Source organism: Collinsella sp. AM33-4BH, from assembly GCF_003469205.1.
Classification (GTDB): Bacteria; Actinomycetota; Coriobacteriia; order Coriobacteriales; family Coriobacteriaceae; genus Collinsella.
The window spans coordinates 1-57,671 of the sequence record NZ_QSIN01000013.1 but is presented as its reverse complement, the minus strand read 5'-3'; the positions used below and the strand labels follow the sequence as shown (position 1 = coordinate 57,671).

The window sequence follows — 57,671 nt, the reverse complement described above, 5'->3', positions numbered from 1 at the left end:
CCTACAACATGATCTACCGCCTCACGCCGGTCGACGCCTTCGAGCGCCACCTGGTGAAGGGCATCTGCGTGGACTCGATCAAGGCCGAGGCGAACCTCAACGGCGCGTACGTGAGGCTCGAGTCCGTCAAGTCCGACCCGTTCTCCGCCAAGGTGTCCATCGACGTGCGCCAGGCCGACGGCACGCAGAAGCGCAAGGCCGTCACGGTGAAGACCGGCAACGACCTCTACCAGAAGAGCGGCGAGAACAGCGACTACGAGAGCGGCTGGGTGGTCAACAACATCGGCGCCGCAGTGGGCGACGAGTTCATAGAGTTCCAGAACGGCGAGGTGCTCGAGCTCGGCGAGGCGCTGGGCGACGTCAACGAGGAGGTCGTCAAGCGCGCGCAGATCCGCCGCACCATCGAGGACCACCTGGCCCGCCAGTTCGAGCTGTGGCCGCGCGGCGTGAAGGTGCTCTCGCTCTTCTTCATCGACCGCGTCGACCGATACCGCGTCTACGAGCCCGAAGTCCACGGCGGCCTGTACGCCCTGATGTTTGAGGAGGAGTACGCAGGTGCCCTGAACTCGAAGGCGCCTCGTCGCATCGCAAAGGCGGCGGGGATCGGCAAGGGCACGTGGCTCGAGTGCTACGAAGCCGTCGGCGCCCCGCTGGTGCGCGACCCCCACGCCGTGCACCAGGGATACTTCGCCAAGGACAAGAAGGGCAAGTTCAAGGACTCCAAGGGAGCCGCCGGCACCGCCGACGACGCCGGGGCCTTCGAGCTCATCATGCAGAAGAAGGAGACGCTCATCTCCTTCCCGGACGGCAAGGACGCGGACAAGGACGTCTCTTTCGTCTTCAGCCACTCCGCGCTCAAGGAGGGCTGGGACAACCCCAACGTGTTCCAGATCTGCACGCTCGTCGAGACAAAGGACAACCTGACCAAGCGCCAGAAGATCGGCCGCGGTCTGCGCCTGTGCGTGAACCAGGATGGCGAGCGCCTGTACGACCCAGAGGCGAACGTGCTCACCGTCATCGCGAACGAGAGCTACGACGACTTCGCCAACGGCCTGCAGAAGGAGCTTGAGGCTGAGGACTTCAAGTTCGGCGTCATCACTCCGGAGAGCTTCACGAAGGTCACGGTCAAGGGCGATGATGGCGTCGAGGAGCGCCTGGGCTACGAGAAGTCCAAGCAGGTCTACGACCACCTCGTCGCGACCGGCATGGTCGACGACAAGGGCGCGGTGACGCCCGAGCTGAAGGCGGCCGCCGAGGAGGGCAAGGTCGAGCTCCCCGCCGAGCTCGAGCCTGCCAAGGAGCAGGTCGAGGCGATCATCATCCACAAGTCCCAGAGGGTCCAGATCCGTGACAAGGCCAAGGAGGTCTCGGTCGAGCTGCAGAAGGACGTCACGCTCGACCCTGCGTTCCAGGCCCTGTGGGACCGCATCCGCCAGCGCACGCGCTTCCAGGTCGAGGTCGACTCCGGCAAGCTCATCGAACATGCCATCGAAGCTGTCGACGGCATGCTCGCCGTGCGCCCGCCCCAGGTGACGAGCGAGCGTGCCTCGCTGGGCATCGACGACGCGGGCGTGAGCGCCGAGGGCACGGGCACCTCCGTGGTGTCCGTTTCGGGAAAGGTGAAATACGACCTTCCCGACCCGATCGCAGAGCTGCAGGACGCCGTCGGGCTCACCCGCGGCACCATCAAGGCGATCCTCGAGGGCTGCAGCCGCCTCGACGAGTTCGAGATCGACCCCGCGACCTTCCTCGCGCAGGTCGGCGACAAGATCAACCGCGTGAAGAACGACCTCATCGCCCAGGGCATCAAGTACGTGCGCCTTCCCGAGGACGAGTGGTACACCATGCGCGACCTCGAGCTTGACGACTACACGGCCTACCTTGGGCAGAACGCGTGGAAGCCGGACATGACGAGCAAGAGCCTGTACAACTACGTGGTCTACGACTCGGCGGGGGTCGAGCGCTCCTTTGCCGAGGCTCTAGACAAGCAGGAGGAGGTTCTCGTGTTCGCGAAATTGCCCTCGGCGTTCAAGATCGACACGCCGCTCGGCAGTTACAACCCCGACTGGGCGTACGTCGAGGAGGCCGACGGCGAGCGCCGCGTGTACTTCGTGACCGAGACCAAGGGCGGCAAGAACGGCGAGCCCGCCCTGCGCGACGCGGAGAAGATCAAGATCGGCTGCGCCAAGAAGCACTTCGAGGCGCTGGACCTCGGAAACGACTTCCATTACAACGTGCGCACGACCTACCAATACGAGGCGGTGAAGGCTTAGGATGTCGAAGCTGCCCGGAAAGATGACGCGAAAGCAGCACTGGGTGCCGCGGTTCTACCTGCGCCATTTCGCGGATTCCTCCGGGCAGCTTCATGCCTACAGCAGACAGAAGGGCTCCTTCTTCCGCACGAATTGCGAGAACCTTTGCAGCATGCGCGATCTTTATGAGGTCGAGCATGCCGATGCGACAGGCGATGCGACAGACAGATTCTATGCGCAGAACCTCATCGAGGTTAAGCTATCTGAGCTCGAGAGCCGCATCGCGCCGCTTTACGATCGCTTTTTGGAACGCCAGAAAGAAGACCAGTGCGAAGACGAAGGGTATTCTGATGGGAAAGCCGCCGTTTGCGAGCTGGCAGCAAATATCATCGTCCGGCACCCTATCAGTATGCGCGTCGACAAGAAATGGTCACGCGAGACTGCCGAAGAGCTGCTCAGAAACGTTCATCTGACACCCTATGAGCTCGGCTTGCTCGATTGGTCGGATTGGCGCGGGGATTCCCAAGCGGTGGTCGAGCTTGCCGCCGCCGCAACCATGCTCTTCTCCAACGATGATATTGTGCCAGTTAACCGTATTCGAAAGGCTTTTTTTGAGAAGAGCTTCTCCATCCTTAGGGCACCCGTCGGCTCAGGGTTCGTTACGACGTCGATGCCTATGTTCATCATCGGGCCCGAGGACGACTCGTACGATTTTCATCTCGCGTATATGCCGTTGAGCAGTGAGTATGCTGCGGTCTTTTCAGATGACCCTCTATTTCCGCCGTTTGCGAGACTCGGTTTTTCGGGCGTCGAGTTCATGAACCGACTTCTTCTGCTTAACTGCGAGCATTGGGATGTCGCCATATCGAGGGGAAGCGGCCCGCTCGAGCACGCGGTACGCGATTGAAGTCAAGCGAACAGTGCCGAATTCATGCACGAGATGTTCACGCGCGACGGCAGGGAGCTATCCCTCGACACAGTGATCTACGACCGCTCGAAGAAGAAGGGGCAGACGATGATCGATACCATCGACCGTGGCTGCCTCGAGGGCGGCTGCCTTGATGACGAGGACCTGCGCATCATCTTCGAGCACCTTCTGGGGAGAAGACGGCAAGGACCGGGAACATTAAAGGGTCAAGCAGCGTATTGATAAAATTGACCCCGCCAGCAATAACCGCAAAGGATAGATAGGGCTTTAAGGATGGATGCAGGAAAAGCAACGATAAGCGGCGTGTTCAACGGATCGCGCCTGCTCGAAATACCTTTTTACCAAAGGGCGTACGTCTGGGGAGAAGAGCAATGGGAGCGTTTCCTCGGCGACATGGAGTTCGTCACGGCCTCGAAGCGGCCCTATTTCCTGGGCTCCATCATCCTGAAGCAGGCCTCCTCCGGCAACACCTGGTCCGAGGTCTCCGAGGTTCGCACCGTCATCGACGGCCAGCAGCGACTCACGACCATGGTCATCTTCTTCAAGGCACTCTGTGCAAAAAACGGCACCAACAATTTGTTTGAGCGAGATTTCGTCCTGGAGACCGGCGATGTCGCCTTGCGGCACGGCAAGTACGACCGGCAGGATTTCGAAAAGGTCGTCAGCGCCACGGGCTGCGAACCCCTCGAGGGCTCCTCGGCCATCGTCCTTGCCTACAACTACTTCCTCAAGAATATCGACCCGGAGAAGGTCGACAGGAACACGATCAAGTCGAACGTCCAGTTCGTCTGCATCGATCTTACCGAGGGCGAGGACGAGCAGCAGATATTCGACACCATCAACTCGCTCGGGGTGCGCCTGACGACGGCGGAGCTCCTTAAGAACTACTTCTTCAACCGCGAGAACGAGCAGGCGTTCAAGGAGTGCTGGGAAGACGTCTTCGAGCCCACGGCTGAGAAGAGGGAGTATTGGGAGCAGGAGATCGTTACCGGGCGCATCAAGCGCACGCTCGTCGACCTCTTCTTCGACGCGTTCCTCCAGATTCTGGTCCAGGACAAGAGGCGTGGCGTCACGACCGAGGACAAGCTCTTCTATTCGCGTACTTCGAACCTCTTCCAGTCCTACAAGGATTTCATCGGCAGGTACTGCAACGGCGACAAGGTCGAGATTCTCGACAACATGAAGGCGTATGCCGAGGCGTTCGAGTCCACGTTCGACCCTGGCTACTGCGACGCGGACATCCCCTCCGCTTCCGGCGTCGAGCGCCTGAACGTGCTGATATTCGGCCTCAAGAACTCGACGCTCATCCCGTACGTGCTCTACGTTCGAAAGAACGCGGAGTCTTCGAGCGAGGAATCTAAGATCTACGCCCTGCTTGAGAGCTACATCGTCCGCCGAATGCTGGTTCAGGCGACCACGAAGAACTACAACAGGCTGTTCACCTCGCTGATCTTGAACGAGGTGAAGGACGCGGAGGCGCTGAGGAAGGCTCTCGAAGCCAATGACGAGGCGACGACGTACATGCCCGGCGACGCCGAGGTTCGAGCGGCATTCGAGGAATCGTGTCTGTACAACCTCCAGTCCAAGGGCGTCCTCTATCTGCTGGAAAGCGCCATTCGTCCGGGCATGAGCAGCACGGCCCTGCTCGGGTTCAACCAGTACACCCTCGAGCACATGATGCCCAAGAAGTGGCGCAACAAATGGGGAGCCCTCGACGATGAGGCTGCCACGCGAAGGGACCGGAAGCTCCTCACGCTCGGCAACCTCGCCATCATCACGCATTCGCTCAACGCCTCCATCCGCGATGCCGATTGGCCCACCAAGAAGCAGGGAAAGGGATACAAGGACGGCCTTGCCCTCTGCGCCGCCGGCCTTGCGACCATGGCCGGCGCCCTAGAGAAGGAGTCTTGGAACGAGGGCGATATCGCCGATCGCGCCGAATGGCTTGCGGACAAGGCGTTGGAGGTCTGGCGCTAGGCCCTACCTGCGTCCCATCTCGAAGATGCTTGCGGTGTCGGAACCCGCATCGATGACGGATGGAACCGGCTCTTCCAAAAACGTAGTTCGTGGCGATGTCTCTTCCGTCGGCGCGTCAAGAGGCTCGCCGAGCGCTAGGAAGAACCTCATCACGTGCTCAATTCTCTGTTGCAGGGACTCGCTCAGCTCGCCGTAGGAGGCCGCCAGCCGCACCTCCTTGGCCAATTCCGCCATCGAGTCCCTCAGTGCCTTCTGCACGCTCACGGAGGGCCTCACCTCGACCTGGGTATCGGTGAGCTTGGCGATGATGTAGTCCTGCCTGTTCATGCCGCTCCAGGCTGCCATCTCGCATATGAGCTTGCGCTCCTCGGGCGTGCAGCGGAACGCCATCGTCTTGCTGCGCTTGCGGGCGCTGTTCTCGCACGGCATCCTTCTTACCCCCTCGCCCCGTCGAGCGCGGCGGCCATCTCGTCCTGCTTCGTGGGGAACAGGTGCGCGTAGCGGTAGGTGATGTCCACCGCCTCGTGGCCCATGCGCTCGGCGATGGCCAGCGCGGAGAAGCCCATCTCTATCAGCAGGCTCACATGGCTGTGGCGTATGTCGTGTATGCGGATGCGCTTCACGCCCGACGCCTTGCACCCGCGCTCCATCTCGTGGGCCAGGAAGTGCTTGGTCACGGCGAACAGGCGCTCGTCGGGGGCGACGTCGTCGCGCATCTCGATGAAGTCCGCCATCTCGTCGCGCAGGAAGGCGGGCATGACGATCGTGCGCACGGACTTGGGCGTCTTGGGGTCGGTCACGGTGTCAACGCCGTTGAGGCTCTGGTACGACTTGTTGATGCGCAGCCGCGAGCTCTCCAGCATGAAGTCGGACGGCGTGAGCGCCAGGAGCTCGCCGCAGCGTATGCCCGTCCAGTAAAGCAGCTCGAAGGCGTGGAATGAGAGAGGCTTGTCCATGACGGCCTCGCTGAACCTCAGGTACTCGTCCTTGGTCCAGAACTGCATCTCGCCGCCCTTCTTCGAGCCTATCTTGTCGACCCTGCGCACCGGGTTGTCGCTGAGGCCGTAGTAGCGCTCGGCGTGGTTGAAGATGGCGTTGAGCTGGTTGTTCACTGTGCGCAGGTACGTCGGTGCCCAGGGCTTCCCGTCGGCGTCCCGGTGCTCGGTGAGCTCGTTTTGCCACCTGATGACGTCGATCGGCCTCACGTCGCACATGCGCATGTCCCCGAAGAACGGCACGAGCTTGTCGTTGATGATGTACTCCTTGGTGATCCACGTGTGCTCGCGTATGCGCGGCTTCACCTCGGAGGCGTACACCTCGACGAACTCGGAGAACGTCATGTCCATGGCCCCGCCGTTAAGGCTCTTGAACTGGCTCTCCCACACTGCGGCCTCCACCTCGGAGGAGAAGCCGCGCTTCGTCTTGTGGCGCTTCGAGCCGCGGGCGTCGCGGTAGTAGCACTGCACGTAGAACGTGCCGTTGCCGTCGTCCTTGTACACGGGCATGTCAGTCCACCTCCGGGAAGTACAGGGCGTCGAAGACGTCGCTTCGAACGCGCCCGCGGATGACCACGCGCCCGCGCGCCTCCTGCTCGGCGTTTATCTTCCTGATCACCTCGTAGGCGCTGCCTTTCTTGATCCTCAGCAGCTCCGCGACCTCGTCGGCGTCCAGCATGTGCGGCCTCGGCGTCTTCGCCACCTTCTCGTCCATGGCTCCTCCAATCAATGGCGTACGGATACGTACGGTTCACAGATTCAGAGTAAACGTACATATCTGTACTGTCAATAGAATTGCGTACATTTGCGTACGCTGATAAGATGTGCTGGTACGTAATTCCAGGAGGAGGGCTCATGTCCGTAGGCGAGAACATAAGGCGGTACCGCAAGTCGCGCGGCATGACGCAGGCGCAGCTCGCCGAGGCGGTCGGCCTGACCGAGGGGGCCGTGCGCCACTACGAGAGCGGCATCCGCGCCGTGAAGCCCGAGCTGCTCGAGTCCATCTCCGCGGCGCTCGGCGTGTCCGTCAACGCCCTCAAGGATTACGGCGTCGAGACTGCGGGCGACCTCATGTCGCTGCTCGTGCGGCTCGAGGACTCCTTCGGCATCGTGCCCGCAGCCGACGGCACGGGCCTCTCCCTGAACCCCAAGGCGCCGCACGCGCCCAAAGCCGCGATGGCGATCGAACTGTGGGCAGAGAAGCGCGCGCAGCTCGAAAACGGCAAGATCGACGCCGACGAATACGAGGACTGGAAAGCCTCGCTGTAGCGGCTCTCCGCATTTCGCGATCAACGCAACCGAATCAGGACGGTGGACCAGGCGGCGAGCGCCGCTCGGGCCTGCGTAAGCTGAGTTTTTACTCCCCATTGCATGCCAAGGCATTTCCGGCGCACCTGGGGAGTAAATGACGCGGTGGCTTACACGGCGGCACGCGGCAGTACGCCGCGGCATTTCCCCTGGTTACTCCCGTTTTCATTGAGGCGGCGAGATTCTTTACTCCCCATTAACCACCTGGGAAAACGCTGTGAGAAGACCGCCGAAAAGCCTATTGAGTTCGATTTGAGTTTCACAGGCCCCGAAACGGCCCCGTTTGGCTCTCGGAGACAAAAATCGCGCGTCTACTCACTTGGGATGAATCCTTACTCCCGTTCCTCCGAATGCCGCACCGTGCCTTGCCGTCTTGAAACACGGGGGAGTAAATTGCGAAATCGCAGGTGAAAGGGAGTAAAACGACAAAGAAAAAGCCTCCGTCCCAACGCGGGAACGGAGGCTCGGTTATCGTATTTACTCACCAACATCGCTGGCGGCTTTGCCATGACTCTCGTACGAAACGAAACTCAGCGGCACAGTGCGGCACTCAAAAATGCAGGTCAGAACCCTATCAGCCTACTCCCACTCGATGGTCGCGGGCGGCTTGGACGTGATGTCGTAGCACACGCGGTTGGCGCCGGGAACCTCGGCAACGATGCGGCCGGAAATGCGGGCCAGCACGTCGTAGGGCAGCTTGGCCCAGTCGGCGGTCATGGCGTCGCTGGACTCGACGGCGCGCAGGATGATCGGGCGCTGATAGGTGCGCTCGTCGCCCATAACGCCAACGGACTTAATATCGGGCAGGACCGCGAAATACTGCCAGCAGCTGTGCTCGGAGTTGCGCTCGCCGGTCTGCTCAAACAGGCGCTGGTTGTAGGCGTCGAGCTCCTCGCGCACGATAGCGTCGGCGTTCTTGAGGATCTCGAGCTTCTCTTTGTCGACCGCACCGATGATGCGGATGGCAAGACCCGGGCCCGGGAAAGGCTGACGGAACACGATGTGACCCGGCAGACCCAGCGCCAGACCAAGCGCGCGGACCTCGTCCTTAAAGAAGTGGTCGAGCGGCTCAATGAGGTCGAAGTGCACGCCCTCGGGGAACGGGATCAGGTTGTGATGGCTCTTGATGGTGGCCGTCTTGCCGCCCGTCTTGCGAGCGCCGGACTCGATGATGTCGGGGTAGATGGTGCCCTGAGCCAGGTACTTCACGGGTTTACCATCGGTCTCAAGCTGCTGAGCAACCGCGAAGAACTCTTTCCAGAACTGCGTACCGATGATGCGGCGCTTCTCCTCGGGCTCGGTCACGCCGGCCAGAAGCTCGGCATAACGGTCCTCGGCGTGGACGTGGATAAAGTCGACGTCAAACTGCTTGGTGAAGACCTCCTCCACCTGCTCGGGCTCGCCCTTGCGCAGCAGACCGTGGTTGATGAACACGCAGGTCATCTGCTTGCCTACGGCGCGGGCGCCCAGCGCAGCCACGACGGAGGAGTCGACGCCGCCGGACAGGGCCAGAATCACGCGGTCGTTGCCGACCTTCTCGCGGAACTCGGCCGTCATGGTCTCGACCAGGTTGTCCATGCTCCAGTTGGGCTCCAGGCCGCAGATCTCAAACAGGAAGTTGCTCAGCAGCTGCTGACCGTACTCGGAATGCTTGACCTCGGGGTGGAACTGCGTGGTGAAGATCTTGCGCTCGACGCACTCCATGGCGGCAACCGGGCACACGTCGGTGCTGGCGGTAACGGTAAAGCCCTCGGGCACCTCGGAGACGGCATCGCGGTGGCTCATCCACACGGTCTGCTCCATGGGCGTGGAGTTAAAGAGCTTGGCGCCTGCCGTGCGCGTGATGGTGGCGCGGCCATACTCGCCCACCTCGGAGTGGCCGACCTTGCCACCGAGCGTCACGGCCGTGATCTGATGACCGTAGCAGAAGCCCAGGACGGGAAGGCCCAGGTCAAAGATGGCGGGGTCGATGGACGGAGCGTCCTCGGCATACACAGAAGCCGGGCCGCCGGAAAGGATGAGCGCAGAGGCGTTCATCTCGCGAATCTCGTCGGCCGAGATGTCGCAGGGAACGATCTCGGAATACACGTTGAGGTCGCGGACGCGACGGGCAATGAGCTGACCGTACTGCGCACCAAAGTCGAGTACGAGGACCTTTGCGGAAGCCTTTTGATCCATGGTTTCCCCCTCTTGTTGGCGGGGAGCCGATGCTCACCCGCGTGAATGAACGAAATAGCTTTCATAGTGTACACGTTATATGGGGTTTCTCGTCCCTCGCAACCATCAGCGCACGGCAAACGCACGACCTGGACCCCTATTTGACGGCAATTGAAGTGTTACCGAACGTTACAGATGATGTAATACGTTTGAACATTGGACGCCCTGTGCCACAATACTGCCGAACGACTCCGCCCTCGCGGCGGCAAATACGATAGGAATACCAGCATGAAGCGCATCCTTCTCATCGCCACGGGCGGCACCATCGCATCGACCGAGGACGGCAACGGCCTCTCCCCCGCCCTGACCGGTGAGGAACTCGCCCAGAGCGTTCCCGAGATCTCGGGCCTCTGCGAGCTCGACGTCGTGCAGCCCATGAACATCGACAGCACCAATATGCGCCCGAGCGACTGGATGCGTATCCGCGACGTCATCGTCGAAGGCTATGCCGATCACGACGGCTTCGTAGTCCTTCACGGCACCGACACCATGAGCTACACCGCGGCAGCGCTTTCCTATCTGATTCAGGACAGTCCCAAGCCCATCGTACTCACCGGCTCGCAAAAGCCCATGGGCAACCCCTTTACCGATGCCAAGCTCAACCTGTACCAGAGCCTGCTCTATGCGCTCGACGAGCATTCACACGACGTCTCGATCGTGTTTGGCGGCGTCGCCATTGCCGGCACGCGCGCCCGCAAGCAGCGCACCATGAGCTTTAACGCGTTCATTAGTGTCAACTATCCGCCCATTGCCTACATCCGCAACGACCGCATTGTGCGCAACGGGCTTCACGGCACTCACCAGAATGAGAATCCGGTTCGTTTCTACGACAGTATCGACCCGCGCGTGTTTGTCCTTAAGCTGACACCCGGCGTGAACCCGGGTATCCTGGACGCCCTTGCCGATAGCTACGACGCCATGATTCTGGAGACCTTTGGCATTGGCGGTATCCCCGAGTTTGGTGAGTCGGGCGAGTCATTCCAGGAGGCGATTTTCCGCTGGGTCGATTCGGGCCGTACTGTCGTTATGACCACGCAGGTCCCCGAAGAGGGCCTCGATTTGGGCGTTTATGAGGTCGGCCGTGCTTACGCGGATCATCCGGGCATTCTGCGCGGCGACGACATGACCACCGAGACGCTCGTGGCCAAGACCATGTGGGCGCTCGGCCAGTCACGCGATGCCGCCGAGATCCAGCGCCTGTTCTACAGCCAAGTCAACCACGACCGCATCCCGATGGCGTAATTCAGTTGTCGACGGGTATCCCCTATTCGATGCCCTCGAGAAGCTCTGATACCGTCATGCCGAGTGCGGGCGCGATCTTAAATAGAACCTTGAGCGTGAAATTTGCCGTCCCATCTTCGATTCGGTCGAGGTAGGGTCGGCTGATTCCTGTCGCCACACAAAAATCGACCTTGGAGATACCAAGGTCCCTGCGCGTCTGCTCGACTCGCTTGCCAAGAATCTGTTTCGCACGTTCGTCCATGCAGCCGAGTTTGAAATGGAGCCGAACATAAACGTAAACTATAGTTTACGTTTTGCCGAATACACAGGAGTTTTCTATGTCGGGTTCTTCGGTCCGCACGTACCGAGCCACGCTTCGCACAAACAGCGCACCGCCCAAGCTCGTCGTCGTTGAAGCAGAATATCTTTCGCCCGATGAGCGCACAGCATTTGCATTGCTATCAAGTCGCGTCGCCGCCGTTCTGGTCCCTTGTCCGGCGCAAGGTGCGCTTGCCATCCAATGCCAAGCGCACAGCCGCTCGCTCAATCAGGCTGCCGTAATCGTAACCAGCCAGCGTGGCCTGCCCCTTCTCCTGGAAGCCGGCGTCGCGCTCGCCCTTCGCGGTGCCGGATACGAAAACGAGGCCGCCGCCGACATGGTCTTTCAACCACGATCGAGCGGCGGCCTCGCAGCAGCCATCGAATATGCTTGCAGGCTCGTTGCCTAAAGGCGCAAGCTAAAAGCCCAGGCCAAAGCCCATACCGGTAATCGCCGAATACATAAAGTAGACGTTGATTACGTTGAGAAATACACCCGTGATGCAACCGTTGCGCAGGTAGCGCTCGCACACGATGCGTGCCATGGCGGCGGAGTCATCGTTGTTTTTTGCCTGGCGCCCCGCCGTAAAGTACGTCGCCACGCTCAGCAGCAGATTGAGCACCGGCAACGCCAGCAGCTCGTAGCTCTTGCCCCAGCGCGTCGCCTCGCCGGCAGCATTAAACTTTGTTGCCACCTCGGGACCAATGTTGGGGATAACACACGCTGCGACCACCAGCGGAATCACCGCAAGTACGAGCAGCGCAATACCCATGTAGCCAGCTTTTTTGCCATATTTAAACATATGCGTCGTCCTTACACGTTAAAGCGGAAGTGCACGACGTCGCCATCGGCCATAACATAGTCCTTGCCCTCAATACGCAGCTTGCCGGCAGCCTTGGCGCCCTGCTCGCCACCGAGCTCGATGTAATCGTCGTAGCCAATGACCTCGGCCTTAATAAAGCCGCGCTCAAAGTCGGTGTGGATGACGCCGGCGGCCTGCGGGGCGGTCGCGCCCTGACGCACCGTCCAGGCCTTGACCTCCATCTCGCCGGCCGTAAAGAACGACTGCAGGCCGAGCAGCTTGTAGGCTGCCTGCGCGAGCACGTCCAGGCCGGGCTGCTCCAGGCCCAGGCTCTCCAGGTAGTCGGCAGCGTCCTCGGGATCGAGCTCGGAAAGCTCGGCCTCGATCTTGGCGCAGATCGGCAGCGGCTTGACACCGTCGATGGGTGCCAGGTCCTCGTTGAGCATGTCCTCGTCTACGTTGGCCACATACAGGATGGGCTTCATGGTGAGCAGGAACAGGCCCTTGGCAGCGGCGCGCTCCTCGTCGGTCATCTCCATGGATGCGGCGCGCTTGCCCTCGTTGAGCCAGGCAAGCAGACGCTTGGCAACCTCGAACTTGGGCATGAGCTCCTTGTCGCGCTTGGCCTCTTTCTCGAGCTTGGGCAGCTGCTTCTCGAGCGTGCCCATGTCGGCCAAGATGAGCTCGGTCATGATGGTGTCGGCATCGCCGGCGGGATCGACGAACTCGCCGGTGCGGCCCACCTCACGCATGACGTTGGGGTCCTTAAAGTAGCGCACGACCTCGCAGATGGCGTCGGTCTCGCGGATGTTTGCCAAGAACTGGTTGCCCAGACCCTCGCCCTCGTTAGCGCCCTTCACCAGACCTGCGATGTCGACGAACTCGACCGTAGCCGGCACAATGCGACCCGGGTTGACGATGTCGGCGAGCTTTTGCAGGCGGCTATCGGGCACATCGACGATACCCACGTTGGGGTCGATCGTGGCGAACGGGTAGTTGGCGGCAAGGCCGGTCTTTTTGGTAAGCGCGGTGAACAGCGTCGACTTGCCCACGTTGGGCAGGCCCACGATACCGATGGAAAGGGACACGACAGCTCCTTTTGATACAGGTACTTCAAACTGCATAAGTATAGCGCCGCCGCAGCATCTGGGCGAACCCGGACGCCACGGCGGCACGAATGAAGCAGAGATAGAGGTCGCTGACTAGTCCGCGAGCTTTTCCACCTGGTCGAGCATCTTGTCAAGCTTGGCCTTTGCCTCGGCCTTGACCTTCTCAGCTTCTTCGTGAGCCTTCGCCTTCTGGGCGGCCTTTTCCTCGGCTTCGGGATCGACGACGACCAGATTGGACGCGTCATGCTTAACTAACTTGAGCGCATGCTCGGGGCACACCTTGACGCAGGCTCCGCAACCCAGGCAATACGTGGATTCCAGTGCAAAGCGGCCGCTTCCCACCAGATCGCAGGCAAACGTGGGGCATACGTTGACGCACTCGCCACACGACGTGCACTTGTCAAAATCGCACTCCGGCGTGCTCACCTGCATGTTCTGGGCAAGCTCGGGGTGGTTTTGCAGCGTCGAGAGCACCAGCTGCCGCCCGTGCGTGAGCGAACGGCGACGCTTGGTCGTCGTGGTGCCGCACATGGTGTTGAGCGTACGCTCCAACTGGGTAATCTGATGGCGATGGGCTTTGAGCTTCTGCGTCACCGAGGCCAGTGCCGCCGTTGACGGATTGAGCTTTGTCACGGTAAGGCCCGTGGTGCGGGCGATCTTTTCCATGTACTCCTTGCGCTCGTACTCGCGGCGCTTATGACATTTGAGGCTCTTGGGATCGACCTCCAGGCCCATGCCCGTACCGGCCCACTCCTCGGCGGTGGCGATGGCCTCGCCCAGAATATCCTCGCCACCGGTGTTGCGGCACTTATCGCACACGCCCAACGGCAGGTACACGCTCACGTTGGGATAGTCCGCCAGCACCGAGAACCAGGTCTCGGCCGTAATATCGCCCACGCAGGCGACGACGACCTCGTTTTCGCGCGGCATGCGCTTAAGGGCGCGCGTGCAGGTGACGTAGGCGGTCTCGTGGCTCGTAGCAGCAGAGACGATGTCGTCATACAGGTTTTTGGGCGCCAAGCGCGGCGAGATGATCGCCTCGGTCGGACAGGCAGCGGCGCACAGGCCGCACTTGCGACAGGAGTCGAGGATCTCGATGGCGTCTTCCTCGACCTCGATAGCGTTGACCGGGCACACGTCCATGCACGCGGTGCAGCCGCTCTTTTCGTTTTTGCAGGTCAGACACGGAATGGTGTTGCCACGCGGACGCTCCTTGTAGTCGGCAGGATTCCACTGCGGCGCCGACGGATCGAGCGCATCGGTCACGCCGCCAAGCGGGTTTTTAAGAAAGTCGAAACCCTTGCTGATCTCGATAATGTCATCAAATAGATCGTGTTCCTGCGCCATGCGCGGCCCCTCCCTGAGCAGTGCAAACAAGCAAGAGATAATGATACGCTATCGGCCCGTGCCTCGGGCAAATTACACGCGGAGCACCTTTGCGGCAAATAGCCTATGGCCTATCGCCGCCCCGATTGCACAAGGTCGATCAAGCGCCAAACTATGCCTCGCGCATGAGCTCGACGAGCTTTTGCTTGGTCACCTTGGCCTGCTCGTTGGCCATATTGCGTTCGTTTCTAAAGGCCGCATCCGCAACGCTCATCAGGTCGGCATCGGAAATCTCGCCAAGGCCCAGCTCCTCGAGCGTCGTCGGCAGACCAACGCGCTGACAAAACTCGAGCACCTGTTCAAGCTCGGGCGCACGCTCCAGACGAAGCTGGACCACCAGACCAAACGCCACGGCCTCGCCGTGCATAGCCTTGCACTCGGGCAAAATCGTCAGGCCGTTGGCGATGGCATGCGCCAACGCCAAGCCACCGCTCTCAAAGCCAACGCCCGAAAGCAGGATGTTGCACTCGATCAGGCGCTCAACCGCTGGTGACATGCGACCCTTCTTGATGTCGCGCTTGGCAGCGACGCCGCATTCCATAAGCGTGTCGTAGCAGGCACGTGCCGCGACCAGTGCCAAGTGCCCCGGCGCGCCACCGTGCTCGTTCGCACCTCTCGCCGCGGCGCACGAACGCGCCTCGAAGTACGTTGCCAGCGCATCGCCCATACCGGCGACCGTCATACGCAGTGGGGCCGCCGCGACCACGTTGGTATCGACCACGACCAGGTCCGGATTCTTCTCGAGCATCAGATAGCGATCGAACGACCCATCCTCGTGATACAGCACCGAAATCGCGCTGCACGGACCGTCCATCGAAGCCGCCGTGGGGCATACACACAACGGCAGCTCAGCATAAAACGCAACGGCCTTTGCGATATCGAGCATCTTGCCGCCGCCAATGCCCACCACCATGTCGCAATACTCGGCCTGGGCTTCCTTGGCCATTTCGACAACGGCATCTTCCGTACACGGACCGTTGTAAATCTTAAAGAACGGCTCGCTTAGATCTTCATCCAGAAATCCATCGACGATCTGCCTGCACAGCCGATCCTCGGTGCCCTGGTCAAACAAGACATAGGCAGCGCAGCCCAACCATGACAAATACCTGCCCTGACGCGAAAGTTCGCCCGGCCCCTGAACATACCGGCCGGGACCGCCGTAAACCATAGGAAGCGCCATACGAGAATCCGCCCTTCATCAAACAACGATTGGTGCAAAGTAACCTGACCCCTTTGCACCAACTTGGTGCGATGGGGTCAGGTTAGTTTGCACCATAGCAAAAAGGGGCAAAGCCGTCTGCTGGCTTTGCCCCTTCCTTAGCTTGATTTACTCATCCATGAGATAGTAGTGTCCCAGCGCGTCGGCACCCAGGATGGCGTTTGCGACCATCTCGGGCGTCACCTCAAACGGCATATTGCACATGGTGTCATCGGGCGCGCAGGCGGCCTCGGCAACAATCATGGCCTGTTCGCGCGTAAGCTCGGCAACGCCAAGTTCCTTCATCGTGACCGGCAGGCCCAGCTCAATGCAGAAGCCCAAGACTTCCTCGAGTTTCTCAGCCGGAGCATCCTCGAGTACCAGCTGAACGATGGTGCCAAAGGCGACCTTCTCGCCGTGATACATGCCGTGGCACTCGGGCAGCATCGTCAGGCCATTGTGGATGGCATGAGCAGCAGCAAGGCCCGAGCTCTCAAAGCCAATGCCCGAAAGCAGCGTATTGGCCTCGATGATATGCTCGACGGCAGGCGTGAGCGCACCCTTCTCCAGCGCGACCTTGGCCTTGACGCCATCGGCCATAAGCGTCTCGTAGCAGAGCTTGGCGAGCGCCAGGCCGGCCATTCCGCCCTTGCCGCCGGCGCAAGTGCCACCGTCGGCATCATGCGTCGCCTGGGCCTCAAAGTAGGTTGCGAGCGCATCGCCCATACCGGAAACCGTCAGGCGCACCGGGCTCGCCGCGATAACCGTCGTATCCATCAGGACAATGTTGGGGTTTGCCTTAAGGAAGAGATATTTATCGAACTGGCCATCGTCGGTGTAGAGCACCGAAAGCGCCGAACATGGGGCATCGGTCGAAGCAATGGTGGGGCAAATGATAACCGGGGACTCCAGGTAATAGGCGACGGCCTTCGCGGTGTCGAGGATCTTGCCGCCACCGACGCCGACGATGATGTCGCAACCGTTGTCGCGAGCGAGCGCGACCAGGCGATCGACCTCGCCCTTGGAGCACTCGCCGTTAAAGTCCTCAAACAGCAGCTCGGCCTTAGCCTCGGCAAAACCGCCCTCGATCTTGGCACCGACGCGCTTCTTGCCCGAAGGCGTCACGACGACGAGGGCCTTAGCGCCGAGCGGCTCGACATAGGAGCCGAGCTTGGCGAGCTCGTCCGGACCCTGGATGTACTTGCTGGGGCTATTGAAAATTGCAGCCATAACTATCCCATTCTCTAAAAGAAAAAGAAAGGGGCTCCGTACAGATACGTGCGGAGCCCCTCGTTACGATAACAAGAGTCGATTAGAAATCGATGTCGGTGTCGTAGTAGCAGGCCTTGAGAATCTTCTCGAAGTCGGCAGCCTTGGTCTCACGCGGGTTCTCGGGCGTGCAGGCGTCCTGCTCGGCGTTCGCGGCGATCTCGGGGAGCTTGGCGAGGAACTCCTCCTCGGAAACCATCTGCGGGTTCTCGGCGTCGACCTTCACGCCACCATTCGCGTAATCCTTGATGGACTGCGGAATGTTGAGCTGGTCGTTGAGGTCGCGGATCTTCTGGACGAGCGCAGCGATGAGCTCCTCGTTGGTCTCGCCGGGAAGGTGCAGGATCTCCTTGGCCACGTAAGCGTAACGCTCGGCAGCACGCGGGTCCTTGGAGTTCCACTGGATGACCTTGCCCAGGTACATGGCGTTAGCAGCACCGTGGATGATGTGGCCGTTCTCGAAGGCAGCACCGGTCTTGTGAGCCATGGAGTGAACGATGCCGAGCAGGCCCGAGGAGAAGGCGATACCGGCGATGCACTGAGCCTCGTGCATGTGCTGACGGGCCTCATGGTCGCCAGCATAGGACTTGGGCAGCCACTCGACGATCTCGCGGATGCCGTGCAGGGCGTTGGCGTCGGTGAACATAGAGGCGCAGGTGGAAACGTAGGCCTCCATGCAGTGGGTCAGAGCATCCATGCCGGTGTGAGCGCACAGCTTGGCGGGCATGGTGTAGGTGAGCTCGGGGTCGACGATGGCGACATCAGGGGTGATGTTGAAGTCGGCCAGCGGGTACTTGATGCCCTTGGCGTAGTCGGTGATGACGGAGAACGCGGTGACCTCGGTAGCGGTGCCGGAGGTAGAGGAGATGGCGCAGAAATGAGCCTTCTGACGCAGCTCGGGGAAGCTGAACGGCTGGATGATGTTATCGAAGGACTCCTCGGGATACTCGTAGAAGACCCACATGGCCTTAGCGGCATCGATGGGCGAGCCGCCGCCGATGGCGATAATCCAGTCGGGCTCGAACTCGCGCATGGCCTCGGCGCCCTTCATGACCGTCTCGATGGACGGATCGGACTCGACGCCCTCGAACAGCTTGACCTCGAAGCCGCCCTCTTTGAGGTCGGCCTCAACGTCCTGCAGGAACCCGCCGCGGCGCATAGAGCTGCCGCCAGAAACGATGATGGCCTTCTTGCCCTTGAGGTTCTTCACCTCGTGGCGAGCGCCCTCACCAAAGTACAGATCGCGAGGATTGGTAAAACGTCCCATACTGTGCCTCCTAAACAAGCCCCTCTTAGACTTGCGTATATAACGGAGCACCCGATTGGCTCCGTTAGGACCGTTTTGCGCGTTGCCGGCGATGACAATGCGCGATGTCTAAACGTCTCAACGCTCAGACAAACACTATTCTACCGTTCTGGTTGGTCAGTTATTCACCTAAAGCCGACAATGATGAAACGTTTTTTCTATCCCTGAAGACCCTTGTGGGGCATTCATACTCCCAAGCTGGGCAAACGTTTTATCAAGGTTGACCACATATCCCGGGCAGGACTGTGCCCCTCCAAAATGCACCCCGTTCGCCGCCAAAAATCGACCGTTTGCGGCACCGTGATACCACTCAGTCGTCCCAGGTGCCGACATTTGTGCGGCATCCGTCTTCGTGGTGCAAAGGTGCATGTCCAAGTGCGGCACCCCCGGTGTGCCACATGCGGGTAAACTAGAACCTTATATAGAGACATTTGAACCCTAACCGCAGCAAAGGAGGCCCCATGGCATTCGATCCCATTCAAGAGGATTGCCATCGCCTCGTTCTTGAGGCCTTGCGCCGCGACAATATCCCGCTCACCGACGGTGCCGCCGTAGAGCGTCTGATGGAACAATTCACTCGCAACCCCGCGCCGCTCATCGTGCACGACCGCGACCGCGCCGGGCACCTCATTGCCAAGGTGGTCGAGGCTGTCGACTACCGCATTCCCTTTATCCCTGACGATACCCAGGCAGAGCAAGAAGAGGCCGCAGCCGAGAACATGCTCCGCGAGGCAGCCGCGCTCGATCCGAGCAACTGGGATGCCCAGCGCATGCTGACGGCCCTCACCGCCGACTCCAACGAGGAATACGTACAGTACCTGGTATCCAAGCGCGATGAAGTCGAACACGACCTGGCGCTCAAGATCGTCTCGGCGCAGGACCCCTACGAGCGCGAGGCCGCAGGCGACCTTATGCGCCGCCCCTACCTGCGCTGGCTTGCCGCCTTGGCATCGCGCGCGCTCATTAGCGGCCGCTACCGCATGTCGCTCGAAGCCGCAAACCGCAGCCTCGACTTTGCGCCCAACGACCCCGCCGGCGTCCGCCATACTGCGATGCTTGCCATGGCAAAGCTCGAATACCCCGCCGAGGAGCTCAAGCGCTTTCGCTCTGCCCACTCCGTCCCCTATCTCGCTAACACGCCGCTGCGCCGTCGTCCCAAGGACGCGGAGCGTGACTTGGACCCGTGGACGCTCATCGCGCTGATGAGCGCAGCCTGGCGCGAGCTGGACTACGAGGGTGCCGAGCACTACCTGCGTATCCTTGCGCGCTCGTGCCCGCACGCAGCCGAGGCGCTCTACTTCCAAACCGAGTTTCCCGATGGCGTCTATGCCCGCGTCAACGTGGGTGCAGGCTCCACCGACGAGCTCGTCCTTGCACTCTCCGAGGCGACGCCGGTACTGCAGGAGGGCCTGGGCGCGCCCGACAACGCCAGCTTTGCCGCCTGGGTCGCCACCAACGACATCGTGCGCTCCCAGATCGACGAGCGCATACTGCGGGCGGCCGAGCAGGGCTTGCCGTTTAAGGGAGGAGACCTCTAATGGATCCGAGCGTCTACATCCCCGCCTACCTGGAGCGCACCTATCTGGCGTCGCACCCCGAGCTCACCGATGCAGCACGCGAGCTTGTCCATAACGACATTAGTGCGAATCCCCAAAAGTATGCGCAGTCCGAGCATGCTCAGGCGCTGCTGTCCTATGCCGGTGTGCATCGTCATTTGCTCGACGAGCTCCATCGCATCGAGGACATGGGCAGCGACGAGGAGTTTGAGCAGACGCGCAACCGCCTGTTCGACGATATGCGCGATGAGCTGCTCAAGATCGTTCGCGTCGATGCGCTGGCGGTCGATGCCCAGCTGCTCGCCATCATTTTGGCGGACACACCCGTCGACGCCTGCCTGGGCGACCTGATGAAGCTCGAAGCGACCACGACCGATTACCTGCGGCAAAGCGTGCCCGGGTTCGACATGGAGGCCCCACACTACTGGGCCAATAATGTTTTGGCCGACGGTGTCACCGCAGCGGACCTTACCGTGAGCGAGCCGGCCCTTATCGGGTGGCTCCACACACTCGAGGCCATCTCGCAGCTGTGCATGGCAAGCGCCCGCTACCGCGCTGCTGCCAACTACGCCCGCCGCGTCCTTAAGGCAGAAGGCTATCCCACCCGAGCTGCCGGCACCGTGTTGCTCGCTCTCGCTCGCCTGGAAGACCAGGACGGCTTTTTTGCCCTAGCCCACCAGCTCGAGGAACAGATGGGGGCAGACGCACTCGAAAACTCTCCTTGGTACCTGCTCGCCCGCACGATCTTGCTGTTCAAAACAAACAAGATGCGCCCGGCGACGCGCGCGCTGCGTGAGTTCGCTAACCGTTGCGAGGGCGGCGCGTTCTTTTTGCTGAACCCCATGTATCAGACACCGTACCTTCCCTGCCGGCCCGAACCGCACGACCCCTGGGACCTTTCGCATCAGGCAGTTTGGGAAGCCGACGGCATCATCTCGGACACCCCCGACTTTGCCCCCTGGGCCAACGCCTGCGAAGATGTATCGCAGCTTGCCCAGGAATTTGCGCGCCGTTACGGCTTTTAACGGCGCAAACGCCACGACCATGTCATTCACGTTAGGAACGGCTTCATGAACTTCCGCTCATCTCTCGCCTGTGCCTCGAGCGATATCGCCCGCTGGGGGCTGCGCTCCGTCCTTAAGCGCCAGGGCGGCGTACTCCCCGGCCGCATCGCCATGAAGATCGACCCCGAGCTGCTAAGCGACCTCGCGAGCCTGGTCGACCGCAGCGTGGTGATCACCGGCACCAACGGCAAGACCACCACCTCCAACCTCATCGCCGACGCCGTTGCTGCCAGCGGTGCTACCGTGGTGTGCAACCGTGCCGGCAACAATATGGAGCCTGGTGTGGTGGGCGCTCTGCTCGAGGCCCGCGGCAACCTTAAGCGAACCGCCAGCAGCAAGCGCGTAGGCGTTTTTGAATGCGATGAGCTCTACACTGTGCGCGTCCTGCCCAAGCTCAAGCCGACGTACTTCGTGCTGCTCAACCTGTTCCGTGACCAGCTAGATCGCTATGGCGAGATCGATCACACCCAGGAGGTCATCGCCCACGCGTTGGAGCTTTCGCCGGCAACGACGCTCATCTACAACGCCGACGACCCGCTGTGCGCCTCGATTGCCGCGCGCGTTCCCAACGCGAGTATTGCCTTTGGCATCGATGGCGCCACGGGCACCGAGTCCGACCGCATTAGCGACTCGCGCTTTTGCTCGCAGTGCAACGCCCCGTTGGAGTACGACTACGTACAGTATGGTCAACTCGGCGCCTACCATTGCCCCTCGTGCGGCTGGGCCCGCCCTGCGCTTGTCCGTCGCGTGACGGGCGTGGAACTCGGCTGCGACGGCTACGGCTTTGACCTTGTCTTTGGACCCGATACCGACGCACCCGCAACGCACATCGCCACGCGCTACAACGGTCTGTACATGGTCTATAACGTTGCCGCCGCCTTCTTTGCCACACACGAGTTGGGCGTGAACACGGCGCTTCTACAGCCTACGCTCGATGCCTATGTGCCTGCCGGCGGTCGTATGGGGCGCTGGGATATCGCCGGCCGCACCGTCGAGGCCAACCTGGCCAAGAATCCCGTAGGCTTCGATCGACAAATCCAGTCCATCAAGACGGCAGGCGGCAGACTCTGCGCTTTCTTCCTCAATGACAACGACGCCGACGGCCACGATGTCTCGTGGATCTACGACGTCGACTTCGAGCGCATCGCCGATACCCCGGGGCTTGTCGCCTTTGCCGGCGGCACGCGTGCACACGATATGCAGGTGCGCCTCAAGTACGCCGGCATCGACGCCGCCATTATCTCGGACGTCGCGCAGGCAATTGGCGCCATGGCAGACGAGGCCGCCGATGACACCTTCTACGCCGTCGCCAACTACACGGCCTTCCCGCCGCTGGTCAAGGAACTCGACGGGCTTAAAGACGACGATGCAAGCTCGATTGTCTCCCACGCCATAACGCGCGCCGATGGCAGCGCTGTCCCCACCGATATTGCGCCGGTCGAGCTTTCGCGCCCGTTGCGCATCGTCTACCTGTATCCCGATGCGCTCAACCTCTACGCCGACGGCGGCAACGTTATCGCGCTCGAACGCCGCTGCGCCTGGCGCGGCATTCCCGTGCGTGTGGACGAAGTCCACATGGGCGAGACGCTCGATCTCACCGACGCCGACATCGTTATGATGGGCGGTGGCTCCGATCGCGACCAGTTGGCGGTTGCACATGAACTGCTCGCTCAAAAAGACAAGGTCGCGGCCTATGTTGAGGACGGCGGCTCGCTGCTTGCCATCTGTGGCGGCTATCAGCTGCTCGGCCGTTCGTACTATATGGGCGACGATCGCATTGAGGGTCTGGGGGTCATTGCCGCCGAAACCGTACGCGGCTCCGACCGCCTGATCGGCAACGTAGCCGTCGAAACCAATCTGGCACCCGAGCCCTTTGTGGGATTCGAGAACCACGGCGGCCGCACCCTGCTCGATACAGCGGCCACGCCGCTCGGAACGTCCGTCGTCACGGGCACCGGCAACAACGGCGACGATGGCTTTGAGGGCCTCGTCTACAAGGGCGTGATCGGCACGTACCTGCACGGGCCGGCGCTGCCCAAAAACCCCGAACTCGCCGACTGGCTGATCGCACACGCCCTCGAGCGCCGCGGCGATGCGCAGGCCACAGCCCTGCTGCCGCTCAAGCCCCTCGACGACACCTACGAGCGCGCCGCCCACGACGCCGCCATGAAGCTCCTCCCCTAGCACCCCACCACCACAAAGGGGACAGGTACCTTTGTGGCGGTTTTGACCCGTCCCAGCGGTTTGTCTCAATCTGTAACATCTAGACCGTTAAAAGTCGTCTTACTGTTACAGAATGAGATGTTCGTCCCGACGCCTGCCTTTTGTCTCGATCTGTAACACATAGAGCCGATTTATCAGCCCAGATGTTACAGGTTGAGATGTTTGAGAATCGGGATAGAGAGCCAGCTCCTATGTGGTGGTTTTCCAGTTTGCCAACGATATACGCGCCGGCAAAAAAGTCTGCTATACTCTTTCCCGCTGTCCCCATCGTCTAGCGGCCAAGGACGCCACCCTTTCAAGGTGGATATCGCGGGTTCGAATCCCGCTGGGGGCACCATTTGAGAGGTGAAGCCCGTTACCAATTCGGTAGCGGGCTTTTTGCTACCGATGTGCCGGGATTCGAACCCAACAGGGTGCGGAGCTGAGGAAACGCGCAAGCGTTTTCCAGCGCAGCACGCAAGGAGCGGAGCGACGCAGCGAAAGCGGGCGGCGCCAGCCGCACGCGGACATCCCGCTGGGGGCACCATTTAAATCGAGAAGCCCGTTGCCCTCGCGGTGACGGGCTTTTTTCTGCCTCAACGCCGGGATTCGAACCCGACAGGGTGCGGATCCCGGCACCATCGCAAGGCCTGTGGGCAAAAATGGCAAATGTGAGTACTGTTACCGATTTAGTAACAGCGAATTCGGCCTTTTAGATGGTGAATCAGATGTCAAATCAACGACCTAGTGCTCAGATTAGGCCCGACCTCAGCTATATACCTGGACATATGTGGTCTAACTCGGCAAAAACTGCCATTTTGATATGGAACTAGTTTAGTGACAGTACTCATATTTGCGTTTTTTGTCCACGGCCCCTTATTGCGTGGGCGAATCAGTTGCAAAACGGACTCCAAAGCGTCCTTCACAAACAAAAAGCCGGGGTCCGCGCGATGCGGGCCCCGGCTTTCAACCGTGACGGTATGTTGTCCCAGTCCTACACGTAGAACAGGATGTCGTCGTAGGTCGGGACCGGCCAGTAGTCGGCGGCCACGATCTCCTCCATGGCATCCACGGCGGCACGCAGCGCATCCATGGCGGGAACGACCTCGTGCGCGTACACGTTGGCCTGCTCCTGACCATCGAGGCCCTCGGCCTTCTGATGTACGGCGTCGAGCGCCTTGATGGAGTCGTTGATGGCGGTGATGCCGTTGCAGAGCTTGTTGAGCGTGTTCTGCTCGCACTGCATGGCAGCATCGGCACCGGCAGCACGGATAGCCTCAAGGCCCTTAGCGACCTTGGTGGCATAGGCGGTAATGACCGGGCGATAGGTACGACGCGCCTCGCGAACCATCGTGGTGGCCTCGATGTTCATGAGCTTATTGTACTTCTCGAGCTTGCAGTCGTAGCGGCACTGAGCCTCGGCCTTGGTCAGGACACCCGTCTCCTCAAAGAGCGCAATGGCCTTATCGGAAACAAAGGCGGGCAGGGCATCGGCCGTGGTCTTGTTGTTGGCAAGGCCGCGCTTCTCGGCCTCGACGGGCCACTCATCGGAGTAGCCATCGCCGGAGAAGAGGATGCGCTGGTGGTCGGTCAGGACCTTCTTGCAGTACTCGAGCGCGGCGTCCTGGAACTCGTCCTCGGGCGTACCCTCAAGCGCGTCGGCGAAGGACTTGAGCGACTTGGCCACGGCGGCATCGAGCACCAGGTTGGAGTCGGAGACGTTCTGCTCGGAGCCGCAGGCACGGAACTCGAACTTGTTGCCGGTGAAGGCAAACGGGGAGGTGCGGTTGCGGTCGGTGTTGTCCTGCATCAGCTTGGGCAGGGTATCGGCGCCCAGGTCAAGCACGCCGCGCGTGGCATGGACGGAAGCCTTGCCATCGATGATCTTCTCGACGACCTCGGTAAGCTGGTCGCCCAGGAAGATGGACATAATCGCCGGAGGAGCCTCGTTGGCGCCCAGACGATGGTCGTTGCCGGCCGAGGCAACAGAGGCACGCAGGAGCTCCTGGTAGTTATCGACGGCCTCGATCACCGCGGTGAGGAAGACGATGAACTGCAGGTTGTCGAGCGGAGTGTCGCCCGGATCGAGCAGGTTCTCGGACTCGGTGCCAAGCGACCAGTTGTTGTGCTTGCCCGAACCGTTGATGCCCTCGAAGGGCTTCTCGTGCAGCAGGCAGACCAAGTCGTGGCGGGAGGCGATGAGCTTCATCTTCTCCATCATGACCAGATTCTGGTCGATTGCCTCGTTGACCTCGCCATAGACAGGGGCAAGCTCATGCTGGCAGGGAGCGACCTCGTTGTGCTTGGTCTTGGCGGGAATGCCGAGCGCCCACAGCTCGTCGTCCAGATCCTTCATATAGGCAGAGACGGTGGGGCGGATAGCGCCAAAGTAGTGCTCCTCGAGCTCCTGGCCCTTGCAGGGAGCGGCGCCAAAGAGGGTGCGGCCGGTGATGACCAGGTCCTTGCGCTTGCGGTAGGCGTCCTTCTTGATCAGGAAGTACTCCTGCTCGTCGCCCACGGAAGGAACGACCTTCTTGGGGGTCTTGCCGAACAGCGCCAAAACGCGCTTGGACTCACGCGAGAGCGCGGTCATGGAGCGCAGCAGCGGGGTCTTCTTGTCCAGGGCCTCGCCCGTGTAGGAGCAGAAAGCCGTGGGGATGCACAGGACATCGTCCTTGATAAAGGCGGGGCTGGTGGGGTCCCAAGCGGTGTAGCCACGAGCCTCGAAGGTGGCACGCAGGCCGCCGTTGGGGAAGCTCGAGGCATCGGGCTCGCCCTGGATGAGGTTCTTGCCCGTAAACTTGGTAATGGCGGTGCCGTCGTGGTTGGGCTCCAGGAAGCTGTCGTGCTTCTCGGAAGTAATGCCCGAAAGCGGCTGGAACCAGTGCGCGTAGTGCGTCGCGCCCTTGGAGATGGCCCAGACCTTCATGGCATGGGCAACGGCGTTGGCCACATCCAGGTCGAGCGGCTCACCGCCCTCGAGGGTTGCAGCAAGGCGCTTCCAAATGTCCTTGGGGAGGTAGTCCTTCATGACTTCCTCAGAGAACACCATGGTCCCGAAGCGGTCAGTAAGTTCGGCCATACGGAACTCCCTTCGTATCGGCACCGCGTGAGAAGCGGTGTTGATTACTAACGAACGAGTCATAGCTTAGACTCGCCGTGTTTCCGCGACATTACCGTTATGTTGCTGTCGCGAAACCAATCAATGAGGTTACCCTATCGAGGCGGCATTGCCACCCTCAACAGCCAATCAACTGCATAAATTGCAGACCTCTCCTCATGGTTTAAGAGTAGTCAATGATAGGATGGGGCTCTATTAACTGGTATTTCGCATCAGATACCATTCAATATAGACCCATCCTACATTGACCGCTCTGTTATAGGAAATGCCGATAGCGAAGCATTTTCGATTGGTATCCCCAAATAGCGAGTAAAACTCCACCGCAGCGCAGTGGTGCTGTAGAATCCTTACAACACATCACACTAATGTATCTAAAGGAGCACGATATGCGCGTCGACGAGGTTTTTAAGCAGGCAGCATCCCAGGGCACCGCGCCCGTTTCGTTTGAGATGTTCCCGCCCAAGGGCGAGCTGACCCTCGACACGGCCCGCGAGGTTGCTGGCAATCTGTGCAAGCTTTCGCCGAGCTTTGTCTCGGTCACCTGCTCGGCCGGCGGCTCGGGCAACGGTGCCACCACCGCCCCCATCGCGCATATGATTTCGAGCGAATTCGATACGCCCTCGGTAGCGCACCTCACCTGCGTGGGCCGCACCCACGCCGACATCGCCGCCAAGATCGACGAGTATCGCACCGCCGGCGTGGAAAACATCCTAGCCCTGCGTGGTGATCTTCCCGCCGGCGCGACCGAGGACGACAAGCCCGCCTCGGACTACGCCTACGCCCGCGACCTTATCCCCGAGCTCGTCGACGCCGGCTTTTGCGTGGGCGCCGCAGCCTACCCCGAGGGCCACATTGCCTGCGAGGATCTCAACCTCTCGGTCGAGCACCTCAAGCAAAAACAGGACGCCGGCGCGAGCTTCTTTGTAACGCAGCTCTTTTTTGATAACGAGTGCTTCTACCGTTTTCGCGAGCTTGCCGACAAGGCCGGTATCACCGTGCCCATTACCGCGGGCATCATGCCGTTTATGGGCAAGTCGCAGATCAGCCGCATGGTCTTTATGTGCGGCGCGTCGCTACCCTCCCCCGTCATCAAGATTCTCGCCAAATACGAGAACGACCCCGAGAGCCTGCAGGCAGCCGGTGTAGATTATGCCGCCCGCCAGCTTTGCGACCTTAAGGAGCGCGGTGCCGACGGTCTGCACCTGTACACTATGAACCGTCCTGCGATCGCCGCGACCATTATGGAGCGCCTGGGGTAATGGAAAAACCGCACATCGATACAACCGCTGTCGAAGTGCCGGCCGACCTTGCGTCGCCGGCGCTTTACCGCGTCGATGCTGCGCACCATCCCCGTGTCGACCGTGCCGAGATGCTGCGGTATCTGGGTTACGGCGGCCAGCAGATTGAGCCCGAACTGTCACGACGTATTGAGCTTGTGGTCGAGCGTCTGGAACTGGACATTGAGCCCCGTGGCGTGCGCCGCGTATTTGCCATCGATGCCACGGGCGTGGACGAGCAGGGAGAGCCCAGCATCCGTCTGGTTGGCACCAACGTTGAGCTGCGAGGTCGCGATATCTATCGACATCTCAAAGATGCCCGCTTTGCCGCGCTCATAGCATGCACCCTCGGCATGGACGCCGAGCGTCGTCTGCGCACCACGGGAGCCCAGCAGCCCCTAGAGGGAGCCGTGCTCGATGCCGCGTGCTCCGCCTATGTGGAAGCCGCCGTCGAGCAGATGGACCAGCAAGTCAAGACTGCGGCCGCCGCACACGGACTCGCCGGTAACTGGCGCTTTAGCCCCGGCTACGGCGACTGCCCGCTTACGGCCCAGCGCTCGATCGTGGCTGCACTCAACGCCACGCGGCTCATCGGACTTACCGTCACGCCGACCAGCCTGCTCATGCCCACCAAGAGCGTGACCGCGGTGATCGGTCTGTTCGATGGCGAGGTCCACGACGCCCAGAGCCGCCCCACCTGCACTATCTGCCGCATGCGTGAGCACTGCCGCTTCCGCGCCGCCCACACCACCTGCTATTCCAGCCACTAGGAGCCCACCGATGTTTACCCCGCTTATCACTCATGATTCTGACGGTGCTGCGCTGGCGGCTCCCGTTGATGCCGCACGTCGCAACGGTGCCACGTACAAGACGCGCACGATCGACGATCTGCGCATTAAGGACGATCGCCTGCGTGCGGCCATCGAGGGCACGGGGCATCTGCTGTTCGACGGCGGCATGGGCACCATGCTGCAGGCGGCCGGCATGAAGGCCGGAGCCCTGCCCGAGCTGCTCAACTTTGAGGAGCCCCAGGTCATTACCGACATTCAGCGACAGTACGTCGAGGCCGGCTGCGACGTGATCACCGCCAACACCTTTGGCGCCAACGCCCACAAGCTCGACGGTACCGCCACCGTGGCAGATGTCTTTGCCGCCGCTGTCGCCTGCGCCCGCGCAGCCGGTGCCCACTACGTCGCCGGCGATATCGGCCCCATCGGCGCGCTGCTGCGCCCCTTGGGTACCCTCAGCTTCGACGAGGCCTACGACCTCTTTGCCGAGGAGGTGCGCTCTGGCGTCGCCGCGGGTGTGGACCTCTTTATTATCGAGACTATGACTGACCTTGCCGAGATCAAGGCGGCAGTCCTCGCCTGCCGCGAGAATTCCGACTTGCCCGTCTTTGCCACCATGACCTTTGAGGAAGACGGCCGCACCTTCTTGGGCACGAGCCCCGAGGTCGCCGCCATCACCCTCGACGCCATCGGCGCCGACGTTTTGGGCATCAACTGCAGCCAGGGCCCGGCCGAGCTCCGAGGACTCGCCGCGCGTATGCTCACCGTTACGGACAAGCCCGTTATGGTGCAGGCCAATGCGGGACTGCCCCATGTGGACGACGACGGCAACACCGTCTTTGATATCCAGGCACCCGAATACGCCGAGGCTGTCGCCGGCATGATTGAGGACGGCGTGAACGTCGTGGGCGGCTGCTGCGGCACCACGCCGGCGCACATGGCCGCCTTGCGCACGCTTATCGATAACCACACGCCCAGCCCGCGCCACCGCAAGCCCAGCATGTCGGTCACGAGCGCTCAGACGGTCGTGGACCTTCCCTGCGACGGCCACAAGATCGCCGTCATCGGCGAGCGCATCAATCCCACCGGCAAAAAGCGCCTGCAGCAGGCCCTGCGCGACGGCGACCTGGACTACGTCGTGAGCCAGGGCATCAGCCAGCAGGAACAGGGCGCCGACATCCTGGACGTCAACGTGGGCCTGCCCGAGATCGACGAGGTCAAGATTATCCAGCAGGCCACCGAGCAGCTCCAGGGCTCCACGCTCCTGCCGCTGCAGATCGACTCCACCGATCCCGCCGCTGTCGAGGCCGCCGTACGCCGCTATGCCGGCAAGCCCATCATCAACTCGGTCAACGGCAAGCAGCAGATCATGGATGAGATCTTTCCGCTGGTTGCCCACTACGGCACCAACGTCGTCGGCCTTACGCTCGACGAAGGCGGCATCCCCGATACCGCCGAGGCCCGCTTCGCCATCGCCGAGCGCATCGTGGCCGAGGCCGCCCGCTACGGCATCGGCCCGGACCGCATCCTCATCGACTGCCTGGTCATGACCGCCTCGACCAACCAGCGCCAGGCTGAGCAGATCCTGCGCGCCATGTCCCTGTGCAAGGAGCGCCTGGGCGTCAAATGCGCGCTTGGCGTGTCGAATATCAGCTTTGGCCTGCCCGCGCGCCCGCTGCTGGGCTCGGTCTTTTTGGCCGCCGCCTTTGGCGCGGGCCTGGACGCCCCCATCATGAACCCGGGCTCCAAGCGCTTTATGGACACCGTCTACAGCTATCGCGTCCTGAGCGTTGAGGACGAGGGCTCGACCGGATACATCGAGCGCTATGCCGGCTGGACCGATCCGTACAAGATCGCCGCCAACCCGGCAGCGGCTCAGGCCGCATCGACCGACACCGTGCCCGCTGCTGGCACCGCTGGCACCGACGGCAACGACGACCCCATCCGCCACATGGTCGTCTCGGGCCGCAAAGGCGAGATCGCGGCCGAGACCGAGCGCCTGCTGGCCGACCACGACGCTATGGACCTCATCAACAACCACTTTATCCCCGCCCTCGACGAGGTGGGCGTCCTCTTTGACCAGGGCAAGTTCTTCTTGCCGCAACTCATGGCCTCGGCCGAGGCCGCACGCGTGGGTTTCGACACCATCAAGCGCCTGATGCCCGCCGGCGAGATCGCCGACAAGGGCAAGATCTGCGTGGCCACCGTCAAGGGCGACATCCACGATATTGGCAAGAACATCGTCAAAATGCTGCTCGACAACTACGGCTACACCGTCTTTGACCTGGGCCGCGATGTCGATCCGCAGGAGGTACTCAAGACCGTCAAGGAGCGCGATATCAAACTCGTCGGCCTCTCGGCGCTTATGACCACCACCGTCGTCGCCATGGAGGAGACCATCAAGCTGCTCCATGCCGAGGTTCCGGGCGTCAAGATCATCGTAGGCGGCGCCGTGCTCACCCCCGAATACGCCAAGCAGATCGGCGCGGACTACTACGCCAAGGATGCCGCCGAAAGCGCGCGCATTGCCGAAGAGGTCTTTGGGCAGTAACACAACGGAAACAACCGAGCACTAAAACGTGCCGCACGCGCCACTTGGCACGTGCGGCACGTTAGAATAGATAAGACTATGCTCGTTTTGGCAGATAGGAGCGCAAGGATGGCGATCACGCCTGCAGAAATCGCGGAAACCCGCGGCATGGTTGAGGAGCAGAACCTCGACATCAGGACCATCACCATGGGTGTTTCGCTCATGGGTTGCGGCGACGAGAACCTCGACCGCATGTGCACGAAGATCTACGACCACGTGACGCACACGGCTGAGCATCTGGTCGAGACCGCCGAGAACCTCGAGCGCGAGTACGGTATCCCCATCGTCAACAAGCGCGTTTCCGTCACCCCGGTGGCGCAGATCGCCGCGTGCTGCAAGGATGAGGACCTCACCCCCATCGCGCACGCCCTCGACCGCGCGGCCGAGACACTCGGCATCGATTACCTGGGCGGCTTCTCCGCACTCGTCCAGAAGGGCATCGGCGACGCCGATCGCCGCGTTATACAGTCCATTCCGCAGGCGCTCGCCACCACGAGCCGCGTCTGCTCCAGCCTCAACGTCGCCAGCCTGCGCGCCGGCATCAACATGGACGCCGTGCTTATGGCCGCCCAGACCATCATCGATGCCGCTAAACTCACGGCCGACCAGGATTCCGTCGGCGCTTCCAAGTTTGTCTGCTTTGCCAACATGGTCGAGGACTCCCCGTTTATGGCGGGCGCCGTCCACGGCGGTGGCGAGGCCGACGCCGTCATCAACGTTGGTGTCTCGGGCCCCGGCGTTATGGCTGCTGCCTTGGAGACGCTCCCCGATTCCGCATCGATGATGGAGGTCGCTGAGAAGATCAAGCAGACCGCCTTTAAGATCACCCGTGCCGGCGAGCTCATGAGCCGCGAGGCCGCCCGTCGTCTGGGTGTCGAGAAGGGCATTGTCGACCTGTCGCTGGCGCCTACGCCTGCCATCGGCGACTCCGTTGCCCGCATTCTCGAGATCATCGGCGTGGGCACCTGCGGTGGCCCGGGCACGACCTGCGCGCTCGCCATGCTCAACGATGCCGTCAAGAAGGGCGGCGTCATGGCCAGTTCCAGCGTGGGCGGTCTTTCCGGCGCCTTTATCCCCGTGTCCGAGGACGCCGGCATGATCGCCGCCGTCGAAGCCGGCGCGCTTTCGCTCGAGAAGCTCGAGGCCATGACCTGCGTGTGCTCCGTCGGCCTGGACATGATCGCCATCCCCGGCGACACCCCGGTCGAGACCATCGCCGGCATCATCGCCGACGAGATGGCCATCGGCGTCATCAACAACAAGACCACGGCCGTCCGCGTGATTCCCGCCATCGGCAAGGGCGTGGGTGACTGCGTCGAGTACGGCGGCCTGTTCGGCCGTGCGCCCATCATGCCGGTGAACCCCAACGCCGGCACCGTGCTTGCCCATCGCGGTGGACGCTTCCCGGCACCGCTGAACTCGCTCAAGAACTAGCTGAGGGGTGCTGGCGAGGAGCCCCGGGGAGGGCAAATATATAAGGTCGCCTGCTCGGACAGTCCTGACTCGCACGGAGAGCACATTAAGTGCTCTCCGGCTCGTGCGGAACTCGCGATCGACCTTATATATTTGTCCTCCCCGGGGCTCCTCGCACAACGGGACCTCAGTTGGGTTCTATCCCGGTTGCAGTTGCTTCGCTCCTGCACCACTTGGCTGGTGCGGCGTTTTGGCGTTGGAACGGTTCTTTTTCTGATATATGCTTGTTGCGGCTCTTCTTTTGGGAGGGGCCGCTTTTTTTGTTGTGTGAGGAGGTTGGCCCGTGGTTGATGGGGAGATTCGTTCTGAGCTGCTTGCTGCGGATTGGAATGGCGAATGGATGCGTCTGCAGGCCGCTCGGCATCGGGCTGATGATTCTTTTGAATGGGATAAGCGAGCTCGACATTTTCGACCTCTTGAGACTGCCCCTTATGCTCGGGATTTTATAAAGCTGTTGGCACTTGAGCCCGGCGAGTCGGTGCTCGATATGGGGTGTGGAGCTGGGTCGATTGCTATTCCGCTTGCGCAAGACGGGCATCCCGTGATTGCAGCTGATTTTTCCCCTGCCATGTTGGGCACGCTTGATGCTGGTATTGAGTACTATGGGCTCGAGGATCGCATTACGCCGCTTGAGCTTGCTTGGGATGATGATTGGGATTTGGTTGGACCGGTCGCGAAAACGGTGGATGTTGCCTTTGCCAGTCGGTCGGTTACGACGACCAATCTAAAAGGTGCGCTTGCCAAGCTTGACCGTGCGGCTCGTCGGCGTTGTACTGTCACGATGGTCGCTAACTCCAGCCCGCGCTATGATCTGCACTTGATGAACGCTATCGGCGCCTCGGTTACCTGCAGCAATGGCTTTGTGTACGCCTTCAACATCCTCATTCAGATGGGTGCGTTGCCGCAGGTTACATACTTTGAATCGCCTCGTCGCGATACCTTCGATAGCCTTGAGGCAGGCGTGGCGGATTTTTCCCGTATGCTCGAGCATGGCAACGAGGATAAGATCGACCGCCTGCGCGACTATATCGCTCAGCACATGATCGAAAACCCCCATGCCGGCGAGCCGGGCTCCAAGGGCGTGCCGCAGGGGCGCTATATGCTCGACCATATCCGTAAGGTTCGCTGGGCGTTTATTGCATGGGAACCGGTCTCTGAATCCCGCTCGTAGCCCGTTCACAGCCCGCACTGCCCATCACCTCGGCATCCGCATTCTTTTTGAACTGGGCAAACGCGCTCCACACCGCGCCGTTCCTGCGCTATCGTGGGACAGCTCACGTAGATTAAGGCCCCGTCGCGGGGCGCCCCATACATAGAAAGCGAGAACCCATGGCACTGACAGGAGCCCAGGTCAAGCAGCTTCGCAGCATGGCCCATCACCTCAACCCCGCCATCATCATCGGTAAGTCCGATGTCAACGAGGGCACCGTCGAGCAGACGGTCGCCTACCTGGAGAAGCACGAGCTCGTTAAGTGCTCCGTGCTCGATGGCTCCAGCCTTTCTGCCCGTGAGGCCGCCGAGGAGCTCGCCGAGCGCTGCCACGCCGACGTCATTCAGGTTATCGGCCGCAAGTTCTCGCTGTATCGCGAGTCCTCGCGCAAGGACATCGAGAAGATCAAGCTCGTCTAAGAGCCAATGATCCGGCGAGCCGACACATAGCAAGCTTACGGGTGCCCAAGTACTTCGGGCGCCCGTTTTTTATCGCTCGACCAGCACGCGGTTGAGCCGACCCTCCACCAAGCGCTCATATAGATGCCGCGTCTCGGGCTCGGGTACGCCATTGACCTGCTCCCTCAGATGGTGCATATGCCCACTGTATAGCTCGACGATATCGCGCCTCCGCCCCGCCGCACTGTAGACACGCATGGCGCAGCGCACCATATCCTCACGCGCCGTTTCCTGTCGAAGACCCGACTCCGCCAGCCAAATCGCCGACTGCAGATCGTTTTCTTCTAGAGCGGCATTTGCTCCCTTAATCATGCAATCGATGTACTTTGACTGCATAATGCGTCGCATACGCAAAAAGTAGGTGGGATTACAGCCATTGGGAACATACAGCGGTCCGGCATAAAGCTGCTCAATCTTAAGGCACAGCTCAACTAAATGGGGCCCGCGCGCACCCGTGCGATTTCCCAAAACCTCGCGGCTTATCTGGTCAAACAGCCGTACATCGGTCTTGACGTAGTCGCCGTTGAGTCCGATGCATTCATTTTGGATGAGCACACACGACTTGCCATCCGGCGTCGGTCCCAAAGCCGACCGCAAGCGCGATATCGTCGAGTACAGGTTGTTGCGGGCGCTATTGAACTCGGCATGGGGCCACAACTCCATGGCCAGCGTCTCGCGGTCGACGAGCGCATCCATGCCCAGCGCAAGCCGCTCGGCAAGTGTCGCCGCCTTCTTGCGGCGCCACATTTTGTCCGTGATGGGAAACCCGTCGCGCTCGGCGCGGAACGCACCAAACATGCGAATCTCGATATGGTCGATGGTATCAACGGCTTCAACCTCGCCGGCCTGGAACAGGCGCTCGCCCTCCCCTTCCAGATCATCGCGCAGCGAGTACCGCGACAGCTCGCGCACGGGAAGCTTCTTGCGAATCCTGGTCGCCGGCTCGCCCAGACAATGCATGGCAAGGCGCGCAAAGAGCCGATACGATGGCTCCAGAATCCCCGCACGATTCATGGACATCCAGGCCGCAAGATCGCTGTCTCGGCCCGCACAGGCCAAATGCAGCGCCACCATCCAGGCCTCCGCTCCACCAACCTGCGTCTGGCTTATATCGAGTAGCTCCGCTTCCTCGCGCACCGAAACCATCGAGGTGTTACGCAGATACGCCGCGCGCTCCAACAGCAATGCGTTATCGCGCATGTACGCAATCGACTCCTCGGCAAGTTTGAGCACTTGGACCGCACGGAACTTTGCATTAACCGGCCGTCCCTCTGCCAGCGACTGCCAGCCTTCTAGCAACAGGCCAAACAGCTGAATCTGGTTGTCGCGCATGCGCACGGCAAAACGATCGAGCTCGTTGAATGCCGCGTCGTCGGTTACCGGCAAGCCGGAAAGGAGCCGCCGTGCCGCCAACACCATGCGCACCCAGATAGCCATCGCCTTGAGCCCACGTACGTCGAGCGCCTCCCGCACCACCGTCATCTCGTCGTCGCGCTCGTCGGTTCCCGCAAACGACCCGTCAAAAAGCTCCACCAGCATGCTGTCGGCCCGTATAACAATCCCCGCGATGTCGAGCTCGCAGTCGTAGGCCTTGCTCGTTTTGAGCTGCTGTAGAACGCCGCCGTCATCTCCCCGCTCGGTCAGGCAGCGCTTGACCTCGATATGCGCGGACAACATATCGAGTGCGGTATGGGATGTCTCGATTTCTGGCACGGTCAGGTTCGTAGGAAGCCCAAGCCCGTTGTCCCCATAGCAAACAGCCGTCAGTGTCTGGGCCACCCTCCATGAAACAGGGTCTATTTCGCAGGCCGCCCGTTCGCCCCCGCGCTCGATGGCCGATGCCATATAGCGAGCGAGCTTTGTATTGGACACGCTGACCGCTGCCAGATATACGCCAAGCGCCTCGGCAGGCGTTGGCTCTGGAGCCGGATCCTCGGCATCGATCGTGCCCAGCGCTGCTCGGCAGATATCGGCCCCGTGCCCCGTCAGAGCCAGATCGACCCCATACTGCCCAGCAAGTTCAAGGACCGCATCACGGTCCAAAAAAGCGTCCGCCAGGCCCATCGCCGCATCGCATCGGCCCGCCTTAAGCAAAATCCGGGCCGCCCTCGGAACAAGTTCGGGGCGAACCTCGGCCACCAACTTACGCAAGCGCAAGCGTCCGTTATCCTCCGTGCCCAGACACGTAAAACTCCGCTCGGCGGGGTCCAAGCCAAAGATCGGGTAGTCGCGTACGAAGTAGGACTGGTCGACCATCGATAGCCTCACCCCGCAAGCCTCGAGTTCTGCGATATTGCCCTCGCCCATCAAAATCATGAGACATGCCACGCAAAACAGTGCATTATTGTCGAGCGAAGCCAGGTCGACAAGTGCCGCGCCATATACGTTGACAATCTCGTTTTCGAGCAGACCGGCTACGTCGCCTTGGCCATACAGACCCGTCTGCAATGCCGAAACGAGCTCGGGCACGCCCTGCGTGAGCTGATAAAAGTCGAGCGATGTGCTGATCGAAAACGCCGATGCCCACGCCGAATACTCATAGGCATGCACCTTGAGCATCTGCGCATTGATCTTAACCGAATCGCCCAGCCCCTGAATCAGTTGACGATTTGAAGGACGGCAGGAGATAAAGACCCCCACCCCCATAGCGCGCAGGCCGCGAATCCTGTCGATGAGGTCTTCGGTATCGTGCTGATCGAGGTTTGGCACATTATCAATCGCGATAAGGGAGTGCGGTTTGTCTTTGAGTTCTTCGGTAACCACCTCGAGCTGCATAAACACCTCGCGCCCAGTGGCGCGATCGGCCTCGATAATCCGCACGGGGCCTCGCGTCGGGTCGCATTTAACCTCATGGGTGTACTGCAGCAGCACCGAGGTCTTCCCAAACCCGTCGGGCGCATAAAGAACCACGATGCCGGCCTTTCGGCCCTTGGCGAGAAGCTCATTCATCAAGCGTTCGCGTCGCACCATATAGCCACCGCCCAGCGGCATCAGCTCGAGGTCGTCCATACTGCCCAAATCGTTTACCATGCCCGCTCCTCAACTCGACCGTATGGACACTGTAACCGCAAGACCATACAAGCCGCGCTATGAATAGAGCGACCTTGTGTTCTAGGTTGTCTTTTGGTACGCAAGCGGCAAGTTTTTGTACAGCGAGGGCCGATTGTTATTAATCCCCCGACTAATCGGTCTTTAAGCAGGTAAATGAGCTTGTCAGCTTGTCCCATCTAAGCGGCAGTGTAACGCAAATGAACAAGGTTCAGCTATGTCATTCAACTCGCCTAGCACCCGCTACCGTCTACGACCTTTTAGTGGCATTTTTGCATAGAATCTGGTATGGAATGAATCAAGCTGTTGGGCATCCGGCATTCGTCAAGCTTGCGGCAAGATTTTGGTCAAGCGGGCGGAGAGGGATAACAAAAAGGCCCCCGCAAAGCGGAGGCCTTAGGCAAGGCTATGTCGAGATGCAGGATTCGCGCTACTCGCAGAGCGAAAGGGCGGCCTCGTCGGCAACGACAACGCAGTTGGTGTGCAGCTGCAGGATCGAAGCCGGGCACGCGGGCGTAACCGGACCATAGCACATGTCATGCACGGCCTGAGCCTTGGCCTCGCCGTTGGCGACGACTAGGATCATGCGGGCATACATGATGGTCTGGGTACCCATGGTGTAGGCCTGACGGGGAACATCGTCGATGCTGTCGAACAGGCGGCTGTTGGCCTGAATGGTGCTCTCGGTGAGGTCGACGCAGTGCGTGCCCTTGGAGAAGTGGTCATCGGGCTCGTTGAAACCGATGTGGCCGTTGTTGCCAATGCCGAGCAGCTGCAGATCCGGGTAACCGGCGGCGGCGACGATCTTGTCGTACTCAGAGCAGGCAGCGGCGGCGTCGGGGTTGGAACCGTCGGGCACATGCGTGTTGTTCAGGTCGATGTTGATGTGATCGAAGAAGTTCTCACGCATGAAGTAGTGATAGCTCTGGGGATCGTCGTGCGAAAGGCCGCGATACTCGTCCAGGTTGTAGGTGCTGACCTCGGCAAAGTCGACGTCGCCCTTCTCGTACCAAGCAGCGAGCTGCTTGTAGGCACCGATCGGGGTGGAGCCGGTGGCAAGACCCAGCACGCAATCGGGCTTGAGGATAACCTGCGCCGAGATAATATTGGCGGCCTTGCGGCTCATATCCTCGTAGTCTTTAGCTTTAATGATCTTCATTACGCGTCCTTTCTCGTACAAGAGAGGCAAGGCTCCCCTTACAAGCACTTGCCCGCGGCCCGCGTCGGCCGCAACCAACGTGTGCGGCCACCAGGGCGAGGTCGCGTAATGTATGTGTCTCGTGTCTAGCCGCGTCGAGGCCCCTGCCCGTCCACGGTGACCCAAAGCCGTTTAGCTTCGGACAAATCCCATCTTGCCACGGAGGGCGCCCTCTTTCAAGGGCGCCCTCCATAAACGTGTTTGAATTGTAGGCTAATGGCCACGTGCACTTGCTAGCGCTCCCGAGCAACGATGAGCTGGTCCATCTCTTCGACATGCACGCCAACGGAGCCCTTGATACTCGAGAACTCAACGGAGTTGCACACCAAGATGGGAACCGTCACATCGTAGCCCTCGGCAGCAATTGCCTCGCGATCGAACTCGATGAGCACGTCGCCCTTATGGACGACATCGCCCACCTGTGCATGCACGCTAAAATGCTTGCCCTCAAGCTGAACAGTGTCCAAACCAACGTGGATGAGCACGTCCAAACCATCGACCGTGTTAAGCGCAACAGCGTGACCCGTGGGAAAAATGGCCTCGACCTTGGCATCAGCCGGTGCAATCACACGCGTGCCGGTAGGCTGAATCGCCACGCCCTGGCCCAAAAGGCCGGTGGCAAATGTCTGGTCGTTTACCTCGGAAAGCGGAATGACGTCGCCCGAGATGGGAGCATCCAGCGTAAGGACTCGACCACGCATACCAAAAGACCTTAGGACTTTAGTGAACATGCTCCCCCTCGGACATACCAATCGACCAAAATAGCCTTAACAGTTTACCACTTGGCACTCGTTTTTGACCATTAGGGAAGTTCGCGCTTGACAACCTCGACGATGTCGTCGACAACGCGCTGGGTCAGCTCGTGCGTCTCGGCCTCGGCCATCACGCGGACCAGCGGCTCGGTACCGCTCGGACGCACCAGAATGCGACCACGGCCGTCAAGTTCCTTCTCGGCAGCAGCGACGGCATCCCAGATGGGCTGGCAATCATCCAGACCAGCCTTGTTGTCGGAATGCACGTTGACGAGTACCTGCGGGTACTTCTTCATGATGCCGGCAAGATCGGTGAGGGTACGACCGGTGCGCTTGAGCACGGCCAGCAGCTGCAGAGCCGTCACCAGACCGTCACCGGTGGTGTTGTGCTCCAGGAAGATGATGTGGCCGGACTGCTCGCCGCCGATGACGGCGCCATCCGCGAGCATACGCTCCAGAACGTAGCGATCGCCCACGGCGGTCTGAACCATCTCGAAGCCCTGCTCCTTCATAGCGATGGAGAAGCCCAGGTTGCACATGACGGTCGAGACGATCTCGGAGTTGGCGAGCTTGCCGCGGGCGGCGAGGTCAGAACCGCAGATAGCCAGGATGTAGTCACCGTCGATCTCATTGCCCTCGCTGTCCACGAACAGTACGCGGTCGGCGTCGCCGTCGTGGGCCAGGCCGATATCGGCGTGGGTGCGCAGCACGAGCTCGCGCAGGGGCTCAAGGTGAGTGGAGCCGCACTCAACGTTAATGTCAGTGCCACAGTAATCGGTGTTGATGGCATGGACCGTGGCACCCAGGCGCTGCAGCGCGGCGGGCGTGGTCTGGCAAGAAGCACCATGGCCGCAGTCGACGGCAACGACCAGGCCATCGAGCCTCAGGCCATCAAGCGTATCGATGGCGTGGTCGACGTATGCCTTGCGGGCGTCTTTCATCTTGATGATGTGGCCCACGCCGGCACCGGTCGGCAGCGTGTCGGCAGCCATGGCTTCCTCGGACATGACCCAGGCGCTGATCTCTTCCTCGACCGCATCGGGAAGCTTCATGCCCTTGCGGCTAAAGAACTTGATGCCGTTGAACTCCGGCGGATTATGCGAAGCAGAGATGACGATGCCGCCGTCGAGCTCGTTCTGGACGGTGAGCAGCGCCACGGCAGGCGTGGGGATGACGCCGCAGCAGTGCGGACGACCGCCCTCGGCCATGATGCCGGCAGTCAGAGCGCTCTCGAGCATGGTACCCGAAAGACGCGTGTCGCGGCCGACGCAGATATCCGGACCAAGGAACTTGGTCGCCGCGCGGCCCAGGCGAAACGCGAGGTCGCACGAGAGGTCGGCATTGGCGACGCCACGGACGCCGTCGGTACCGAAGATGTTCTGGGGCATAGGATCGCTCCTTCCCTAGCAGGCGATATGCAACCGCCCACCCTAGTCGAAAAAGAAAAGCGGGACCCGCCGAGGAATCGGCAGGCCCCGCTTGTACATTGTATCTCGTAAGGAGATAAAACCTTAGCGCTTGGAGAACTGGGGAGCGCGGCGGGCCTTCTTGAGGCCGTACTTCTTGCGCTCGACCACGCGAGCATCGCGCGTAAGGAAACCGGCCTTCTTGAGGTCAGCACGGTAGTCGCCAGCGTTCAGAAGAGCGCGGGCGATGCCCAGGCGCAGAGCGCCGGACTGACCGGAGATGCCGCCGCCATCGCACAGAGCGATGACATCGAACTGACCGGCGGTGTCGGTCACCTTGAAGGGAGCAAGGGCGTTCTCAACGAGCTGATGACGGCCGAAATACTGCTCGGCGTCACGCTTGTTGATGGTCACCTTGCCGGTGCCGGGGACGAGACGGACGCGGGCGACGGCGTTCTTACGACGGCCGGTACCCTGGTAGACAACGGTGTTCTCAGCCATCTTTAAGCCTCCAGCTCAATCTTCGTGGGGTTCTGGGCAGCGTGCGGATGCTCGGCACCAGCGTAGACCTTAAGCTTGGTCATCTGGGCACGGCCGAGGGTGGTCTTGGGCAGCATACCGCGAACGGCGCGCTCGATGACCTTCTCCGGGTGCTTCTCCATAGCCTGGCGGAAGCTCTCAGCCTTGAGGCCGCCGTTGTAGCCGCTGTGGCGATAATAGGTCTTCGTGTCGGCCTTGTTACCGGTAAGCTGGACCTTATCGGCGTTGATGACGACAACGAAGTCGCCGCAGTCGCTGTTGGGCGTGAACTGGGGCTTGTTCTTACCGCGCAGGATCATTGCGATCTGGGTGGCAAGACGGCCCAGGACAGCACCATCGGCGTCGACGAGAACCCAGTTGCGCTGGACCTCGCCCTGCTTGGCGTAGTGAGTCGATTTCGAAATCACTTAGACTCCTCCATGTACAGTACGTGTTGTTACAGAGATTCACGGGGCTCTGCAAGTAACCCGTCCATATTACCCCGCTCGCCGTACGAGTCAACAGGTATTTTGGCTCCGACCAGAGTTTCTGCACATGTCATCCACGAGCCGTGATTTTTCCAACTCTTTAGCTGTTGTCATTTTTTGAGGGTTCGCCGTCGCTAGCGCTCAACGAACTCTTGGATTTCCGCGAGCAGGCGCTTTGCCTCCTGACGGCCCTGGATATACAGGTCCAAAAGCTTTGCCGGATCGTGCTCGACATGGCCGACCTCGACCGGCTTTTGCGGAGCGACGACCAACGCACGGCCCTCGCGCTCATACTTCCATAGGTGCATGCGCTGTATGTTGTAACGGTCGTGGCGCGTCTCGATAGCCTCGAGCAGGTAGGGGTAGTCGGCATAGCGGGCGCGCGCGGCAGGCATAAACTCGTAGGGCTTTTTCTCGTACGAGCGGTCCTGCGTGACAATGACAACCGCGCGCTCGAAGCCGGCCTCCTCCAGCACATGCTCGATAGGAACCGAATCGGCTACGCCGCCGTCGACGTATTTGTGCCCGTCAATCTCGACCGGCGGCGTGACCAGCGGCAGCGACGTCGAGGCGCGCACGGCGTCGAGGTCGAGCACGGCGCTTTTGACCGGCAGGTAGGCAGCGGTTCCAAAGAGCATGTCCGTCGCGACGGCGTACATCTCGATGGGGCTCGCGTCGAACGTCTCGTTATCAAAAGGATCCAGGCGGTCCTGGACGTCGTTGAAGATAAAGTCGTAACCCACGATGGAACCCGTGGACGCAAACGACGCGGCGCCCATGTAGCGGCTGTCGTTGCAGAAGGTCAGGTTGATGCGATTGACGCGACCGATCTGGTGTGACTTGTAGTTGACGCCGTTGAGCGCACCGGCCGATACGCCGTACACCGCCGGAATTTCGACACCGGCCTCCATGAGGACGTCGAGCACGCCGGCGGTAAACTGCCCACGAAAACTGCCACCCTCCAAGACGAGCGCGACCTTGCCGACGTTCTTTGCCTTATCTTCTGCAGTCATATTGACCTCCTGCGATTGCGTTTTGGCTTTCTTCTACCCAGTTTTGGAATGGAGGGCGCGCAGGTTTTTCGAGGCGGCAGGTGAAGCGGAAAGTGCGTCCCAGTTTGAGGCGGGATTCCGGGATGAACTTTCCGTTTGGACCGCCGTTGGGAAAGCGTGTCCCGTTCTGAGCGCGGATTCCGGGATGAACTTTCCGCTAGCCATTCATTTGGAAATTGCATCCCATTCCGAATGAGGATTCCGGGATGCAGTTTCCGCTTGAAACGTCATCCGGAAACCGCATCCCAGTCTGAACCGGAATTCTGGGATGGATTTTCCGCCTGGGGCGACGTTGATGCGGGGCATGGCAGGCTGCAGTCCGATCGGCATCGCATCTGCATAGGGTTGAAGCTTTGCGCGGAGAATCCGCGTATTTGCTTCGCAAATCCGCACCGGCTTCGGCCGCCTGCTGGCGTCCTCGCCCGCTCGCTACAAACGCTTCGCGTTTGCTTAACGCTCGCGCCCTGCACAGAGTTCGATTCTCCGCGGTATCTGCAAGTAATAAAAAGGCAGGTAGAGACACTTCTCTACCTGCCTGTAACTATTGGTGGAGGCGCGGAGAATCGAACTCCGGTCCACGAAAGCCCCCTGATTGGCATCTCCAAGCTCAGTCGCTGGTTTAGTCTCGGACGCTTTGCGCGCAGCGACACGCTCGCGGCGTCCCAACCGGTTCGATCTTAGCCCGCGCCATACCGATTACATGCGCAGGAGCATTCCCCTAACATGACGTCGCGCCGGTGTCGGGGAAATCACCGGGTTGACGCGCCGCTATTAACTAAGCAGCGAGAGCCATAGGCTCAAAAGAAGAGTTGTTGTCAATTCAATTTGACGGTACCCCTGTTTAACGAGGCGAGGAGACCTCGGCTTGCTTCCTCTCTCAGAGCTATCGTGTCGAAACCAGTCGCCCCCGAATGTCGGGAAAGTCTGGATGGTATCAGGCCTGCAAACACCCGATAACCGTCGACTTTTCAAGGAACACGCGGGGGTGAGCCCCGCTCGTGGAGTGTTATCTTACCACGTTCTGAAAGCGGACAGCTGTTCTATGCACGAGCTGTGAAGACCCTAATGTGCACCACACTTCGCACTTTTGCCACCGAACGCGTCACGTATATTTTCGCCAAGCAAAATTGACCCGTCGAAAGGACCGTTATGGATACCAAGCAGCAACTCGTCAATGCCCTCGCAGGCCTGGGCTCAACCATTACCGAAGCTATGGATGTCATCGAAGGCTTTGTCCCCTGCGGACATCCCGCCCTCACGGTTTCGAACGCCCTTGTTGCGCTGGACGCTGACGATGATGCAGCTCTCGCCCAGCAGCTTGAGACCGTCGAAGGCTTTATCGACCACGTGAGTGAGAACCGCGGCGTGGCCGCCTACCACGGCATCGAGGTCGAGCTCGCGGGTCCCAAAGTCGATCTGCTCGCAGCAATCCGCGAGGTAGGTGCCCTCATGCAGACCGCAGGCGTCAAGAACACCCAGGTCAACGAGTGGGTCTACCGCAGCCTGGCAGCACTCGACAGCTCCGAAGAAAAGGCAGCCGAGCAGCTCGCAGAAAGTCCCGCCATTAAGGCCGAGCTTTTGTAAATAGCAGACGTGGGTCCCTTGGCGCAACGTCGTCCAAGAGGCCCGCAAACAGTTCGCGTCAACCGATAGCCGCGCCGCCGCGTTCGGCCAAAGCCAGAATCGGCATCATTTGGCGCGGGGTCTTTGCTGCAAGATCGGCATGTTCGAGCAGCTTGCGATCGTTGGTCACCAAGTAATCGACCTGCGCGCGCTTGCACGCGGCGAACACCAAGTTGTCCTCGTAATCGCGATGGAGCGCTAAGTATTTGTCGGCCAGCCAAAGGTCCGACGCATCTGCACCCACGGCCGTGGCGTTTTCGGTCATGTTCCGAACAAACGCCAACGCCGCATCGCCAATTGCACGGGCAGATGCCTCGTCGAGCGCTTCCCCACTGGCAAGAACGCTACGCTTCAGCTCGTGTTGGACAACGTACAGCACATCCTTGGCGATATGCACCGGAAAGAACAGCAACGCCCCCGTCTCCGTCGCCCGCTCAATAAACGCACGCGCGGCAAGCGACTCGGCATGGTCGACGCAAAACGAATCGACCCATACGTTGGCATCCAAACGCAAAAGGCCTGCGCTCGGACGACACCGATGCCGTCTGGGCGCAGGCCAGATAACGTGGGCGAACACGTCTGCTAACGCAGGTAAGCCTTCGCGTTGCTCAGGCTGTAGGCAATCGTCGAGCCGTTGTGCAGCAGTGACGACGTCTGCGGGGTAATCGCGCCGGTAATACCCAATGCCAACAGCGCCGAGTTGGTGAGCATCACCTTAGAGTAGGAGCTCGTCAGACGATCAATGAGGCCCTGGCTCATGCGGCGCAAACGCACGATCGCGGCCAGATCCGTGTCGGTCAGGATGATATCGGCGACCTCCTTGGCGATGTCGCTTCCGCCACCCATTGCCAGCCCCACGTCGGCCAAACCGAGTGCCGGCGAATCGTTGACGCCGTCGCCCACCATGGCAACGTGGCGCCCCTCACCCTTAATGCGCTCCACATAGGCGTACTTGTCCTCGGGCAGCAGCTCGGCCTTAAACTCGTCGACACCCGCCTCGCGCGCAATGCGCTCGGCCGTGCGCTCCGAATCGCCCGTGAGCATAACGACATGCTTGACGCCCAGCGCATGTAGGTCGGCGATGGCCTCACGGACGCCGGGCTTGAGCGGATCCTCGATGCCGAGCACGCCGACGACCTTGCCGTCGACCGCCAGATACAGCGGCGACAGGCCTTGCATCTGGAGCTCGATTTGCTCCTTGATGTCGGACTCGAGCTGCGCACCCTCGTCCTCAAATACAAAGTGCGCCGAACCGATAATGGCGCGACGCCCCTCGATGGACGAAGCGATGCCGTGCGCCACGATGTACTCGACCGCGGCATGGCGTTCGCGGTGCTCGAGCCCGCGCTCGAGGGCGGCGTTGACCACGGCACGCGCCACCGGATGCGGAAAATGCTCCTCCAAGCAAGCGGAAAGGCGCAGGACCTCGTCCTTGCTCCAGCCATCTGTCGTCAGCACGCAAGCCAGGCGCGGCTGCGCCTCGGTAAGCGTGCCGGTCTTATCAAACACGATGGTGTCAGCCTTGGCAAACGACTCAAAGTACTTCGCGCCCTTGACCATGACGCCCATCTTGGCGGCATCGCTCATGGCGGTCATGACGGCGACGGAACCCGTGAGCTTGAGTGCGCACGAGTAGTCGACCATCAGCGCCGCCGAGGTCTTGATAAGGCTGCGCGTGGTGAGCGCAACCAGGCCCGCGAGCAGGAAGTTCCACGGGACGATCTTGTTGGCGAGGTCCTCCATATGCGACTGGCCCTCGGATTTGAGCGAGTCGGCCGTCTGCACGAGCGAGACGATCGAGCGCAGTTTGGTCTGCGCCGTGTTGGCGCGCACGCGCACCAAGATGCTGCCGTCTTCCACGACGGTACCGGCGAACACGTCGTCGCCCACGCTGCGCTCAACGGCCAGCGGCTCGCCGGTCAGGGTCGCCTGGTTGACCATAGCGCTCCCCCGCTCGACGACACCGTCGATGCAAATGGACATGCCAGTGCGCACGGCGACCAGATCGCCGGGCTCGAGCTCGGTCGCAGCAACGCTTACCTCGGTGTCGCCGACAACCTTTTGCGCCTTGTCGGGTACATCGAGCAGCGAGTTGATGAGCTCGTTTTCGCTCATGGCGCGGGTGTAGTCCTCGAGCAGCTCGCCCACGTTGAGCAGGAACATTGTCTGGCCCGCGGTGTCGACATCACGCTTGACGAACGAAATGCCGATGGCCGAAGCGTCGAGCACGGGAACGGTCAGGCGCGGCTGCGCGAGCTCACGGAGGGCGGCACGCAAAAAGGCCATGTAACCGGCCACGACAAACACCGCACGCAGGGGCATGGGCAAAAACCATCGGCGTGCATAGTGAGCGCCGACAAGTGTGGCAAGGTCCATAACGAGTTTGTGCTTGCGCGGCTCAAGCTGCATCACATAGCCCGACTTGGCATCGGCGATAGCTTGAGCATCGAGTGCGCCCAAGGCGTCGAGCACGCTCGCGCGACGTGGCTCGTCGTATTCGAGCGCCATCTGGCCAATACGGCCATATACGCGCACCTTGTGCACGCCGTCGATATCGCCGCTGAGCTTAAGAAGTGCATCGAGATCGCTCTCTGGCACAGGACCCGCCAATTGAAGACGGGTCCTGCCGGGGATCTCGCTAATAATCGAGAATCTCATAGTTTGTGCCTGGGAGCGTTACTCGGCTGCCTCGTCAGCAGCGGCCTCGCTCTGGGTGATGTAAGCAGCCTCGGCAACCATGTCGTCAACATTAGCCTTGGCCTGCTCGACCATGTCCTGGTAGCCGTTCTTGATGCGCATGCCGCACGCGATACCCTGCACGCAGGCATTCTTTACCGGAGCGCTGGTAAGCAGCTTGATGCCGGCCGTGCCAAGCAGAAAACCGCCACCGACAAGCAGGGTATTGAACGTCGACTTCTTCATGTTGCTTCTCCCTTTTGCCGCATTGGACGCGGCATGGTGCTTCAGCACCCGAGTAAACAAGTTTGCTCGAGCACGCTTTTGAAATATCTCAATTTTATCTAACTATCTAGGTCAGCCATGGCTAACCTTTTGAAAATTAACGATGCGGAGTAACCGATTGTCAATGTGAGAAAGGGACTGTCCCTTTGCCCCTTCTTACAACTGCCAGGTAGCTGCTTCCTTTTGCAGCGCCACCATGCGGGCGAATTCTCCACCTGCCGCCTTGAGCTGCGCCGGAGTGCCCTGCTCGGCAACCACACCATCCTTGAGTACAACGATTTTGTCGGCATTTTCCACCGTACGCATACGGTGGGCAATAACGATAACCGTCTTACCTGCGAGCAGGCGGGAGAGCGCCTGCTGAACCACGGTCTCGTTCTCCACATCCAAGCTCGCCGTCGCCTCGTCCAACAGCACGATAGGCGCGTCTTTGAGCAACGCACGGGCGATAGAGATGCGCTGGCGCTCACCGCCGGACAGCTTGGAGCCGTTCTCGCCGATCATGGTGTCATAGCCCTGCGGCATGCGGCTCACAAACTCGTCGCAGTTGGCGGCACGCGCGGCAGCAAGCACTTCCTCATCGGTGGCATCACGACGCCCGAGGCGGATGTTTCCCATCACCGTGTCGTCAAAGAGCAGCACGTCTTGGAACACAATGGCGTAATCACGCAGCAGTACCTCGGGATCGACGCTTGCAACATCCACACCGCCCACGGTAACCTTGCCCGCGGTGGCATCCCAAAAGCGCGCGGCAAGGCGGCTCACCGTGGACTTACCGGAACCCGAAGGACCGACCAGCGCCGTAACTTCGCCTTCCTTGGCGGTAAAGCTCACATCGGTAAGAACTTTCTCGCCGGCGCGGCCGTCCTCGCCCGCACCATAGCCAAATGCCACGTGATCGAACACCACATCGTGGCCCACGGGCTCAAATTTCTCGCTACCCCGCGCCACAGGCTCTTCCATGATGGAACGCATGCGCTTGGCAGACGACTCGGCGGCAAACAGCTCGGACATTAACATTAACGCCTGGTCAAAGGGTGCATAGATACGGCTCACCATAAGCAGGAAGGCAAACATCACCAAAAAGTCGACCTGGCCGGAGGCGACCATCGCAGCGCCCGTGACCAACGTGGTGGCAATCCCCAGGCGCAGGATGGCAAAGGCGGAGTTGACCAAAAGCCCGTTGGCGAGCTCGCCTTTGGTGGTCTCGCGCTCCTCGGCATCGATCACGGCGTTGAGTCCCTCAAGATAATGGGCCTCCTGGTTGGTGGCGCGGATCTCGCGCACGCAGTCGAGCGTCTCCTGGATCGCCTCGGTGACCTTGACCTTCTCGGCGCGCACGCGGTCGAACACCGGGGTCATGGGCCCGCGTGTCAGATACAGCACGGCAAAGGCCACGGGCACGCTCCAAAACGCCGCGATCGCCAGCTGCCAGCAAAAGAACAGCGACGCCACGAACACGATGGCACTTGCGATGATGGCACCCCAAAGCTCTCCCAGCACATGACTGTAGGCATGCTCCATAGTCTGAACGTCGCCCATGATGGTTTCGGTTAGATCGGCCAGATCACGACGGCCGAAAAACGACAACGGCAGTTTGCGCAAGCGCTCGGCAATCCCCATGCGCTGCTTGCCGCATTCCTCGTAAAAGATGCAGTAGGTGTAGTAATACTGCTGCCAGTTAGAGGCAAAGAGCATCACGAAAAAGACCAGGAGACCGCCCACGATAGGCAGTGCACTCGGCAGATCGGCCCCACTGGCGAGATGCTCGACAAAGCCGGCCATGACCAGGAATAAAAAGCCCATGCCGGCCATGGTAATGAGATTGGTGAGCGTGGTCCAGAAAATGCCGCGTTTTACGCCGGCGACGCCTTTATCGGATAGGAAATACTTCTTTTGGAATGAGGCGAACATTTATGCCTCGCCTCCCTTCGTGACGGCGGCATCCGCGGTCGCTGCAGTGATTTTCCAGCTCGCGGCCTGTTCGTATTCGGCCCACATCTTGGCGTATAGACCCTTTTGGGACAGCAGCTCGGCATGGGTGCCGGCCTCCTGCACGCTGCCCTGGTTGAGCACCACGATTTGGTCTGCGCCCACTACAGTCGAGAGTCGGTGCGCGATCATAATGACCGTGCGACCCGCCGCCAGCTTGCTAAAGGCGCGCTGGATGAGCGCCTCGTTCTCGGGGTCGGCAAACGCTGTGGCCTCATCGAGCACCACGATAGGCGCGTCTTTAAGGATTGCGCGGGCGAGTGCCACGCGCTGGACCTCGCCGCCCGAAAGGTACGCCCCGCCGGCGCCGAGCATGGTGTCAATGCCCTGCGGGAGCTTGGCCACGATATCGTCGCACTGGGCCGCGGAGAGGGCCGCGCGCACTTCGTCGTCAGTGGCTCCAGGCTTGGAGGCGCGCACGTTGTCGGCAAGTGTTTGTCGGAACAGCTGGTTGGTCTGAAACACGAAGGCAACCTGGTCCATAAGCTCGTGCGGGTCCATGTCGCGAACGTCCACACCGCCTACGAGCACTCGACCCGAAGAAACATCCCAAAAACGCGGGATCAGGCTGGCGCAGGTTGACTTACCGCCGCCCGAGGGACCCACCAGGGCGAGGGTGCTACCCGCGGAAACGTTAAAGCTCACATGGCTAACGGCAGGTGCTTCGGCACCCTCGTACGTAAAGCTCACGTCCTCAAATCGCACGTCGCCGCCGGCAGGGTGCTTGGGTTGCGCGGGCACGGAGAGCCGCTTGGAATCCATGACGCTTCGAATTCGAGCCAGCGAATCGGCACTCATCTGAGAGGCCTCGCCCACAAACATGAGCTTGGTCATGGCCGTCGGTACCACGGCCGAAAATATCGCGTAAAACGTGAAGTTGGCCATAAAATGCGCGAAGTCCTTCTCGCCCGGCGCCAACAGCAACGCCACGGGCAACAGGAATGTCACAAGACCATTGAGCGCGGTAAGGTTGAGTACCTGCGGACCTCGGCAAAACGTGCCCGCATAGCTTTGTGCCATGTCGGCGTATTCGGCGATCGCGTCGTGGAACGCCTTAAAGGAATAGACCGTCTGCTGAAACACCTTGACCACGGGAATGCCGCGTACGTATTCGGTACCGGTCTTGTTCATCTTGACCAGCGCGCCCATGTAGGCCTTCATAAACTCGCCGCCCTTGCCGCCCATCATGGCGGCCATGGCGCCAAGCGAAACGACGACCGAGATAAGGCATGCCGCGCCCAAGCGCCAATCGAGGGCGAAAAGCAGCACGAGCAGACCTGCGACCATGGCGGTGGCGCCGGCGATATCGGGCAGCATGTGCGCGAGCAGTGTCTCGGTTGAGGCGGCGCATCCGTCTACGATACGGCGCAGCTCACCGGTGGCGTGCGTGTCAAAGTAGCCGAGCGGCAGCTTAAGCAGATGCTCGCTCGTAGCCTTGCGGATATTGGACGCGCAACGAAACGCGGATAGGTGTGTGCACATGAGCCCCACGAAATAAATCACGATGCTCACCAGGGCAAAACCGACGGCCCACCAACCATACATCGCGATATCGCAGGCTTCGCTCCAGTTAGGTGCCACGGCGATCAGATCGCGCGCGACAAGCCAAATGCACACGTACGGGCCAAAGCTCAGCAGCTGCGAGAGCGCCGAGAGGGCCATGCCCAAATATGTTAGGAATTTACGGTCGCCGGCATATGCAAGCAGCTCGCCGATACCGCCGCCTTCCTTTTTTGATCCCTTTGCCATGAGATTCCTTTCTAACGGCTTGAGAGTTAACCGTAATGAACTTATCATTGATGTGTTAGCCATGGCTCACAATCGAGCCAGGCGTGGACGTTTCTGCAAAGGAAAGGGACGCTTTTGCAAATACGGCGGGCAGCGACCGACATAACCGAGCTCTACGCACCGCAGTTTGAGCAGTTTGGCCTGGAGCTTACCGGCAAGGGCGCCGTCTTTACCGGCGAGGTGGCAAACGATCGGGCGCACGGACGCGCATGGATCATGCCTCTCTCCCCCGCCTGCATCGTTATGGAGCATTTCATTACCCCGATGCACGATATGTACCTGGCCGAATACACACCCGAACCGTACGCCTGCGTGAGCGAGGTCAGCGCGCCCACACTTATATGCATGCCCGAGGCTGGCATAACGCCTGCGAACCTTAAACCCTTGCATGGACCGTGGCCGAACAGCGCGGTGTGCAGCTTTATCCAAGATAGCTGCGGCGAGGAACTAAGTCCGCTGTTTGCAGGGCAGCTTTATCACTCGCGCTCGGTGCTCTTTTTGCCCGGGTATTTTGACGAGCTGGAGCATCGGTATCCCACTGAGTTCGCGGGAGTCTTTGAGGCGTTTGCCGAGTCGTGGCACGAGGAGGCGACGTCTGCCATCTGCCACACGCTGCGCCGGATTAACGAGGACCGCGCCCGCACCGTAGGCGGGCATGTCTATATGCAGGGCATCGTGGAGACCATGGTCGCGGAGCTCGCCTGTTCGCGCGCGGCCCACAAGCAGGCGCGGCAGGCGGCAGACACACGCGTCAGCATAACCATTGCCGAAGAAGCAACGGCAATGATTGAGCGCGCGCTCGACAAAGGCAGACGTGTGGGTATCAACGAGGTGGCCGAGAGGCTCTACACAAGCCGCTCCAAGCTATGCGCCACCTTTAAGGCCCAAACTGGCGAGTCCCTGGGCGCCTACATTCGCAGACGCCGTATGGAGCGAGCACAGGACCTTTTGGCCGATAGCTCGCTCACGATAGCGCAGGTCGCAGAGCGTCTAGGCTACCCTCAGCAGGCCGCCTTCGCCCAAGCCTTCAAGCAACACACCGGCACCACCCCCACCGCTTGGCGCTCCCAACATATATAAAGAATGAAGGCACCAACGGCGCCCTCATTCACCAAATTCCATTCAGCCTACCTGACCCGAACGGCCGAGTCGTTACGGAACCGAGGGGCCGGGCGCAGGGCCTTGCCTCTCAATGAGTTCCCTTCAAAACAATGGGCGTGCCGACGGCACGCCCATTCACTCTATTCCATTCAGCCCCGCCTGACCCGAACGGCCGAGTCGTCTGGCCGGGGAAGCCCCGAGTCGCCGGGGTGTTTGCTCCAAATGAGTTCCGCATGCAAAGAAGGCCACTAAACGTGGCCTTCGTCTTGCATAGGACTGTTTGAAATTTGGAGGAAATACCCCGGCGACTCGGGGCTTCCCCGGCCTCGCAGCTACGAGAGCGACGTTCTCAGCAACTCGTTGAAGAGCTTGGGGTTGCCCTTGCCGCGGCTCGCCTTCATGCACTGGCCCACCAAAAAGCCGATAACCTTCTGGTTGCCGTCACGATACTGCTGCGCCTGATCGGCACAGTTAGCCAGCACCTCGTCCACGATCGGCTGCAACGCACCGGCATCGCTCACCTGACGCATACCACGCTCGTCGACGATCTTGTTGGGATCGTCACCGGTCTGGGCCATGGCCTCAAAGACCTCGTGCGCCTGGTTGGAGCTGATGGCATCGGTCACCAGCAGCTTGGCCAGCGCTGCTACCTGAGCCGGCGCGATGCCGGACTCGGCGAGCGACACGCCTGCGCTCTTAAGGTAGGCGATCATCTCGTTGACCAGCAGGTTTGCGACCGTCTGGGCCTCCTTGCCAGCCATACCGGCAGCGGCAGCCTCAAAGAACTCGGCAAACTCGGGGTCGCCCGCGATCTGCTCGGCATCGGCCGCCTTAATACCGAAGTCGGTCTCAAAACGGGCGCGCTTGGCATCGGGCAGCTCGGGAATCTCGCCACGGCAGCGGTCGATGAACTCGTCGTCCAGATCGAACGGCGCCAGATCGGGATCGGGGAACAGACGATAGTCGTCGGCCGTTTCCTTCACACGCATGACCACGGTGCGCTTGCGGCTGGGCTCCCAGTGGCGGGTCTCCTGATAGATGATTCCGCCCTCCTCGAGCACCTCGGCCTGACGGCAGATCTCGTACGCAAGGCCGTCATGCAGGCTCTTAAACGAGTTGAGGTTCTTGAGCTCGGTCTTGGTGCCCAGCTTGGTCTCGCCGCGGCGACGCAGCGACACGTTGCCGTCGCAGCGCATGGAACCCTTCTCCATGGAGCAGTCCGAAATGCCCAGCGTCACAAAGATGCGACGGAGCTTTTCCATAAACAGGCGCGCTTCCTCGGGCGTACGCAGATCGGGCTCAGTCACGAGCTCAATCAAAGGCGTGCCGCAGCGGTTGTAGTCGACGAGCGACTCGGCAGCGGCGGTAATGCGGCCCTCGGCGCCGCCCACGTGGACCATCTTGGCGGCGTCCTCCTCCATGTGGATGCGCAGGATGCGGATGGGCACCGTGTAGGAACCGTCCTCGCGACGCTCGGGCATCTGCAGGTTGGACGCATCGTAGCTGGCCAGATGGCCGGCACGCTGGTTGCCCTCGCGCATGGTCGACGTCATGGACGTGGACAGGCCCTCGGCGTTGGCCGAGGCGCTCGCCAGGCTCTGGGCCTCGGCCTCACCAAACGCGCAGTCGGGGCGCTCGGCGGCACCGCGACCGGTCACGTCCAGGTCCAGGTGACCGTACATGGCAAAGGCGACCGGACCCTGCGTGGTCTGGAAGTTCTTGGCCATATCGGGATAGAAGTAGTGCTTGCGGTAGAACATCGAGTGGCGTTGAATCTCGCAGTTGGTGGCGAGACCAGCCTTGACGATGCTCTCGATGGCGCGCTTGTTGGGCACCGGCAGGGCACCGGGCAGGCCCAGGCACACCGGGCACACGTTGGCGTTGGGCTCGTCATCGTGGCTGAGCTTGCAGTTGCAGAACATCTTGGTATCGAGTGCGGTGAGCTCGGTGTGGATCTCCAGGCCGATCACGGCCTCCCAATCCTGCAGGACCTCGGAAAGCTCCTTCATTACAGCTCGCCTCCCTTCCCGGCAAAATCGGGCGCGACGGAAAGCGCGGGCGCACCCGTGGCGGCATCGGCAAAGCCGCGCTCCAGGGCGCGGGCAAACGTAAGCAGCTGACGGTCTTTAAAGGCAGGTCCCACCAGCTGGGCAGAAACGGGCAGCTGAGTATCCTCGCCCAGGCCCAGCGGCACCGAAATGCCACCGTTGCCGCAGATGTTGAGCGAAATGGTATACAGGTCGGAGAGGTACATCTGCGTGGGGTCGCTGATCTCGCCAAACTTAAAAGCCGTGCGCGGCGAGGCGGGCATGAGAATGGTGTCCACCTTGGCATACGCGGCGTCGTAGTCCTGCGTGATGAGCGTACGGGCCTTTTGCGCGGCGTAGTAGTACTTGTCGTACACGCCCGAGCTCAGCAGGTAGGCGCCGAGCATCTGACGGCGCTTGGCCTCGGCACCAAAGCCGTGGGCACGGCTGAGCGAGCTCTGGTCGGACAGGTTGGCGCAGCCCTCCTCCTGATAGCCGTATCGAATGCCGTCGAAACGTGCCAGGTTGGAGAACGCCTCGGCCGGGCCGATGACGTAGTAGGCGGCGATGGCGGCGTCCAGGTGCGGCAGGTCGACCTCGACCAGCTCGGCGCCCTGGTTCTGCAGCTCCTGGGCGGCGCGCTGAACAGCGGCCTTGACCTCGGGCGTCAGGCCCTCGGCCTCCATAAATGCGGGGATGATGCCCACGCGCTTGCCCTCGATGCTGTCGTTGAGATGCTCGGTAAAGTCGACGGCGCAATCCTGGCTGGTGCAGTCATACGGATCGTGGCCCGCGCCGGTAAGCGCGTTCATGGCCAGCGCGACATCCTCGACCGTGCGGCCAAAGGGTCCCACCTGGTCGAGCGACGAGCCAAAGGCAACCACGCCGTAACGGCTCACGGCACCATACGTGGGCTTAAAGCCCACCACGCCGCACAGCGACGCCGGCTGGCGAATGGAGCCGCCGGTGTCCGAGCCCAGCGAGAGCGCGACCTCGCCCGAGGCGACGGCGGCAGCGGAGCCGCCCGAGGAGCCGCCGGGCACGCGCTCGGTATCCCAAGGGTTGTTGGTGCGGTGGAACGCCGAGCCCTCGGTGGAGCTGCCAAAGGCAAACTCGTCCATGTTGGCCTTGCCCATGGGCAGGCAGCCGGCGTCGAGCATGTGCTGGACGCAGGTGGCGGTGTAGACGCTCTGGTAGTCCCCGAGCATGCGGGAAGCGCAGGTGGTGCGCGTGCCCACGAGGTTCATGTTGTCCTTGATGGCCAGCGGCACGCCCGCAAGCGGGGGCAGCGGCTTGCCTGCGGCACGGTCGGCATCCACGCGCGCGGCGGCCTCGAGCGCAAGCTCGGGCGCCACCTGCAGGAATGCCTGGACCCCGCCCTCGCGCGCCTCGATAGCGGCGAGGGAGGCCTGGGCCACCTCGGTAGCGGTAAAGTCGCCGGCGGCAACGCCCGCGGCGATCTGGGCGGCGGTAAGGGAATCGAAGCTCTGCGCCATTACTCGCTCTCCCCCTCTCCCAAAATGGACGGCACGCGAAAGTAGCGGTCGCGCGCGCTGCCGGCGTTTTCGAGCGCGACGTCGAGCGGCAGGTCGCGTTCGGGCTCGCGCAGGTCATCGCCCATCACGTTGGACAGGCTTCCGATAGGATGGAACGTGGGCTCCACGTCGGGCAAGTCATATTGCAGGACGGGCTCGAGCATCTGGACGGCGTCGTTCATGTAGGACGTCATCTGGGTGAGCTCGTCATCGGTCAGTGCGATCTTTGCGTACTCGGCGATGCCGCGCACGTCTTTCTCGCTGAGTGCCATAGGCGCTCCCTTCCGCATAACAGATAAACTGCTCTAGTATACAAGGCAACGCCGCTTGGAGCAGATGCTTTACCCAAATGCAGCGAAAACGTAACGAGGGCGGCGGTTGGCAGGCGGCGGGCTGACGGTTCTGCAGCGAAACCGCACCGCCCACAGCGAAAACCGTCCCGCCCACAATGAAAACCGCGCCGTCCATAATGAAAACCATCACAACATTCGACGCTTTTCGTCAAAATCGCGATTTTCATCGAATGTTGCGATGGTTTGGAAGCCCCGACCACCACAAAGGTGCCTGTCCCCTTTGTGGTGGTTCTGAAGAATGTCCTATGCCGAGGCCTTGGCCTTGCGGCGCTTACGGATCGTGTGGATCACGATGTCCAGCAGCAACAGCACAATGGCCACGACCACGATGAGCACGGCAAACTCGCGCTTGCCCCAGTGGCGACCGGCCAGCGACTTTTGCTTGTCGACGTCCTTCTTGTTGTACTTGGTGCGCACGCAATGCACCAGCAGGCGATGGTCGTTCACGCCGTAGGGCGTGCAGGTGACGAGCGTCACCTTGTCGGCGCCGGGCTCGATGGTCAGCGACTCCATCTCCTCGGGCAGCACCACCTCGGAGTCCACCATCTTATAGGCGAGCGTCTTGTTCATGGTGTGCAGCAGCACCAGGTCGCCGGGCTCCAGCGAGTGGATGTCGTCGAACATGCTCAGGTTGCGCATGCCCGAGTGCGCGGTGAGCACGCAATGCGTCGAGGTGCCGCCCACCGGCAGGCTCGTGCCCTCCAGGTGGCCGACGCCTGCCATAAGGACTTCTTCGCTCGTGCCGTGGTAGATGGGCATGCTCACGTCGATGGAGGGGATCTCGACCCAGCTCATCATGGGGTCGCGGTCAAAGATGAGCTGCTGGGCGTAGGGCTCGATCTGGTCGGCGGGAAGCTCGGTGGCCTCGCCCGCCAGCTGCTCGTTAAAGGAGCGCGCCTGGAGCAGGATGCGCTCGCGCTCCTCGGCAGACAGCGCGTCCACGGTGCTGGACACGGTGCTGATCTGGTTGAACACGCCCGAGGCCTCAAGCCGGTCCAAGATCCACGGCCAGGTCATAAGGCCCACGCCAATAAGGATGATGACGATGGTGATGAGCCGGTCGGCCCAGCGCGGCAGCCGCTTGCGACGGCGCTTGGGCTTTGGTTGAGGTTTGGGCTGAGGGTTTGAGCCGCCGTTGTCCGCGGCGTTATTGCTCTTCATATGTTTAGCGCCCTGCACCATCGCCGGTCACTCCTCTACAACTCAAGTTGTCTAAACAAATAATAGCCGATTAGCGAACTCATGCGCCAGACAACGCAGCTAAACAGCATTGCGCGGCGCGAGCATGGGTCTGCATTTGCGTTTTCAAAATATCCCGAATCGGCGGGGCGATTCGGGATACAATGTCAATAGAAAACGACGCACCCCGCGTAAATGTTTGGGAGCGCGGGCGGCCTAGTTTTCTGGTTTTGTTAAATGCCCGGGCCTCTAACCCCGGGCATTCTTATTTGCGCTTGTTGCGGCGCAAATGCCTTCTACCGTCCGCACCGCGCGTGCGCCTACGGACCTTAAACCGAACCTCATACGAGTCAAGAAACGCGATGACGAACGTGCCAACCGCCGCGAGGGCGGCGAGCGCGTTAAGGAATTTCAGCATTTGGGAACCTCCGATCGAGTCGTCGGCCGCCCGCGCACGGGATGCGTCGCAAGGGTATTTTACTGCGAGCACTCACACTTACAGCTGGTAAACGCAATATTTGCAAACATCTGTTCGCTAACCATACGCCCGATCCTGCGAGCAACGGCGCCCCGGCTGCGTTGTCCAATCAGAACCACCCTTAAAAAGGGTGGTTTGCTCTTAG

46 protein-coding genes, 1 tRNA gene and 1 other RNA gene (1 of these 48 running past the window's edge) are annotated in these 57,671 nt (G+C 61.0%); 19 read left to right on the top strand and 29 right to left on the bottom strand.

The features are described 5' to 3' along the window. The 4 genes in view from DW821_RS08990 to DW821_RS08975 are tightly spaced (at most 51 nt apart) and all read left to right on the top strand, a layout consistent with a single transcriptional unit that may run on beyond the window. Positions 1-2,273, top strand: partial view of a type III restriction-modification system endonuclease gene (locus tag DW821_RS08990; protein ID WP_033499421.1) — the 3' portion only. It extends 790 nt beyond the left edge of the window; the window shows 2,273 of its 3,063 coding nt (coding positions 791-3,063); its start codon lies off the left edge, out of view; the stop codon is at positions 2,271-2,273. Position 2,274: 1 nt separating this feature from the next. Continuing rightward, complete coding sequence (locus DW821_RS08985; protein ID WP_022349656.1) at positions 2,275-3,159, top strand: DUF4238 domain-containing protein; 885 nt, start codon at positions 2,275-2,277, stop codon at positions 3,157-3,159. Positions 3,160-3,183: 24 nt separating this feature from the next. After that, positions 3,184-3,402, top strand: a complete 219-nt coding sequence (locus tag DW821_RS08980; protein ID WP_022349657.1) for a hypothetical protein — start codon at positions 3,184-3,186, stop codon at positions 3,400-3,402. Between the two features lie 51 nt (positions 3,403-3,453). Next, positions 3,454-5,157, top strand: coding sequence for a DUF262 domain-containing protein (locus DW821_RS08975; RefSeq protein ID WP_022349658.1), 1,704 nt, complete (start codon positions 3,454-3,456; stop codon positions 5,155-5,157). A 3-nt stretch (positions 5,158-5,160) separates the two neighbouring features. Here the strand turns inward: DW821_RS08975 and DW821_RS08970 are convergent, their stop codons facing one another. The 3 genes from DW821_RS08970 to DW821_RS08960 are packed head-to-tail and all read right to left on the bottom strand — an operon-like array spanning position 5,161 to position 6,867. Next, positions 5,161-5,586, bottom strand: coding sequence for a hypothetical protein (locus DW821_RS08970; protein ID WP_022349659.1), 426 nt, complete (start codon positions 5,584-5,586; stop codon positions 5,161-5,163). Positions 5,587-5,591: 5 nt separating this feature from the next. Then, complete coding sequence (locus DW821_RS08965) at positions 5,592-6,662, bottom strand: site-specific integrase (protein WP_022349660.1); 1,071 nt, start codon at positions 6,660-6,662, stop codon at positions 5,592-5,594. A gap of 1 nt (position 6,663) precedes the next feature. After that, complete coding sequence (locus DW821_RS08960; RefSeq protein WP_006681531.1) at positions 6,664-6,867, bottom strand: hypothetical protein; 204 nt, start codon at positions 6,865-6,867, stop codon at positions 6,664-6,666. A gap of 140 nt (positions 6,868-7,007) precedes the next feature. Between DW821_RS08960 and DW821_RS08955 the strand changes: the two genes are divergently transcribed. After that, a complete protein-coding gene (locus DW821_RS08955; protein WP_022349661.1) occupies positions 7,008-7,421 on the top strand; it encodes a helix-turn-helix domain-containing protein in 414 nt (137 codons plus the stop codon). A gap of 618 nt (positions 7,422-8,039) precedes the next feature. Here DW821_RS08955 and guaA read toward each other — a convergent pair. Further along, complete coding sequence (guaA, locus tag DW821_RS08950) at positions 8,040-9,638, bottom strand: glutamine-hydrolyzing GMP synthase (RefSeq protein ID WP_117635915.1); 1,599 nt, start codon at positions 9,636-9,638, stop codon at positions 8,040-8,042. A gap of 267 nt (positions 9,639-9,905) precedes the next feature. On the opposite strand from guaA, the gene DW821_RS08945 reads away from it, so the two are divergent. Then, on the top strand, positions 9,906-10,919 hold the full coding sequence (locus DW821_RS08945; protein ID WP_117636940.1) for an asparaginase: 1,014 nt from the start codon (positions 9,906-9,908) through the stop codon (positions 10,917-10,919). 22 nt (positions 10,920-10,941) lie between these two features. On the opposite strand, the gene DW821_RS08940 is transcribed toward DW821_RS08945, so the two are convergent. Next, positions 10,942-11,160 (bottom strand): helix-turn-helix domain-containing protein, encoded by a 219-nt coding sequence (locus DW821_RS08940; RefSeq protein WP_055251052.1) that lies wholly within the window; start codon positions 11,158-11,160, stop codon positions 10,942-10,944. Positions 11,161-11,236: 76 nt separating this feature from the next. Here DW821_RS08940 and DW821_RS08935 point away from each other — a divergent pair, with 76 nt between their 5' ends. Next, positions 11,237-11,626, top strand: coding sequence for a hypothetical protein (locus DW821_RS08935; protein ID WP_117765271.1), 390 nt, complete (start codon positions 11,237-11,239; stop codon positions 11,624-11,626). Positions 11,627-11,635: 9 nt separating this feature from the next. Here the strand turns inward: DW821_RS08935 and DW821_RS08930 are convergent, their stop codons facing one another. The 6 genes from DW821_RS08930 to DW821_RS08905 all read right to left on the bottom strand — a co-directional run bounded on the left by DW821_RS08930 (position 11,636) and on the right by DW821_RS08905 (position 18,248). Next, positions 11,636-12,019, bottom strand: a complete 384-nt coding sequence (locus DW821_RS08930; RefSeq protein WP_117765273.1) for a DUF1648 domain-containing protein — start codon at positions 12,017-12,019, stop codon at positions 11,636-11,638. 11 nt (positions 12,020-12,030) lie between these two features. Next, the gene (gene ychF, locus DW821_RS08925) at positions 12,031-13,107 is read right to left on the bottom strand and encodes a redox-regulated ATPase YchF (protein ID WP_055309950.1); all 1,077 of its coding nucleotides are present in this window, start codon (positions 13,105-13,107) and stop codon (positions 12,031-12,033) included. Positions 13,108-13,221: 114 nt separating this feature from the next. After that, positions 13,222-14,475: a 4Fe-4S binding protein gene (locus DW821_RS08920; RefSeq protein ID WP_118066561.1), complete on the bottom strand. Its 1,254-nt coding sequence runs from the start codon at positions 14,473-14,475 to the stop codon at positions 13,222-13,224. A 151-nt stretch (positions 14,476-14,626) separates the two neighbouring features. Continuing rightward, the gene (locus DW821_RS08915) at positions 14,627-15,694 is read right to left on the bottom strand and encodes a glycerol dehydrogenase (protein WP_117803695.1); all 1,068 of its coding nucleotides are present in this window, start codon (positions 15,692-15,694) and stop codon (positions 14,627-14,629) included. Positions 15,695-15,841: 147 nt separating this feature from the next. Next, complete coding sequence (locus DW821_RS08910) at positions 15,842-16,942, bottom strand: glycerol dehydrogenase (RefSeq protein ID WP_118066559.1); 1,101 nt, start codon at positions 16,940-16,942, stop codon at positions 15,842-15,844. Between the two features lie 82 nt (positions 16,943-17,024). After that, positions 17,025-18,248: an iron-containing alcohol dehydrogenase gene (locus DW821_RS08905; RefSeq protein WP_035136916.1), complete on the bottom strand. Its 1,224-nt coding sequence runs from the start codon at positions 18,246-18,248 to the stop codon at positions 17,025-17,027. A 500-nt stretch (positions 18,249-18,748) separates the two neighbouring features. Here DW821_RS08905 and DW821_RS08900 point away from each other — a divergent pair, with 500 nt between their 5' ends. The 4 genes from DW821_RS08900 to DW821_RS08885 all read left to right on the top strand — a co-directional run bounded on the left by DW821_RS08900 (position 18,749) and on the right by DW821_RS08885 (position 23,467). Then, entirely contained in the window at positions 18,749-19,825 is a 1,077-nt protein-coding gene (locus DW821_RS08900) for a hypothetical protein (RefSeq protein WP_117770023.1), read from the top strand. Continuing rightward, on the top strand, positions 19,825-20,868 hold the full coding sequence (locus tag DW821_RS08895; RefSeq protein ID WP_117770024.1) for a hypothetical protein: 1,044 nt from the start codon (positions 19,825-19,827) through the stop codon (positions 20,866-20,868). Before DW821_RS08900 ends, DW821_RS08895 begins: the two co-directional genes overlap by 1 nt. Before the next feature lie 45 nt (positions 20,869-20,913). Continuing rightward, the gene (locus DW821_RS10340) at positions 20,914-23,091 is read left to right on the top strand and encodes a MurT ligase domain-containing protein (RefSeq protein WP_233553045.1); all 2,178 of its coding nucleotides are present in this window, start codon (positions 20,914-20,916) and stop codon (positions 23,089-23,091) included. Between the two features lie 299 nt (positions 23,092-23,390). Beyond that, a tRNA-Glu gene (locus tag DW821_RS08885) sits at positions 23,391-23,467 on the top strand. A gap of 636 nt (positions 23,468-24,103) precedes the next feature. On the opposite strand, the gene DW821_RS08880 is transcribed toward DW821_RS08885, so the two are convergent. Continuing rightward, positions 24,104-26,191, bottom strand: coding sequence for a glutamine synthetase III (locus DW821_RS08880; RefSeq protein WP_118066557.1), 2,088 nt, complete (start codon positions 26,189-26,191; stop codon positions 24,104-24,106). Between the two features lie 425 nt (positions 26,192-26,616). Between DW821_RS08880 and DW821_RS08875 the strand changes: the two genes are divergently transcribed. From DW821_RS08875 to DW821_RS08850, 6 genes are all read left to right on the top strand, one after another. Then, positions 26,617-27,489, top strand: coding sequence for a methylenetetrahydrofolate reductase (locus tag DW821_RS08875; protein ID WP_118066555.1), 873 nt, complete (start codon positions 26,617-26,619; stop codon positions 27,487-27,489). Then, a complete protein-coding gene (locus tag DW821_RS08870) occupies positions 27,489-28,277 on the top strand; it encodes a hypothetical protein (RefSeq protein ID WP_118066553.1) in 789 nt (262 codons plus the stop codon). Before DW821_RS08875 ends, DW821_RS08870 begins: the two co-directional genes overlap by 1 nt. Positions 28,278-28,287: 10 nt before the next feature. After that, positions 28,288-30,846 carry a homocysteine S-methyltransferase family protein gene (locus DW821_RS08865; RefSeq protein WP_199584329.1) on the top strand — a complete coding sequence of 853 codons (2,559 nt, stop codon included), beginning with the start codon at positions 28,288-28,290 and terminating at the stop codon, positions 30,844-30,846. A 108-nt stretch (positions 30,847-30,954) separates the two neighbouring features. Then, entirely contained in the window at positions 30,955-32,319 is a 1,365-nt protein-coding gene (locus tag DW821_RS08860) for a PFL family protein (RefSeq protein WP_118066551.1), read from the top strand. Between the two features lie 493 nt (positions 32,320-32,812). Then, positions 32,813-33,529, top strand: coding sequence for a methyltransferase domain-containing protein (locus tag DW821_RS08855; protein ID WP_233505631.1), 717 nt, complete (start codon positions 32,813-32,815; stop codon positions 33,527-33,529). A 158-nt stretch (positions 33,530-33,687) separates the two neighbouring features. Continuing rightward, complete coding sequence (locus DW821_RS08850) at positions 33,688-33,987, top strand: YhbY family RNA-binding protein (RefSeq protein ID WP_117628893.1); 300 nt, start codon at positions 33,688-33,690, stop codon at positions 33,985-33,987. A gap of 69 nt (positions 33,988-34,056) precedes the next feature. On the opposite strand, the gene DW821_RS08845 is transcribed toward DW821_RS08850, so the two are convergent. The 8 genes from DW821_RS08845 to ssrA form a co-directional block, all read right to left on the bottom strand. Further along, positions 34,057-37,056 carry a BTAD domain-containing putative transcriptional regulator gene (locus DW821_RS08845; protein WP_118066549.1) on the bottom strand — a complete coding sequence of 1,000 codons (3,000 nt, stop codon included), beginning with the start codon at positions 37,054-37,056 and terminating at the stop codon, positions 34,057-34,059. A 448-nt stretch (positions 37,057-37,504) separates the two neighbouring features. Continuing rightward, positions 37,505-38,233 (bottom strand): glucosamine-6-phosphate deaminase, encoded by a 729-nt coding sequence (nagB, locus tag DW821_RS08840; RefSeq protein ID WP_055251013.1) that lies wholly within the window; start codon positions 38,231-38,233, stop codon positions 37,505-37,507. A 272-nt stretch (positions 38,234-38,505) separates the two neighbouring features. Further along, on the bottom strand, positions 38,506-38,973 hold the full coding sequence (locus DW821_RS08835) for a PTS glucose transporter subunit IIA (RefSeq protein ID WP_346972429.1): 468 nt from the start codon (positions 38,971-38,973) through the stop codon (positions 38,506-38,508). 101 nt (positions 38,974-39,074) lie between these two features. Continuing rightward, complete coding sequence (glmM, locus tag DW821_RS08830; protein WP_055251011.1) at positions 39,075-40,412, bottom strand: phosphoglucosamine mutase; 1,338 nt, start codon at positions 40,410-40,412, stop codon at positions 39,075-39,077. A gap of 123 nt (positions 40,413-40,535) precedes the next feature. Further along, positions 40,536-40,931, bottom strand: a complete 396-nt coding sequence (gene rpsI / locus DW821_RS08825; RefSeq protein WP_022094634.1) for a 30S ribosomal protein S9 — start codon at positions 40,929-40,931, stop codon at positions 40,536-40,538. 2 nt (positions 40,932-40,933) lie between these two features. Beyond that, on the bottom strand, positions 40,934-41,377 hold the full coding sequence (gene rplM / locus DW821_RS08820; RefSeq protein WP_022094635.1) for a 50S ribosomal protein L13: 444 nt from the start codon (positions 41,375-41,377) through the stop codon (positions 40,934-40,936). Between the two features lie 194 nt (positions 41,378-41,571). Then, positions 41,572-42,450: a patatin family protein gene (locus DW821_RS08815; RefSeq protein WP_118066547.1), complete on the bottom strand. Its 879-nt coding sequence runs from the start codon at positions 42,448-42,450 to the stop codon at positions 41,572-41,574. A gap of 584 nt (positions 42,451-43,034) precedes the next feature. Beyond that, positions 43,035-43,398: a transfer-messenger RNA gene (gene ssrA / locus DW821_RS08810) on the bottom strand. Between the two features lie 240 nt (positions 43,399-43,638). Between ssrA and DW821_RS08805 the strand changes: the two genes are divergently transcribed. Continuing rightward, positions 43,639-44,073, top strand: coding sequence for a hypothetical protein (locus DW821_RS08805; protein WP_118066545.1), 435 nt, complete (start codon positions 43,639-43,641; stop codon positions 44,071-44,073). Positions 44,074-44,131: 58 nt separating this feature from the next. Here DW821_RS08805 and DW821_RS08800 read toward each other — a convergent pair whose 3' ends face one another. From DW821_RS08800 to DW821_RS08780, 5 genes are all read right to left on the bottom strand, one after another. Then, entirely contained in the window at positions 44,132-44,620 is a 489-nt protein-coding gene (locus DW821_RS08800) for a PIN domain-containing protein (RefSeq protein ID WP_158567562.1), read from the bottom strand. A gap of 74 nt (positions 44,621-44,694) precedes the next feature. Then, positions 44,695-46,710: a heavy metal translocating P-type ATPase gene (locus tag DW821_RS08795; protein ID WP_233553044.1), complete on the bottom strand. Its 2,016-nt coding sequence runs from the start codon at positions 46,708-46,710 to the stop codon at positions 44,695-44,697. A 78-nt stretch (positions 46,711-46,788) separates the two neighbouring features. Beyond that, the gene (locus DW821_RS08790) at positions 46,789-47,034 is read right to left on the bottom strand and encodes a DUF6110 family protein (RefSeq protein WP_055250999.1); all 246 of its coding nucleotides are present in this window, start codon (positions 47,032-47,034) and stop codon (positions 46,789-46,791) included. A gap of 195 nt (positions 47,035-47,229) precedes the next feature. After that, entirely contained in the window at positions 47,230-48,987 is a 1,758-nt protein-coding gene (locus tag DW821_RS08785) for an ABC transporter ATP-binding protein (protein WP_118066539.1), read from the bottom strand. Continuing rightward, the gene (locus DW821_RS08780; RefSeq protein WP_199584326.1) at positions 48,988-50,814 is read right to left on the bottom strand and encodes an ABC transporter ATP-binding protein; all 1,827 of its coding nucleotides are present in this window, start codon (positions 50,812-50,814) and stop codon (positions 48,988-48,990) included. Positions 50,815-50,928: 114 nt separating this feature from the next. On the opposite strand from DW821_RS08780, the gene DW821_RS08775 reads away from it, so the two are divergent. Further along, complete coding sequence (locus DW821_RS08775; RefSeq protein ID WP_118066537.1) at positions 50,929-51,933, top strand: AraC family transcriptional regulator; 1,005 nt, start codon at positions 50,929-50,931, stop codon at positions 51,931-51,933. A gap of 353 nt (positions 51,934-52,286) precedes the next feature. On the opposite strand, the gene gatB is transcribed toward DW821_RS08775, so the two are convergent. The 4 genes from gatB to DW821_RS08755 all read right to left on the bottom strand — a co-directional run bounded on the left by gatB (position 52,287) and on the right by DW821_RS08755 (position 57,030). Continuing rightward, on the bottom strand, positions 52,287-53,963 hold the full coding sequence (gene gatB, locus DW821_RS08770; protein ID WP_089573180.1) for an Asp-tRNA(Asn)/Glu-tRNA(Gln) amidotransferase subunit GatB: 1,677 nt from the start codon (positions 53,961-53,963) through the stop codon (positions 52,287-52,289). Further along, positions 53,963-55,477, bottom strand: a complete 1,515-nt coding sequence (gene gatA, locus DW821_RS08765) for an Asp-tRNA(Asn)/Glu-tRNA(Gln) amidotransferase subunit GatA (protein ID WP_118066535.1) — start codon at positions 55,475-55,477, stop codon at positions 53,963-53,965. The genes gatB and gatA overlap by 1 nt, the downstream gene beginning before the upstream one ends. Beyond that, complete coding sequence (gene gatC, locus DW821_RS08760; RefSeq protein ID WP_055250987.1) at positions 55,477-55,788, bottom strand: Asp-tRNA(Asn)/Glu-tRNA(Gln) amidotransferase subunit GatC; 312 nt, start codon at positions 55,786-55,788, stop codon at positions 55,477-55,479. Before gatC ends, gatA begins: the two co-directional genes overlap by 1 nt. A 324-nt stretch (positions 55,789-56,112) precedes the next feature. After that, the gene (locus tag DW821_RS08755) at positions 56,113-57,030 is read right to left on the bottom strand and encodes a class C sortase (RefSeq protein WP_158563825.1); all 918 of its coding nucleotides are present in this window, start codon (positions 57,028-57,030) and stop codon (positions 56,113-56,115) included. Positions 57,031-57,671: the final 641 nt, after the last annotated feature.

What these genes read in the sequence shown, in the direction of transcription:
- DW821_RS08940 (WP_055251052.1), bottom strand. Translation starts at nt 11,160, where the DNA reads ATGGACGAACGTGCGAAACAGATTCTTGGCAAGCGAGTCGAGCAGACG.
- guaA (WP_117635915.1), bottom strand. Translation starts at nt 9,638, where the DNA reads ATGGATCAAAAGGCTTCCGCAAAGGTCCTCGTACTCGACTTTGGTGCG.
- DW821_RS08865 (WP_199584329.1), top strand. Translation starts at nt 28,288, where the DNA reads ATGTTTACCCCGCTTATCACTCATGATTCTGACGGTGCTGCGCTGGCG.
- DW821_RS08805 (WP_118066545.1), top strand. Translation starts at nt 43,639, where the DNA reads ATGGATACCAAGCAGCAACTCGTCAATGCCCTCGCAGGCCTGGGCTCA.
- rpsI (WP_022094634.1), bottom strand. Translation starts at nt 40,931, where the DNA reads ATGGCTGAGAACACCGTTGTCTACCAGGGTACCGGCCGTCGTAAGAAC.
- DW821_RS08755 (WP_158563825.1), bottom strand. Translation starts at nt 57,030, where the DNA reads ATGAAGAGCAATAACGCCGCGGACAACGGCGGCTCAAACCCTCAGCCC.
- DW821_RS08970 (WP_022349659.1), bottom strand. Translation starts at nt 5,586, where the DNA reads ATGCCGTGCGAGAACAGCGCCCGCAAGCGCAGCAAGACGATGGCGTTC.
- DW821_RS08785 (WP_118066539.1), bottom strand. Translation starts at nt 48,987, where the DNA reads ATGTTCGCCTCATTCCAAAAGAAGTATTTCCTATCCGATAAAGGCGTC.
- DW821_RS08880 (WP_118066557.1), bottom strand. Translation starts at nt 26,191, where the DNA reads ATGGCCGAACTTACTGACCGCTTCGGGACCATGGTGTTCTCTGAGGAA.
- DW821_RS08980 (WP_022349657.1), top strand. Translation starts at nt 3,184, where the DNA reads ATGCACGAGATGTTCACGCGCGACGGCAGGGAGCTATCCCTCGACACA.
- DW821_RS08895 (WP_117770024.1), top strand. Translation starts at nt 19,825, where the DNA reads ATGGATCCGAGCGTCTACATCCCCGCCTACCTGGAGCGCACCTATCTG.
- DW821_RS08870 (WP_118066553.1), top strand. Translation starts at nt 27,489, where the DNA reads ATGGAAAAACCGCACATCGATACAACCGCTGTCGAAGTGCCGGCCGAC.
- DW821_RS08935 (WP_117765271.1), top strand. Translation starts at nt 11,237, where the DNA reads ATGTCGGGTTCTTCGGTCCGCACGTACCGAGCCACGCTTCGCACAAAC.
- DW821_RS08965 (WP_022349660.1), bottom strand. Translation starts at nt 6,662, where the DNA reads ATGCCCGTGTACAAGGACGACGGCAACGGCACGTTCTACGTGCAGTGC.
- gatB (WP_089573180.1), bottom strand. Translation starts at nt 53,963, where the DNA reads ATGAAGGAGCTTTCCGAGGTCCTGCAGGATTGGGAGGCCGTGATCGGC.
- DW821_RS08875 (WP_118066555.1), top strand. Translation starts at nt 26,617, where the DNA reads ATGCGCGTCGACGAGGTTTTTAAGCAGGCAGCATCCCAGGGCACCGCG.
- DW821_RS08930 (WP_117765273.1), bottom strand. Translation starts at nt 12,019, where the DNA reads ATGTTTAAATATGGCAAAAAAGCTGGCTACATGGGTATTGCGCTGCTC.
- DW821_RS08850 (WP_117628893.1), top strand. Translation starts at nt 33,688, where the DNA reads ATGGCACTGACAGGAGCCCAGGTCAAGCAGCTTCGCAGCATGGCCCAT.
- DW821_RS08985 (WP_022349656.1), top strand. Translation starts at nt 2,275, where the DNA reads ATGTCGAAGCTGCCCGGAAAGATGACGCGAAAGCAGCACTGGGTGCCG.
- DW821_RS08860 (WP_118066551.1), top strand. Translation starts at nt 30,955, where the DNA reads ATGGCGATCACGCCTGCAGAAATCGCGGAAACCCGCGGCATGGTTGAG.
- DW821_RS08920 (WP_118066561.1), bottom strand. Translation starts at nt 14,475, where the DNA reads ATGGCGCAGGAACACGATCTATTTGATGACATTATCGAGATCAGCAAG.
- DW821_RS08780 (WP_199584326.1), bottom strand. Translation starts at nt 50,814, where the DNA reads ATGGCAAAGGGATCAAAAAAGGAAGGCGGCGGTATCGGCGAGCTGCTT.
- DW821_RS08905 (WP_035136916.1), bottom strand. Translation starts at nt 18,248, where the DNA reads ATGGGACGTTTTACCAATCCTCGCGATCTGTACTTTGGTGAGGGCGCT.
- DW821_RS08945 (WP_117636940.1), top strand. Translation starts at nt 9,906, where the DNA reads ATGAAGCGCATCCTTCTCATCGCCACGGGCGGCACCATCGCATCGACC.
- glmM (WP_055251011.1), bottom strand. Translation starts at nt 40,412, where the DNA reads ATGCCCCAGAACATCTTCGGTACCGACGGCGTCCGTGGCGTCGCCAAT.
- nagB (WP_055251013.1), bottom strand. Translation starts at nt 38,233, where the DNA reads ATGAAGATCATTAAAGCTAAAGACTACGAGGATATGAGCCGCAAGGCC.
- DW821_RS08845 (WP_118066549.1), bottom strand. Translation starts at nt 37,056, where the DNA reads ATGGTAAACGATTTGGGCAGTATGGACGACCTCGAGCTGATGCCGCTG.
- DW821_RS08975 (WP_022349658.1), top strand. Translation starts at nt 3,454, where the DNA reads ATGGATGCAGGAAAAGCAACGATAAGCGGCGTGTTCAACGGATCGCGC.
- DW821_RS08790 (WP_055250999.1), bottom strand. Translation starts at nt 47,034, where the DNA reads ATGAAGAAGTCGACGTTCAATACCCTGCTTGTCGGTGGCGGTTTTCTG.
- gatA (WP_118066535.1), bottom strand. Translation starts at nt 55,477, where the DNA reads ATGGCGCAGAGCTTCGATTCCCTTACCGCCGCCCAGATCGCCGCGGGC.
- DW821_RS08835 (WP_346972429.1), bottom strand. Translation starts at nt 38,973, where the DNA reads ATGCGTGGTCGAGTCCTTACGCTGGATGCTCCCATCTCGGGCGACGTC.
- DW821_RS08900 (WP_117770023.1), top strand. Translation starts at nt 18,749, where the DNA reads ATGGCATTCGATCCCATTCAAGAGGATTGCCATCGCCTCGTTCTTGAG.
- DW821_RS08815 (WP_118066547.1), bottom strand. Translation starts at nt 42,450, where the DNA reads ATGACTGCAGAAGATAAGGCAAAGAACGTCGGCAAGGTCGCGCTCGTC.
- DW821_RS08955 (WP_022349661.1), top strand. Translation starts at nt 7,008, where the DNA reads ATGTCCGTAGGCGAGAACATAAGGCGGTACCGCAAGTCGCGCGGCATG.
- gatC (WP_055250987.1), bottom strand. Translation starts at nt 55,788, where the DNA reads ATGGCACTCAGCGAGAAAGACGTGCGCGGCATCGCCGAGTACGCAAAG.
- DW821_RS08960 (WP_006681531.1), bottom strand. Translation starts at nt 6,867, where the DNA reads ATGGACGAGAAGGTGGCGAAGACGCCGAGGCCGCACATGCTGGACGCC.
- DW821_RS10340 (WP_233553045.1), top strand. Translation starts at nt 20,914, where the DNA reads ATGAACTTCCGCTCATCTCTCGCCTGTGCCTCGAGCGATATCGCCCGC.
- DW821_RS08915 (WP_117803695.1), bottom strand. Translation starts at nt 15,694, where the DNA reads ATGGCGCTTCCTATGGTTTACGGCGGTCCCGGCCGGTATGTTCAGGGG.
- DW821_RS08910 (WP_118066559.1), bottom strand. Translation starts at nt 16,942, where the DNA reads ATGGCTGCAATTTTCAATAGCCCCAGCAAGTACATCCAGGGTCCGGAC.